The 54,968-nt window shown below is 49.0% G+C and carries 43 protein-coding genes, 1 tRNA gene and 1 other RNA gene; 26 read left to right on the forward strand and 19 right to left on the reverse strand.

Annotated features, from left to right (window positions below; genetic code table 11):
• The first annotated feature begins 256 nt into the window (after positions 1-256).
• Complete coding sequence (locus CX664_RS08310; RefSeq protein WP_101746288.1) at positions 257-3,106, forward strand: FAD-dependent monooxygenase family protein; 2,850 nt, start codon at positions 257-259, stop codon at positions 3,104-3,106.
• Positions 3,107-3,320: 214 nt separating this feature from the next.
• Here the strand turns inward: CX664_RS08310 and CX664_RS08315 are convergent, their stop codons facing one another.
• The 4 genes from CX664_RS08315 to CX664_RS08330 form a co-directional block, all read right to left on the reverse strand.
• Positions 3,321-4,418 carry a serpin family protein gene (locus CX664_RS08315; protein ID WP_101746289.1) on the reverse strand — a complete coding sequence of 366 codons (1,098 nt, stop codon included), beginning with the start codon at positions 4,416-4,418 and terminating at the stop codon, positions 3,321-3,323.
• Positions 4,419-4,475: 57 nt separating this feature from the next.
• On the reverse strand, positions 4,476-5,762 hold the full coding sequence (yjeH, locus tag CX664_RS08320; protein ID WP_101746290.1) for an L-methionine/branched-chain amino acid transporter: 1,287 nt from the start codon (positions 5,760-5,762) through the stop codon (positions 4,476-4,478).
• Positions 5,763-5,899: 137 nt separating this feature from the next.
• Positions 5,900-6,433: a hypothetical protein gene (locus tag CX664_RS08325; RefSeq protein ID WP_101746291.1), complete on the reverse strand. Its 534-nt coding sequence runs from the start codon at positions 6,431-6,433 to the stop codon at positions 5,900-5,902.
• Between the two features lie 30 nt (positions 6,434-6,463).
• Complete coding sequence (locus tag CX664_RS08330; RefSeq protein ID WP_145999893.1) at positions 6,464-9,079, reverse strand: protein kinase family protein; 2,616 nt, start codon at positions 9,077-9,079, stop codon at positions 6,464-6,466.
• A 506-nt stretch (positions 9,080-9,585) separates the two neighbouring features.
• Here CX664_RS08330 and fabV point away from each other — a divergent pair.
• Positions 9,586-10,788: an enoyl-ACP reductase FabV gene (gene fabV, locus CX664_RS08335; protein ID WP_101746293.1), complete on the forward strand. Its 1,203-nt coding sequence runs from the start codon at positions 9,586-9,588 to the stop codon at positions 10,786-10,788.
• Positions 10,789-10,931: 143 nt separating this feature from the next.
• Here the strand turns inward: fabV and speG are convergent, their stop codons facing one another.
• Entirely contained in the window at positions 10,932-11,480 is a 549-nt protein-coding gene (gene speG / locus CX664_RS08340; protein ID WP_101746294.1) for a spermidine N1-acetyltransferase, read from the reverse strand.
• 327 nt (positions 11,481-11,807) lie between these two features.
• On the opposite strand from speG, the gene CX664_RS08345 reads away from it, so the two are divergent.
• From CX664_RS08345 to CX664_RS08370, 6 genes are all read left to right on the forward strand, one after another.
• Positions 11,808-13,019: a thiolase family protein gene (locus CX664_RS08345; RefSeq protein ID WP_241693327.1), complete on the forward strand. Its 1,212-nt coding sequence runs from the start codon at positions 11,808-11,810 to the stop codon at positions 13,017-13,019.
• Between the two features lie 119 nt (positions 13,020-13,138).
• The gene (locus tag CX664_RS08350; protein ID WP_101746332.1) at positions 13,139-14,308 is read left to right on the forward strand and encodes an acyl-CoA dehydrogenase family protein; all 1,170 of its coding nucleotides are present in this window, start codon (positions 13,139-13,141) and stop codon (positions 14,306-14,308) included.
• A gap of 2 nt (positions 14,309-14,310) precedes the next feature.
• Positions 14,311-15,087 (forward strand): enoyl-CoA hydratase, encoded by a 777-nt coding sequence (locus CX664_RS08355; RefSeq protein ID WP_101746295.1) that lies wholly within the window; start codon positions 14,311-14,313, stop codon positions 15,085-15,087.
• Between the two features lie 29 nt (positions 15,088-15,116).
• Entirely contained in the window at positions 15,117-16,007 is an 891-nt protein-coding gene (mmsB, locus tag CX664_RS08360; RefSeq protein ID WP_101746296.1) for a 3-hydroxyisobutyrate dehydrogenase, read from the forward strand.
• A 258-nt stretch (positions 16,008-16,265) separates the two neighbouring features.
• Positions 16,266-17,516 (forward strand): NupC/NupG family nucleoside CNT transporter, encoded by a 1,251-nt coding sequence (locus CX664_RS08365; RefSeq protein ID WP_101746297.1) that lies wholly within the window; start codon positions 16,266-16,268, stop codon positions 17,514-17,516.
• A 177-nt stretch (positions 17,517-17,693) separates the two neighbouring features.
• On the forward strand, positions 17,694-18,023 hold the full coding sequence (locus CX664_RS08370) for a helix-turn-helix domain-containing protein (RefSeq protein WP_101746298.1): 330 nt from the start codon (positions 17,694-17,696) through the stop codon (positions 18,021-18,023).
• Positions 18,024-18,102: 79 nt separating this feature from the next.
• Here CX664_RS08370 and CX664_RS08375 read toward each other — a convergent pair whose 3' ends face one another.
• The gene (locus CX664_RS08375; protein WP_101746299.1) at positions 18,103-18,375 is read right to left on the reverse strand and encodes an HU family DNA-binding protein; all 273 of its coding nucleotides are present in this window, start codon (positions 18,373-18,375) and stop codon (positions 18,103-18,105) included.
• A gap of 421 nt (positions 18,376-18,796) precedes the next feature.
• A complete protein-coding gene (locus CX664_RS08380; protein ID WP_180966430.1) occupies positions 18,797-19,657 on the reverse strand; it encodes a universal stress protein in 861 nt (286 codons plus the stop codon).
• A 337-nt stretch (positions 19,658-19,994) separates the two neighbouring features.
• Between CX664_RS08380 and CX664_RS08385 the strand changes: the two genes are divergently transcribed.
• Complete coding sequence (locus CX664_RS08385) at positions 19,995-20,672, forward strand: MiaE family protein (RefSeq protein ID WP_101746301.1); 678 nt, start codon at positions 19,995-19,997, stop codon at positions 20,670-20,672.
• A 141-nt stretch (positions 20,673-20,813) separates the two neighbouring features.
• Positions 20,814-22,826: an ankyrin repeat domain-containing protein gene (locus CX664_RS08390; RefSeq protein WP_145999894.1), complete on the forward strand. Its 2,013-nt coding sequence runs from the start codon at positions 20,814-20,816 to the stop codon at positions 22,824-22,826.
• 36 nt (positions 22,827-22,862) lie between these two features.
• Here the strand turns inward: CX664_RS08390 and CX664_RS08395 are convergent, their stop codons facing one another.
• The 3 genes from CX664_RS08395 to CX664_RS08405 all read right to left on the reverse strand — a co-directional run bounded on the left by CX664_RS08395 (position 22,863) and on the right by CX664_RS08405 (position 24,697).
• Entirely contained in the window at positions 22,863-23,321 is a 459-nt protein-coding gene (locus CX664_RS08395; RefSeq protein ID WP_101746303.1) for a hypothetical protein, read from the reverse strand.
• A gap of 135 nt (positions 23,322-23,456) precedes the next feature.
• Positions 23,457-24,188, reverse strand: coding sequence for a UDP-2,3-diacylglucosamine diphosphatase (locus CX664_RS08400; RefSeq protein ID WP_101746304.1), 732 nt, complete (start codon positions 24,186-24,188; stop codon positions 23,457-23,459).
• Complete coding sequence (locus tag CX664_RS08405; RefSeq protein ID WP_101746333.1) at positions 24,188-24,697, reverse strand: peptidylprolyl isomerase; 510 nt, start codon at positions 24,695-24,697, stop codon at positions 24,188-24,190. The genes CX664_RS08400 and CX664_RS08405 overlap by 1 nt, the downstream gene beginning before the upstream one ends.
• Before the next feature lie 324 nt (positions 24,698-25,021).
• Between CX664_RS08405 and CX664_RS08410 the strand changes: the two genes are divergently transcribed.
• Positions 25,022-26,692, forward strand: coding sequence for a glutamine--tRNA ligase/YqeY domain fusion protein (locus CX664_RS08410; protein WP_101746305.1), 1,671 nt, complete (start codon positions 25,022-25,024; stop codon positions 26,690-26,692).
• A 21-nt stretch (positions 26,693-26,713) separates the two neighbouring features.
• Complete coding sequence (gene cysS, locus CX664_RS08415; RefSeq protein ID WP_219622151.1) at positions 26,714-28,093, forward strand: cysteine--tRNA ligase; 1,380 nt, start codon at positions 26,714-26,716, stop codon at positions 28,091-28,093.
• A gap of 32 nt (positions 28,094-28,125) precedes the next feature.
• Here the strand turns inward: cysS and CX664_RS08420 are convergent, their stop codons facing one another.
• The 3 genes from CX664_RS08420 to CX664_RS08430 form a co-directional block, all read right to left on the reverse strand.
• On the reverse strand, positions 28,126-29,610 hold the full coding sequence (locus tag CX664_RS08420) for a hypothetical protein (RefSeq protein ID WP_145999895.1): 1,485 nt from the start codon (positions 29,608-29,610) through the stop codon (positions 28,126-28,128).
• Between the two features lie 72 nt (positions 29,611-29,682).
• A complete protein-coding gene (locus tag CX664_RS08425; protein WP_145999896.1) occupies positions 29,683-30,489 on the reverse strand; it encodes a hypothetical protein in 807 nt (268 codons plus the stop codon).
• Between the two features lie 665 nt (positions 30,490-31,154).
• A complete protein-coding gene (locus CX664_RS08430; protein ID WP_101746309.1) occupies positions 31,155-31,883 on the reverse strand; it encodes an NUDIX hydrolase in 729 nt (242 codons plus the stop codon).
• Between the two features lie 94 nt (positions 31,884-31,977).
• Here CX664_RS08430 and CX664_RS08435 point away from each other — a divergent pair, with 94 nt between their 5' ends.
• Both CX664_RS08435 and pncB read left to right on the forward strand, forming a co-directional pair.
• Entirely contained in the window at positions 31,978-32,652 is a 675-nt protein-coding gene (locus tag CX664_RS08435) for an isochorismatase family protein (protein ID WP_101746310.1), read from the forward strand.
• 11 nt (positions 32,653-32,663) lie between these two features.
• A complete protein-coding gene (pncB, locus tag CX664_RS08440; protein WP_101746311.1) occupies positions 32,664-33,854 on the forward strand; it encodes a nicotinate phosphoribosyltransferase in 1,191 nt (396 codons plus the stop codon).
• Between the two features lie 13 nt (positions 33,855-33,867).
• Here pncB and CX664_RS08445 read toward each other — a convergent pair whose 3' ends face one another.
• On the reverse strand, positions 33,868-35,181 hold the full coding sequence (locus CX664_RS08445; protein ID WP_101746312.1) for an RNA ligase family protein: 1,314 nt from the start codon (positions 35,179-35,181) through the stop codon (positions 33,868-33,870).
• A gap of 206 nt (positions 35,182-35,387) precedes the next feature.
• Between CX664_RS08445 and CX664_RS08450 the strand changes: the two genes are divergently transcribed.
• The 6 genes from CX664_RS08450 (at position 35,388) to recR (ending at position 40,584) form a co-directional block, all read left to right on the forward strand.
• A complete protein-coding gene (locus CX664_RS08450; RefSeq protein ID WP_145999897.1) occupies positions 35,388-35,957 on the forward strand; it encodes a hypothetical protein in 570 nt (189 codons plus the stop codon).
• Positions 35,958-36,367: 410 nt separating this feature from the next.
• Positions 36,368-36,925: a TMEM165/GDT1 family protein gene (locus tag CX664_RS08460; protein ID WP_101746315.1), complete on the forward strand. Its 558-nt coding sequence runs from the start codon at positions 36,368-36,370 to the stop codon at positions 36,923-36,925.
• Positions 36,926-37,076: 151 nt separating this feature from the next.
• An RNA gene (ffs, locus tag CX664_RS08465) (signal recognition particle sRNA small type) lies at positions 37,077-37,173 on the forward strand.
• A 151-nt stretch (positions 37,174-37,324) separates the two neighbouring features.
• On the forward strand, positions 37,325-39,505 hold the full coding sequence (dnaX, locus tag CX664_RS08470) for a DNA polymerase III subunit gamma/tau (protein WP_101746316.1): 2,181 nt from the start codon (positions 37,325-37,327) through the stop codon (positions 39,503-39,505).
• Between the two features lie 68 nt (positions 39,506-39,573).
• Positions 39,574-39,900 (forward strand): YbaB/EbfC family nucleoid-associated protein, encoded by a 327-nt coding sequence (locus tag CX664_RS08475; RefSeq protein WP_101746317.1) that lies wholly within the window; start codon positions 39,574-39,576, stop codon positions 39,898-39,900.
• A gap of 84 nt (positions 39,901-39,984) precedes the next feature.
• Complete coding sequence (recR, locus tag CX664_RS08480; RefSeq protein ID WP_101746318.1) at positions 39,985-40,584, forward strand: recombination mediator RecR; 600 nt, start codon at positions 39,985-39,987, stop codon at positions 40,582-40,584.
• Between the two features lie 520 nt (positions 40,585-41,104).
• Here the strand turns inward: recR and CX664_RS08490 are convergent.
• Positions 41,105-41,181 (reverse strand) — tRNA-Pro (locus CX664_RS08490).
• Between the two features lie 381 nt (positions 41,182-41,562).
• Here CX664_RS08490 and lon point away from each other — a divergent pair.
• From lon to CX664_RS08530, 6 genes are all read left to right on the forward strand, one after another.
• Entirely contained in the window at positions 41,563-43,986 is a 2,424-nt protein-coding gene (gene lon / locus CX664_RS08500; RefSeq protein WP_101746320.1) for an endopeptidase La, read from the forward strand.
• Positions 43,987-44,906: 920 nt separating this feature from the next.
• Positions 44,907-45,179: a nucleoid-associated protein HU-beta gene (hupB, locus tag CX664_RS08510; protein ID WP_101746322.1), complete on the forward strand. Its 273-nt coding sequence runs from the start codon at positions 44,907-44,909 to the stop codon at positions 45,177-45,179.
• Between the two features lie 219 nt (positions 45,180-45,398).
• Positions 45,399-47,300, forward strand: a complete 1,902-nt coding sequence (locus CX664_RS08515) for a SurA N-terminal domain-containing protein (RefSeq protein WP_101746323.1) — start codon at positions 45,399-45,401, stop codon at positions 47,298-47,300.
• Positions 47,301-47,620: 320 nt separating this feature from the next.
• Positions 47,621-48,751 (forward strand): S-(hydroxymethyl)glutathione dehydrogenase/class III alcohol dehydrogenase, encoded by a 1,131-nt coding sequence (locus CX664_RS08520; protein ID WP_101746324.1) that lies wholly within the window; start codon positions 47,621-47,623, stop codon positions 48,749-48,751.
• A gap of 77 nt (positions 48,752-48,828) precedes the next feature.
• Positions 48,829-49,668: an S-formylglutathione hydrolase gene (fghA, locus tag CX664_RS08525; protein WP_101746325.1), complete on the forward strand. Its 840-nt coding sequence runs from the start codon at positions 48,829-48,831 to the stop codon at positions 49,666-49,668.
• 330 nt (positions 49,669-49,998) lie between these two features.
• On the forward strand, positions 49,999-51,222 hold the full coding sequence (locus CX664_RS08530) for a hypothetical protein (protein ID WP_101746326.1): 1,224 nt from the start codon (positions 49,999-50,001) through the stop codon (positions 51,220-51,222).
• Here CX664_RS08530 and CX664_RS25600 read toward each other — a convergent pair.
• The 4 genes from CX664_RS25600 to CX664_RS08550 form a co-directional block, all read right to left on the reverse strand.
• Complete coding sequence (locus CX664_RS25600) at positions 51,215-52,246, reverse strand: hypothetical protein (RefSeq protein WP_145999898.1); 1,032 nt, start codon at positions 52,244-52,246, stop codon at positions 51,215-51,217. The genes CX664_RS08530 and CX664_RS25600 overlap by 8 nt on opposite strands.
• Before the next feature lie 59 nt (positions 52,247-52,305).
• A complete protein-coding gene (locus CX664_RS08540) occupies positions 52,306-53,007 on the reverse strand; it encodes a hypothetical protein (protein ID WP_101746328.1) in 702 nt (233 codons plus the stop codon).
• A 64-nt stretch (positions 53,008-53,071) separates the two neighbouring features.
• Positions 53,072-53,806, reverse strand: a complete 735-nt coding sequence (locus tag CX664_RS08545; RefSeq protein ID WP_145999899.1) for a hypothetical protein — start codon at positions 53,804-53,806, stop codon at positions 53,072-53,074.
• 304 nt (positions 53,807-54,110) lie between these two features.
• A complete protein-coding gene (locus CX664_RS08550) occupies positions 54,111-54,671 on the reverse strand; it encodes a hypothetical protein (protein WP_101746330.1) in 561 nt (186 codons plus the stop codon).
• Between the last annotated feature and the right edge of the window lie 297 nt (positions 54,672-54,968).

Consider the following 54,968-nt stretch of genomic DNA (forward strand, 5'->3'; position numbering starts at 1 on the left):
GCAACCGCAGTAGGACAGTCTTAAGTCCGACAGGCTCCTTGGGTAAATCGAGATTAAAATGATGATAAGTAGTTGGTTAACGACTTATCAGGTCTCTTTTTTTTTATCACCTTTTAAATGCTCCCATCTTTTGTCAGGAACAAGGCGTTACCGTAACTGACTAATCGGTTAGTGATTTATACCAAAGTAAATTGTTAACTGCCAAGGATTCAAACAGGACCTGTCCGACAGTCTTTAACCTACAAGGAGAAATGGAATGGATACCGGCAGCCCCTCAGGGTTACTAAATAATGAACCCTATGCTTATATCAAAAACACGCTGGCAGAGCTTGAAGCAATTCATCAGAATCATCAACTGGCAGAACTGAACATTTCCCTTGAATTGAAACACGCTGGCGATGCTCATCAGGGTGCAGTATGGCATCGAAAAGTTAAGGTGGTTCAATCCAATACCTCTTTGCTTCAACGTTTTTTAAGACTTTTCACGACAGAGGGTCGTAAGCAGCGAAGACAACATCATGAAGCGGCTGCTTTATTCCGTGGTCAGTTATGGGAGTTACTCCAAACTGAAAAAGCGCCTGACAGTCTAAAAAAACAGGTCATACAGGCCGTGGAAAATGGCGTTCTGCCTTTTCTTAAAGAATCAGAGTGTAAAACGATCATCAGTAGTAAGGATACAATTCTAATTAACCCGAAAGAACGTAAAATTATCCGTGAAGCCGCTGGATTTCTGAAAAAAGAACTTTCCGGATTGCTGTCTCGCCTACCCCGGGTGACTTTGGAAGATAGCAGAGAAGTGCTGAAAGCCTATTATCAACTCATTATTCTGTCACCGGAATTGTTACCGGATGAGCATAAAGCTCACGAAGCTATCAGCAAGCTGGGAAAGCATTTTCGTAATACCCGGCAATCGGTTGGTTTTACTGACCTGAAAGATACCATCGCCCTGTCCGTTTTACATGACATTCGAGAGAAGCTGTCGCTTGAAGAGTATCAACAATTAACGAAACGAATCGGTAATGTATTTACCTATCCATACTCCCCGCGTCAGCGGCCTTTGCGGGATGCACTCAACCTGATTTTTAATAATGGCCTGGGCAGTTCATCTGTGCAGGGCCATCCCCGGGAGTTGGTTTCTGCCAAGGATCTGGCCTTGCTTAAAGATAGCTATCAGGGGCTATTTTTTCGTTACTCGCGAATACACCGGCTAGAGGAAAATCTGTTGGCCGACGGCTGTGCTGTAGCGGCCAGAATAAGTCGATTACCCAGTGAATTGAGAACGCTTGATCTGGACCGGGTTACACAAGACTTTCAGCAGTATGAGTCCTTAAGGCGCACTTTGTCCGCAGAAAATCAGGATCAAGACCAGGAATTTAAAGAACTCGAAGCCCGTTGCAAAACACATCGGGCCCTGATAGCAGAAGGTCGGGCGGCATTGTTGCATGTTCAGCTGAATCAAGGGCGGCGCTGGGAGTTAAATCTGTTATTAGAAGGTATAGGAAAGGCCAATATCTATGGTACTGATTCTGAACACAATCAGCAGATGTTCAAAAAGCTGCTGGATTTGGCTCAGTTAAGAGGACCACAAGTGGATTTAGCCCAGCTGGACTGGATCATAGCGCAGAACAAGAAAGCAAACAGACATCCGAATGTTGCCATTGAAGGCGCTGGGCCAACAGGACTGATGTTGGCTTTCACCCAGTTTCAGGAGGGGGCCAATGTCTCAGTGTTTGAGAAACGGAGCACTGCATATAACCGGTTGCAAGTGGTTCGACTGGACCCTAAATGGATGGATATGCTGAAGTTTTATCTTGGAGAACATTACTACGACCTGTTCGGTGAGAATGGGCAGGCTGGAAAGGGTATGGTTCGTGCGGATGGTTTGGGAGAAAAGGCAGGTGAAATTGTCACTCACCGGTTGGAAGAGGCTCTGAATCATAGACTGGCTGACCTGATGGCACGCAATTACGATCATACTTCCCAGCGTGATAACCCGCAGAAAAACCGATTGGAGCGGTTAGCTGCCTATGAAATGACCAGGGTAGAGGCCGGTGAACAAGGCTATACAGTACAGGCTAAATATCACCCCGGGAATGATCCCTCTCCCTTTGCCAACGGCAAGAAAAAGCCGCCTGCCGGTTATCAGAAACCTGAAGCAACGTTAACCCGTCCTGTGGATTTAGTGATTTGCGCCGGGGGTAAACATAGTCAGCTGCGTAATAAATATATGCGGGACAGGGCTGTAACGTCTGCCCGAAGCTATGGTGTCTGTTCCTGGGAAGGGCCAAAGGACCAGTCCCTGCAAAATGATCGGCTGGATACCTTTCCGGATTTTCGCGGGATGGTGGTACTTGATCAACAGTTTCAGCAGTTTTTCCAGGAGCAGATGATATCTCAGGTGGAAAGGATTGAGGGGCTGAGTTCAGATGAGCGAAGATTGCTTGGCCAGCAAACCCATGAGCAGTCCAGCGGTGTTCGCAGCTTGCAGTCATCCATCCATGGAAGAGTGATGCAGACCCGGTGTTTTGACAATAAAAACCTGGTCTATATCGGGATGGAGCTGCCTGAAGCATTTACTCAATTCTGCCAGAAGGTTAAGAAAAAGTTAGCGGCATTACCGGTGCCAGATCTGGATCAAAATGGTAATAAACGATCAGCAGCCGACCAGAAAGCTTGGCGTAATCAGCGCGTAGCCAGGGTACAGAAAGCGCTTTCCAAGGCTTGGTTTCAAACAGTGGCACACAGCTATGGTATTGACCAGTCGCTGGGTGTTACTCAGGAAATGATTGATGACTCATCGGTGGCGGTATTCTATTTACAGCAACGTCGGGTTTGGCGAAATGTGATAAAGAAAAAATCAGGCTCCCGTCAAGTGATGATCACTGCTGCTGGTGATGCTGCTGCCACTCCCCACTTTATGACCGCGAGCGGCCTGACTGGAGCCAGGGAGAATGTGCTGCATCTGCAAAACTACACAAGGGATGTGTGGAACGGACCAAGAATATATCAGGAATATGGGCTGGAACAAAGGCAGGACAGGCTTGAGCATGCACAACTGGATACGGCGGACTTTGTGATCCAGCAAGGACTGAATTTCCTGATTTAATCGGGATTAACTCGGAGGCTGACCATCTCACTCTTAGGGTAGACATTAAGCGTCTACTCCCCTCTTCGGAAAGTTAAAGATGGAACCACGAAGAACACGAAGAGCACAAAGAAGAGATTTTCTTTTCCTTCGTGCTCTTTGTGTCCTTCGTGGTTCCATTCAAAAGCCATTGAAAATGGAGGGGTAAGCTTAATGTCCACCCTAAGATCACTCACTATCCCCATGGTTCTTTAATATAGGCGGCACCCAATAACCTTCGTTGATCCCCCTGATCCTTAATCATGGCAAAATAAAAGGGGCGATTGATGTACAGCAGATTAGGTATTCCACCGCCAAGAATTTGGAATGAAGCCGCAACATGGGCACCTGCCTCATTGATGCTAAGGTTTGTCCTGTGTTTTCCTGAACCGAGCAACTCAGGGTAATCTGTCTCATAGACATAATCGAATTGATATTTGGGTAAATACAGTGAGACGTTCCCTTGATCAATTTCATCGTCAAATAATGAGTTCAAGCCTTCTGTCAGGATATGGCTGACTTCGTCACTGTGTTCTTGTTGCGCCGCTTTGGGAGGCATTATAAAAACAGCTTTCAACCCGGATTCCTTAACGGGCAAGGCAGTAAACTCAAAGTCTGAAATATTTTTATAAGTAACTAAGGTTGTCCCCCTGCCGCTTGTCATCCAGACGATCTCCGGCTGCTTCTGACCGTTCCAGGTCATGTCTGTTTGATATCTCTGGGGTATTGCCATGAAAGGTTGTTTCCACGATACATTTTGAAATAACCAGCTTACTAACAAGAAAGCTGTTTTTGGGTCTTTCAGCGTGCCAGGGTTGAGCAGGTTGGTAATCACTCCGTTAGTATCTCTGGCAATCTGTTCATTGAGCCTTTGAGTGGCGTTATCGTACCCTTGTTGTCTCAGTTCAAGACTGCTGGTACAGGGGACGCCCAACTGCTTCAGCGTCCTGTCAATGGTTGTGGTTTTAGAGAACAAATGGATTTTCTCCGGTGAACTGTGATCTGCCGGGTTGTCAGGTTTATCACTTATGTCATCGGGTTGTAGTTGTCGCAGTAACTCGTTGGCTACCTTTTCTGTTTCAGAAACCAGAAACGGTGAAGCCGCAATATTTCGATCACGAATATTTTTTTTCGCTATCTCCATAAAACGTTTAACATCCGACCCCAGATCGCTCATCTCTTCAAGAGAGTGAAAAACCCTGGAGTACGACGAGTCCGTTAATGATTGTGCGCTTGCGGATGCAGCGGTGGGTGAGTATTGTGCTGAGGGTGAAAAAGCAGGAGGAAAATTCATTTCATGGACTCCTGAGCCAAAAATAAGTTCTCATTATCGTCCTCAGAGCCTAGCTGCTTATTTGCATTTATCCACACTGTAGTGATGATCGATAATACCAGTATCCATACAAGCCGACTTTTGCTTTTGCCTTTGCCACCATAGCAATGGTGAGGCAATCGCCAGCATGCCAGCGGCATACGCCATTTTCCACCCGAGGCCCCAGGCAAGCATAAAGCAGAACAGGCAGCCAAGCAGGTTCATCCAGTGGTATTTAGCAGGCAGCAGCCGGAAAGCTGCCAGCATGGAGGCCAGGTAAATAATAACGAAAACCCCATTGACCCAGGAAACCAGATCTTCCAGATCCTGATCGGTACAGTGAGTAAAGATCAGAATCGCCGCAATGATGAGTAGTACGGTTGCCAGGGCGCGTTCGGAAACACCGTAACGATTCTGTTTACTGAACCAGGCGGGCAATACTCCTTCCTGGCTGAAACTCAGTGTCAGACGAATCAGACTGGCGATGTAAACATTGACGGTGGCAATACCACCTGCCAACCCGAGAGTCCCGATGATTGGTGAACCCAGCCCGCCCAACAGCTGATCAAAAACACCCGCCATGGCCAGGGGAGCCGTCACCGGTATGGACAGAATCAACCATGTGCAGGCCAGATAAATACAGCCAACGATGGTAATGCCGATCATGATGGCCGGTTTCAGGTCTTTTTCGGGGTTTCGAAAGTCACCTGCCAGATGGGACATGGCTTCCATGCCCAGAAAACTCCAGAAAGCAAGCCCGGCGGCTTTAAGAATCATGCTGCTGCTAACGACAGTTTTCTCCGGGGAGGCTGGTACATCAACTAAACCCCGGGCCACCATCATCAGAATCAGTACCACCATGATAGAAAAAGTCAGTATCAGCTGAAGGGTGGCAGAAATATGTATGCCGCGAAAATTCAGACCATAAAGCAAGACCAGGCACGCTAATTGAACAGCAATGGTTATTGAGCCCGGCACCATAAACAGAGCATCAATAAACTGGTAGGTCATAATGATGGCTGCGGGTGCGCCCAGGGGGACAGCGCAAAGAAAAATGATACCGATGGTTCTTCCGGCGACAGAGCCAAAGGCCTTTTCCACAAAATAGGCCGGTCCGGCTGCATGGGGGAACCGGCTGGCCAGACTGGCAAACACCAATGCCACTGGAATAATGGTCAGGGTAAGCAGGGCCCAGGCCCACAGGGCTCCGTAGCCTGCCAGTTCAATGGTTAACTGGGGAAGAATAAATACGCTGGTGCCCAGCAGGGTAGTGGTGAGCAGCCCTGCTCCCTGCCAGCAGCCAATTCCGGAAGTTGGTAACTGCACTGTGATGACTACCTCTGGGATATCACTTGTTATTTGTTTCTATGGCAACGGATTAAGGCATTTACTATAGGCCAGATTGACTTGGGATTCCGTCGAATTATCGGATACCCGGGGGAAATAATACAGTTGGTTTTCAACTATAGAATGGCCAGGGCATGTTCAATAGCGCTGTCCACATCATGCTGCCAGTTTAACTGTCCATTCTGGTATCTGCCTATTCGGCCATAGAGAATATCGGAGTCAACAACCACCAGTTGATCCTCGCATGAATCCAGGGCTGGATGGCAGCTGAGTTCTGTGGTCCGCTGCATTAAGTGCGTGAACTGTCCTGGTTGAAATGCAGATGATGACAGTACAGGCAGAGAACGTTGTATAAACAGGGCGCACCGGTCTGTTACCAGGTAGTAATGCACAGCCCTGGAGTTAAATCCATGGCCACTTAAACCATACATAACATAATCAGACGGCCATTGGTTCAGCAACGGCTCAAGATGGGCTTCAAGGTAATACAGGGGGATTTCCGTCAGACAGGAACCAAAGGCGTAGTCTGAGAGTGGCATTAAGTGCTCAGAGAGTGCTTTGGGCACCGGAGGGAAAGGAACACCAAGTGCTGCCAAATTCACGGCAATATCAGCAAGTGAGAAGGTAACCATTGGGTTTTGTGCATTCATAGATGATCCCCGTCGTTCATGGCGGCTACCTTAATATATGGTCGTGTAAAAATAGCTTCGGCTGGTGGCATACCTTTGATTCACTTCATCATTACTCAGCAGTTTATTTCTCCATAAATAGCTGCTGACAATATTGTTTTCCCGATCAGACAGTGGTTCATTTGACTGATGTTTACTGAGAAGAGGCTGGATACGACTCTCTTCTTCCTTAAGGGCCTTCCGCTCTTTGTTGACAATGTCATGCATTGGCAGGGTAAGAAACCCGATAGCGGATTCGTTTGTCGTAGGGTCACGCCACGATTCCCAATCATCGACTATCCGCCCTGCACAGAATAATGCCTGACTGTGTTCCTGAATCAGGAATATTCGCTGCCTCAGAGCGTTTTTAACATTCAGATCGAAGCAGGCTGGCAGTGATTCACACAACAATTCTACATCAAGCTTCTGTAAACGATCATAAGACTTGCGGGTCATCAGCCGGGGATAACCGACGCGGCATCCTTTACGGTATTCAGGGTTTATACTGTCAGCGGATGGCGCAATGATGTCTCTGAACGGGTAAAGACAGGTATCGTTATCAATGCCGATGACCCGGCCAGTTTCGTAGTCTATGAAGTAATTTCCATCATGTCGGTCTGGTTGGGCACAAATGGCATCCAACAGCTCAAGGTCAGCCAGGCCACTGAATATTTTGCTCCTGATTTCCCAGTTGCCTTCCTTATCCAGCAGTTCCTGATGGCCCAGCTTTTTCTCTTGTCCGGGAACAGCACTGACACTTACGCTGGTCTTGGCTGATGTTCCTGAAGCCAGTTCCATCTCCAGTCCAATCTGGTGGTTATGTTCGCAAAATGACATATCGGGCATTACGTTCATGCCCAGCAGGCGGGCAATCTCGCCGGTGGCCAGATTTCTGGCCGTAAGATTTGGATGATACCTATCGTGGTACAACTGTGGAGAGATGATTTTTCTCCAGCCTGAGATGTCAACGGCCAGTTCAGGTTTGAACACCCGCTTTACTGTGTCATTTCCGGTTTTATAGGATAACAGGTACACCGTATTCTCCTTCCCACTACCCAGCTCCCGGGGAGGATTGTCAGGATCCAGAAGTCGGTCAGTCCATCGGCCGGGAAGGGTGAGTTCATCGTTCAGATCATAGCCAACCCGCTTGAACTCCATTGCCGCCTGCCAGCTGATTTTCCCGGCAATAGATGATAATGCCGGTGAGTCTAATACCTGAAACAGCAGTAGTTGATCATTTCTGAGATCGGTGATTTTATGCCTTAAAATAATGAGGTTTAACTTGTCCAGACGATGATGGCGCTGAACGATTATTTTGCTTATTTCATTCTGGATTGCTTTATTACGGGTTAGAATCTGCTTCGCTTGCTGTTCTGCCGCTGTCTGTCCAGTGGGTATTTCCCGGGTTAACTGCTGCTCATAGCGACTGATCATGTGGTGAGCTGGAAGCTCTCCGGCACCTGTATTCATCTTTTCAGATAATGGTCTGGATACTTGCTTATGGTCAGACAAACAGCGCAGTTGTTGCAGGGTAGCAGCGGGTTGATTGAAGCGTTCCGTGACCCGTTCTTGAATAGCCTGTTTCCTCAAGGCCAGCTGCTTTGGTGTTAACTGACCGGGGTTGACTGACTGGTTATAGGCTGACAGTTGCTCACGGGCGTGGATGATCTCCCGCCTGAGGCAATCAGGTTTTACCAGTTCCAGTTCGCCACGCTTGTGCAGGTTCCTGATGTGGCTATGAAGCAGGGCAAGATCTTTGGGAACCCCTCTGGCTATATCAGCCTCCGCCTGGTGCCACTCTTTTTTTACCAGGGCCTCCAGGCGGTTCGCATAATACTTGCTCTGTGGTTCGTCTCTGCGTTCCACAATAATGGTTACACCCTGACCAAATGGGTTGGCCAATACTCTGGTATCCAGACCGGGAAATAACTCTGCCGAACCAATCCCGGGGTCCAGGGTCGATGGATATTCAAGAACTGCAGCAGGTCTTTTTCCCTGATAGACACTGAGCACCTGCTGCTCTGGGGATTGTAGTTCGGACCGATCAAGCCATTGGTAATGGCAGTGTTTCGAAACCGGGTGTCTTGTCTGCTCGGCAATGATTGTTTTATAAGCCCGACTGGGTTTCACCACCGCTACGATTGGCAGCAGGGGATCAAGCCCGGGCGTTTGCCCCTTAACCCGGGGACAAGCCTTACCTTTTTGAATTAATACGACATCAACCCATTGTTGATCCTCTTTGCTCAGGAATTGATCGAGCCAGGCAGTATCATGCAATGTATCGGGATCGACCTCTATCCATGGTGGCAGGGGCTTGAGGCAGGCACCCTTAAAGGCATTACTGAGTATTAATGTGACAACGGTTTGATCTATGTGCTTGCTTACTGCTGTATCGGGTGGGTCAGAGAAACCTGCAGAGGTTAACTGTTCCGGCCTTGTCGCTGGTTTGGTCAGACAGTTATCAGTGACCACTTGACCGATAGTGCGTTGTTCAAGGCTGGTAAAGCGGGCAACAGGTTCAGAGACCATAGAGCTGAGTGTTTGCGGCGCAACCGGAGGTGCCTTGGCAAAGTCTTTTTTAACCTCGACCGGGGGCTGATTCTCTGAAGGGTAACCTGGAGGTATCACAGGAGTCTCCATGACCTATGACTGACAATCCACCTATCGGCTGTTAAGAAGAGAAGTTCATAAAGGCAGTAAAAGGTACTTTAGTATTATTTCCAGACGCCACACAGGACGTTATTCCTTTTTACTAAAAGTCCTGTTGTATCGGCGTTATCAATAACCGCTCACCTCGCCTGCTCTTTACAAATCCTAACAAACCGATCCATAACTCTACCGACTTATACGCGCCATCTCTTTCCCGGGCTGTGGCTTTTGGATAAGCTACCGGGTTATTCATACAGACGGGGTCATGACTAGGAGGCTGTCCGAGAATAGCGCCCGTAGCGAGGATGGCAGAAAATTGAGGATAAAAATTCCGTTTTGTGAGGTGAATAGCGGGGCTATTTGCCGAACAATACGGAATTTTTAGACCAATTTGCTGTCACCGCAGTAGGGTAGTCTATTCTCGGACAGCCTCCTAGTACTAAGCCCCTGGTTTTCGAAGCGGATTTCACTTGTTGGGGACAACGATGATCATTAAACCAAGGATTCGTGGATTTATCTGCACAACCACTCACCCGGTAGGTTGTGAAGCCAATGTGAAGGAGCAGATTGCTTACACCCGGTCACTGGGTCCCGTAGCCAATGGCCCCAAAAAAGTGCTGGTGATCGGTGCTTCCAGTGGTTATGGACTGGCTTCCCGGATCACCGCAGCTTTTGGTTCCGGTGCGGCCACCATTGGTGTGTTCTTTGAAAAGCCGGCCACTGAAAGCAAGCCTGGAACAGCGGGCTGGCACAATTCTGCGGCCTTCGATCAGCTGGCCCACGAAGCTGGCCTCTATGCTAAAAGCCTGAATGGCGATGCCTTCAGCCACGCAGCAAAAGAAAAGACCATTGAGTTGATCAGGCAGGATCTTGGCCAGGTGGATATGGTTGTTTATTCGCTGGCATCACCCGTGCGAAAACTGCCGGATACTGGCGAGGTGATTCGCTCGGTACTGAAGCCGATGGGTGAGCCATATCGCGCTACCGCAGTGGATACCAACAAAGATGCACTGTTTGAAGCGACGGTGGAACCGGCCACTGACGCGGAGGTGGCAGCAACGGTCACGGTCATGGGAGGGCAGGACTGGGCACTGTGGATGAACGCGCTGTCTGCCGCGGGCGTTCTGGCAGAAGGCTGCAAGACAGTGGCCTACAGCTATATTGGTACGGAACTGACCTGGCCGATCTATTGGGATGGAGCCCTGGGTGAAGCCAAGAAAGACCTGGACCGTACAGCCCATGCCATCGATGATTCGATGAAATCAATCCATGGTTCAGCCAATATCGCGGTACTGAAGAGTGTGGTTACTCAGGCCAGTTCGGCGATTCCTGTTATGCCTCTTTATATCTCCATGGTTTTCAAGAAAATGCGGGAAGAGGGCGTACACGAAGGGTGTATCGAACAAATCAACCGTATGTTCCGTGAGCGTCTTTACCGTGGTGATGGTGCGGCTCCGGCAGTGGATGACAGCAACCGTCTTCGCCTTGATGACCTGGAGCTCAGGGAAGATATTCAGAAGCATTGCCAGGAGATCTGGCCTCAGCTTACCAATGACAATCTGGCTGAGCTGACCGATTACACCCTCTATAAAGAGGAGTTTCTGAAGTTGTTTGGTTTCGGTGTTGAGGGTGTGGATTATGATGCTGATGTGAATCCCCAGGTGCCTTTTGAGGTAATTGATATCTGACAGGTCGATCAGAAAGGCAGGGATGCCGCTGCTTGAGAATACGGGATATCAAAGTTATATGGGGATGTCCGTCAAGGGGGCCACTGCTTCAGACTACGCCGGAAAGCTCCGGCGTGTGCGTTGTTAAAAACCAGCCGCATCTATCAAAGGGTCAGGGGTCGTGTTTTGTCCAGATAGTCCCTCTGCAGAATGTACATTCTTAATACGTCACAGTATTGGCCATTGGTGAAATATTCCTGAATCATTCGACCTTCTTCAATAAAGCCGGTTTGTTGATAAAGGTGAATGGCTTTCTCATTGTCAACGGCCACTACCAGATACACTTTGTTCAGGTTGAGTATGGTAAAGGCGTAGTCCAGGGCCGATTTGATCAAGACACGGGCATGACCTTTCCCCTGATGCCCTGGCGCAATAATGATCTGGAATTCTGCCTTGCGATGCACATAGTCCATTTCGATCAGCTCTACCAGGCCGATGGATTCTGCTTCGTTATTTTCAGTGGCCGTAAGCTCAGCAACAAAACGGCGTTCGGTATTGTCATGGATATGCTTGCCATAAAGGTCTTCCAGTTCATCGAAAGACTCATAGGGCTCTTCAAACCAGTAGGACATAATGCTGCGGTTATTATTAAGAGAGTGCACAAACCGCAGGTCTTTCTTTTCCAGTGCTCTCAGTCGGATACTGCTTTTCATCCGGTGATTCCGTCAGTCAGAGATCGACTCTGTATATCAATAAGACTTCTACAGTCTGCCCCCTGTATTAGAGTGCAGAAGTTTCGATATTCTACGTGAGAGTAGGGGTAAATGACTATCTTATTTTTTTAATGAGTTGTGCGTTTGAGCAGTTATTTCATGCCATCTGTTTGCTGGCTGGAGTCATCATCGTCTCTGACTATCAATAGCGGGTAAAGGATTGCCTGTTTCAGTTTTGCCCTGATGTCGTTTTCTGCTATCAATAAAGCTATGATGCAAAGAGACAGTAAAAACAGTGACTACTGTCCTGCAAATCAGAAAGAATAAATGACAGAAAAAGCGAGTTTCACTATGTCTTCTGCACCTAACCCGTTACAGGAAAACATTGTTATTGTTTCCGCTGCCCGTACCCCAATGGGTGGATTTCAGGGTAACCTGTCGTCTATGACAGCGGTTGACCTGGGTACTATTGCGATCCAGTCAGCACTGGAGCGGGCAGGTGTCGCTCCAGAGGATGTATCAGAAGTACTGATGGGCTGTGTATTGCCAGCGGGTACCGGCCAGGGGCCTGCCCGTCAGTCGGCGCTGCATGCCGGTATTCCCGACCATGTCCCAGCCACGACAGTGAACAAAATCTGCGGTTCCGGTATGAAAACGGTGATGCTGGGAGCAACCCAGCTGAAAACCGGTGAAGCCGATCTGCTGGTGGCCGGTGGTATGGAAAGTATGACCAATGCCCCTTACCTGCTGGATAAAGCCAGGGGAGGGATGCGACTGGGTCACGGCCAGGTCAAGGATCATATGTTCACCGATGGTCTGGAGGATGCTTACCAGGGCGTGGCCATGGGGGTCTTTGCCCAGGCAACCGCTGATCGCTTTGGCCTGGGCCGCGAGGCTATGGACGACTATGCCCTTGCATCTCTGGAGCGGGCCAGCAAGGCGATCAGTTCTGGAGCGTTTGCTGAAGAAATTGTGCCGGTTGAAACCCGTAAAGGGCTGGTTGATATTGATGAGCAGCCGGGCAAAGCCAGGCCGGAGAAAATCCGTCAGTTACGTCCGGCCTTTAGCAAAGACGGCACGGTGACAGCGGCAAACTCCAGCTCTATTTCCGATGGTGCAGCGGCGCTCGTGTTAATGCGTGAAAGTGATGCAACAGCACAGGGCTTACAACCTCTGGCAAGAATTACTGGCTACCAAAGCCATGCTCAGAAGCCTGAAGAATTTACCATTGCTCCGGTAGACTGCATCCGTAAGCTACTGGAAAAAATTAACTGGCAGGCCAGCGAGGTAGACCTGTTTGAAGTGAATGAGGCGTTTGCCGTAGTGGCCATGATGGCCATCCGTGAACTGCGCCTGGATCATGATAAGGTCAATATTCATGGTGGTGCCTGTGCACTTGGTCATCCCCTGGGTGCCAGCGGTGCCCGCATTCTGGTAACGCTGTTGCATGCCCTGAAAAAGACCGGCGGCACCAAAGGTATTGCTTCACTCTGCATTGGTGGAGGAGAAGCTACCGCCATCGCGGTTGAGATGTTATAAAAAAAACTTACCGATACTTTTCGTGTGCACCAACCTGGCGAGCATGCACTAACCACTAATAAAAATGCCGCATGCCCCAGGCCTCACAAATAACAAAAAACAAGAGGCGGCATTTTTATATGGATTATCACCTTTCTGAACAGCAGGTCGCTTTTCGTGATCTGGCCCGACAATTTGCCGATGCCGAATTGGCCCCCCATGCAGCGCAGTGGGATCTTGATTGTCATTTCCCGGTTGATGTGATCAGGGCAGCGGGAGATCTCGGGTTCTGTGCCCTGTATACCCATGAGTCCATGGGAGGGCTGGGCCTGTCCAGGCTGGATTCCCATCTTGTTTTTGAACAGCTGGCCATGGGATGTACGGCTACCACCGCCTATATCACCATTCATAATATGGTTACCTGGATGATCAGTGAGTTTGCTACGGATCGGGTAAAGTCAGATTGGGGGGAAGGGCTGGTCAGTGGCAGCAAGTTGTCGTCCTATTGCCTTACCGAGCCCGGAGCGGGCAGTGATGCCGCATCGTTGATAACCAGCGCCGGGCGGGATGGCGATGAGTATGTGCTCAATGGCTCGAAAATGTTTATTTCCGGGGCTGGCAGTACCGATCTGCTGCTGGTGATGGCAAGAACCGGCGAAGATGGTCCGAAAGGCATTTCGGCCTTTGCCGTTCCCGCCAATCTGGCAGGTATCCAGTACGGCAAGAAGGAGGAAAAGATGGGCTGGAATGCCCAGCCAACCCGACTGATTTCATTTGACAATGTTCGTATACCCGCAGACCACCTGCTGGGAGCGGAAGGCCAGGGTTTCTCTTTTGCGATGAAGGGCCTGGATGGTGGTCGGATCAATATCGCCACTTGTTCCGTAGGTACAGCGCAGCAGGCACTGAACACGGCACGAGCCTATATGAAAGAGCGTAAGCAGTTTGGTCGCGAACTGGCCGGTTTCCAGGCCTTGCAGTTCAAACTGGCGGATATGAATACCGAGCTGGTGGCTGCCCGGCAGATGGTTCGACTGGCGGCCTTCAAGCTGGACCATCAGGATCCGGAAGCAACGGCATACTGTGCCATGGCTAAACGTTTTGCTACGGATATCGGGTTTCGGGTCTGTAACGAAGCCCTGCAGATTCATGGCGGTTATGGTTATATCAGGGAGTACCCCCTGGAGCGACATGTGCGGGATACCCGGGTCCACCAGATTCTGGAGGGAACCAATGAAATTATGCGTTTGATTGTCGCCCGTCGTTTACTTTCCGAGCGCATTTCTCATACCGGTATGGAGTTACAGTGATTATGTCTGAAAAGTTACGTCTCACCTGTGAAGAACGTACCGCCATTCTCACCCTGGACAATCCACCGGCAAATACCTGGACGCCAGAAAGTCTGAATGAGCTGGAGCAGATTATTCACCAGTTGAACCGCAAGTCTGATGTGATTGCCCTGGTGATCACGTCGGCTTCGGAGAAATTCTTCAGTGCAGGCGCTGATTTAAAGCGCTTTGATAACCTGACCCCGGAGGAAGCTCGTCCATTTGCTGAAAGCTTTGGTAGGGCTTTTGAAGCCCTCAGTAACTTTTCGGGGCTCAGCATTGCGGCCATCAACGGTTATGCCATGGGTGGTGGGCTGGAAGTGGCACTGGCCTGTGACCTGCGCATCGCTGAACGGGGTGCCATTATGGCCCTGCCAGAAGCGTCGGTGGGGTTATTACCCTGTGCCGGCGGAACTCAGAACCTTACCCTGCTGGTGGGCGAAGCCTGGGCCAAGCGCATGATTCTCTGCGGCGAGAAAGTGACCGCAGAAAAAGCATTGGCCATTGGACTGGTAGAGGAAATGGTGGACAGTGGTGAGAGTCTTAAACGGGCGAAATTGCTTGCGGCCAATGCCGGAAACCAGAGTCCGGATGCCTTGAGGGCCTGTAAAAAGCTGATCCAGATGGGACGTTCCGGATTTTCCAGAGATGCCTTGCCAGAGGAAAGAGAGCAGTTCCTGGCGTTGTTCAATGGCAGGAATCAGCAGGAAGGCGTCAGTGCGTTTCTTGAGAAGCGCAAACCTGAGTGGCATTACGACTGATTCGGCTATTTTGAAGAAGGATGATATTAATGACAAAAATTGCGTTTATCGGCCTTGGCAATATGGGTGGTCCCATGGCTCAGAACCTGGTGCAAGCCGGGCATGATGTCTGTGGTTATGATCTGGTTCCAGAGGCACTCGAGCAATTGGAACAAGCCGGAGGCTCAAAGGCCGAATCCGTGACTGAGGCTGCACAGGGTGCCAGTGTGGTGATCAGTATGTTACCGGCTGGCAAACAGGTCGAATCACTTTACCTGGGAGATGATGGACTCTTCAAAACGATGGGGAGGCGTTGTCTGGTGATTGATTGCAGCACTATAGAAGCTGAAGTTGCCAGAAAAGTCGGGCAGCAGGCAAAAGAGCAGGGTATCGACTTTGTTGATGCACCGGTGTCCGGTGGTACCGCCGGTGCTGCAGCTGGAACACTGACGTTTATGGTGGGAGGCAGTGCCGAGACCGTAGAGCAGGCCAGACCCTATCTTGAGGTAATGGGGCAGACTGTTTTTCACGCTGGCGATACGGGTGCGGGGCAGCTGGCCAAGATCTGCAACAATATGCTGCTGGCTATTGTTATGACAGGCACATCGGAAGCTCTTAAACTGGGTATCGATAATGGCCTTGATCCGGCAGTACTTTCAGAAATCATGAAGAACAGTTCAGGTGGGAACTGGGTACTGGACAAGTACAACCCGGTGCCGGGCGTCATGCCCCAGACTCCAGCCAGTAATGGTTATCAGGGCGGTTTTATGGTGGCACTGATGGCCAAGGATCTTGGTTTGGCTCTGAATACGGCTGCCAGCAGCCATACCGCAACGCCCATGGCATCACTGGCTGACAATCTGTATAAAATGCATGCAATTCGCTCCGGCAGTCACCAGGACTTTTCAAGCATTATTCAGCTGTATGAGTCAGCAGATTAGATGGTTATTGGCTGCTATTTCTTTGCATGCATGATCAATTTTATTATTCAATAGATAGATGCCGATTATCGTTCAGTTTATTTTTCTTCTGTTGATATGACTCAATGTTTTGCTCAGAATCTGTTCTAATTTTGAACAGTTGTGTCAGATAATGGTTCTGTTTTTGTAAATCAGGTTATACAATCTTTCCGATTTATCTGAAGTTCTGGCCGGGTAACCCGGTCGGCAGTGATCATCCATCTGAGGTAACCTGTTCCCATGCAAATACTTATGAGTCTGGTGGGTATTGCCAGCCTTCTGGCACTTGCTTTTTTACTGTCCGATAACCGAAAAGCGATCAACCTGCGAACGGTGGGTGGTGCCTTTGCTATTCAGGCCGGGCTGGGAGCGTTGGTTCTTTATGTTCCGCTGGGCCAGGAAATTCTTGGTGGTGTCTCCAACGCGGTAAGTAATGTTATCAGTTACGCCAATCAGGGTATTGGTTTCCTGTTTGGTGACCTGGGTAACTTCAAGGTCGGCTTTATTTTTGCCATCAATGTACTGCCGATTATCATTTTCTTCTCCTCTCTGGTTGCGGTTCTTTACTATCTGGGTGTTATGCAGAAGGTGGTTACCTTCCTGGGCGGTGCGTTACAGAAAGTATTGGGTACCAGTCGTACAGAGTCTCTGTCGGCAACGGCAAACATCTTCGTTGGCCAAACGGAAGCTCCTCTCGTGGTAAGACCCTATATTGGTCGTATGACTAATTCTGAGCTGTTTGCCATCATGGTAGGAGGTCTGGCTTCTGTTGCAGGCTCTGTTCTGGCCGGCTATGCAGGTATGGGGGTCGAGCTTAAGTACCTGATCGCAGCAAGCTTCATGGCGGCACCTGGTGGTCTGCTGATGGCCAAGATGATCAAGCCGGAAACCGATACTCCGGATAATTCTGAGCTGGTTGATGACGAGGATGACAATGAAAAGCCTGCCAACGTAATAGACGCAGCCGCTTCTGGTGCCTCTTCCGGTATGAAGCTGGCCGCTAACGTTGGTGCCATGCTGCTCGCTTTCATTGCCCTGATCGCCATGGTTAACGGTATCATGGGCTGGATTGGTGGCTTCTTTGACTACCCTGACCTGAGCCTTGAAATCATTCTGGGCTACCTGTTCAGTCCGCTGGCCTTCCTGATTGGTGTGCCAATGCATGAAATCGTGACAGCGGGCAGTTTCATTGGCCAGAAGCTGGTGGTGAACGAATTCGTTGCCTACATGGATTTTGTTAATTACCTGAACCCTGAAGCGGCTGCGGCGGCTGGTGTTGAAGTGCTGTCACAGCGTACGCAGATCATCATCACCTTTGCTCTGTGTGGTTTTGCCAACCTGTCTTCTATTGCCATTCTCCTGGGTGGTCTGGGCGTTATGGCACCACACCGTCGTCAGGATATTGCCCGCATGGGTATCAAGGCAGTGGCTGCTGGTACTCTGTCTAATCTTATGAGTGCAACCATCGCTGGTCTGATGCTGTCTCTGTAATGTTTTTTGGGCCACGGTCTGACCGTGGCCTGCTTTCCTTCCTGTATTTTCCCTTCATCAGCTGAATCTAACGCTTTTCAGGAAATGGCCGAATGACATAGTGAAATAATTATGTCGGGGTATCTGTGTGTATTGCTGGCATGGATATCTTTCTGAACCTGTCGTGAGTGTGCAAGGATGAACCTGACAACAAGGATTTTATGCTCCCGTAAAGACAAGAAATTTTCGCAGCAGGCCCTGGCGGATTTGATTGGTGTATCCAGAAGTGCACTGGCCCAGTGGGAAACCAGTATGAGCAGTCCCAGTCTCGAGAATCTGCGAAAAATGGCTGAAATTCTTGAGGTGTCTTTCGAGTGGCTGGCCACCGGGCGTGGAAACCAGTACCTGGTCAGCTCTGATGAGGTCATCAGTGACTCGGAAGTGGATGGGGAGATTATCGGTCAATTACATCGAATGAACCTGATGAAGAAAAGAGCCATTCTTAATGTGATGAGAGCAATGGCATAAAGTAACAAAATACGCTCAGACAAAAGCGCCTTACCGGCGCTTTTTCGCTTTTTGCGGAACAGTTTCAGAATGCAGTGATCTATTTGATCATTTCCCGGAACTTATTGCCCGGCTTGAACTGAGGAAGTTTGCAGGCGGGGATATGAATTTCTTCACCGGTTTGTGGATTGCGCCCCTTCCTGGCCGCCCGATCTGCTACCGAAAATGTGCCAAAACCAATAAGTTGAACGATATCGCCGCTTGCCAGTGTCTCCTGTGTGTTGCTGATAAAGGCATTGACAACAAGCTCGGCCTTGCTTCGGGACAGGTTAGCTTGTTCAGCGACTTGCTCAACCAGTTCTTTCTTGTTCATATCCAGTCTCAGGGAATTACCAGTTATGTGGAAAGAAAATACCAGAAGATGGGTGATCCGCCTCTGGCTTCGCTTGGCTCAGGGAAAAACCTGGGCAGGTGGTGAAACACAATCAGCCTGACGTGTATCTCTTGCTGGAAAAACAGATGATGGGAGAAAACCAGGAGCCTGTCGGACTTAAGCGTCCGTAGCGAGGATTGCGAGAAATTGAGGATAAAAATTTCTGCTTCTGAGGAGAATAGCGGGGCTATTTGACGAAGAAGCAGGAATTTTTAGACCAATTTATCGCAACCGCAGTAGGACAGTCTTAAGTCCGGCAGGCTCTAGAACAATATAGAAGTTTTTAGGCGCTTTATCCGGTTTCGTGACTGAATTATTTTGAGGTGGCTGCCAGGTGGGTACTGGCAGCTATTGTGTCGGCTTATTTCCCCAGTTCGCGCTCCAGTGGGATCATGTGATGTTTTGGCTGCAGTACCAGAATATCGGTTTTGACCTCGGAGATCAGCTGTTCGGCGGTATTGCCAATAGCCAGGGCGCTGATACCGGTTCTTGCGTGAGTGCCAAGAATCAGCAGTTTGGCATCAATGTCTTGCAGCAGCGCGGGGATCATGGTCTCGGTTGGACCGGGTTCAATATGGAAATAGTCTTCATTGAGATTGAACTCCCGGGCATATTCCTGACAATGCTTTTCGTAGTAGTCCTTGTCAGTCCGTCCATCACCGTGATCCTGAATCGCCAGCATCGTTGTCGGGTAAGCGGTAGCCAGATGCAGCTCTGATGAGAACTCACTGGCGATGTCCGTCGCGTATTGCAGGATCGCCTGGTTAAGAATGCTGTGATAATGGTCTCTCGGGTCGGCGTTAATGGCCGCGAGGATTTTGCCTTTAGTCCAGTCACTATTATCCTGCACCAGCAGTACAGGAACCCGGCAGCGGCGGAGGAGGCTCCAGTCTTCAGGCGTAGAAAAGGCTTTCTTGAGGGCGGTGATTAACTTGGCATCTTTGACTACCAGGTGGCAGCGTTCCATCTGACGCACATGGATAATGGTTTCAATAACAGAGCCATTCCATGTTTCATGCAGATAAACCTCCTGACCCTCAGCCATCAGTGGCTCAGCCAGTGCTTCCAGGCGAACCATTGATTCACCATCGGCCCTGGGGTTTGGCGCAAGAATATGCAGGGCAGCACCGGTTACCCGGCAGATCTGGCTGGCCCGTTCAAGGGCAAGCTGCTGTTCCTTTCTGGTATCAACAACGACCAGAACCTTGGTAATTCCACGCATGGTTTTTCCTCTCTTGCTGATTATTCTGTTTGTTATAGTTCCATCATGCATGAGCTTAACTGATGTTTTTATGATCTGGGTCAATAAAGTGTTGTGCAGTTAGGAGTATGCGGGTCTTATCTCCAAAAAAATGCATTAACAAAATGTCACAGGTGCTCAAAGGAGGATTAAAAAGTTGATGTGGGCGGTGCTGATGCATCTGACTTTTGTCGCCTCAGCGTTCTTTATGGGTCTGCTCGATCTTCTGCTTCATAAGAAAAAGAAAGATATGGATGCCTCTCTTTAACGCTCTTGTGCCGCTCGTGTTACCATGCTGGCTCAGCCAGGTGAGCCAGTTATGACCGATATTTCGCCCATTCTTGAATTCTTACCCTGTCCGAGCCCTGAGGCGTGGATTGAGGAAGCGCGCAAACCAGAGAATCTTGCGGTGATTCTGGTTGATCATGCCAATAATGAACTGAAGGCCGCTCAATCAGCGATGGCGATAATGAGCCGTTATCGCACCGGGACGTTCGGCCGGGGTAACGGCCGCTGTGAACAGCAGAAAGGTGGGCTGCAACTCAGAATAGAAGATCAGCTAAGCCTGCTGAACAAAATGTCCAGACTGGCCCGTGAAGAGTTGCGGCACTACGAGCAGGTTCTGGCCATTATGACTCGCAGGGATATTCCCTATGTTTACCTGGAAGCCGGTCGCTATGCGGGGCAGTTAAGTGCTGCCATCAGAACGTTTGAACCATTCAGACTGGTCGATACCCTGGTGATGGGAGCGTTTATTGAAGCCCGTTCCTGTGAGCGTTTTGCGGCACTCTCGCCATGGCTGGACGATGAATTGAAGAAGTTTTATCGGTCATTATTGAAGTCTGAAAGTCGACATTTTCAGGACTATCTGGCACTGGCAGAGGCCATTAATGGTGGGTCAGTGGTTGACCGGGTGGCAATATTCGCCGGGATTGAACAGGATGCCATTGAGTCTCCGGACAAACTATTCCGTTTTCACAGTGGTGTGCCTGTCTGAGAATATTGGTGCCATCCTCGCTACGGGCGCTATTCTCGGACAGGCTCCTGGCTGTCTTTGCTTTTAAATAAACGTCCGGGGGATAAAAAAAGGGAAATAAATGTCCAACTGGGTTATCGAAAACTGAATTGGAATGACAACATGTATAATGCAGTTTCCAGTCCTGATAGCCGGAGCACATTCACCGGTACGACGCTCTCTGGCCCTGATGCCAGGGATAAGTCGTCAGCCTCTGTTTTTCCTGCCTTGCCAAAAGCTCCTGCCCACAACCACCCTGTCACTTCCCTGACGAAAAGAGCCATTGCACCATCATGGAATCGTAACCCACGCGCCTTGCCGGAAAACTGGCAAAGGCAATGTGTCTCTGGAATCCTGAATGGAAAAATTCTCGCCATTTCAGGATTGCTGCAACGGGGTGCCGATGTTAATGGCGACCTCTCCGAGCAGATTGCAACATTGGATCAACAACCTGTCAACATTCACGGGACGTCCTCTTATGTTATAGCCCGTCTGGGCAGGACTATTAAGATGGGTGCTCAGTGCACCCCACTCTGGCTGGCAGTAGGGGCTGGCAAGCTTGAAGTGGTAAAACTTCTGCTGTCTAAGGGGGCATTCCCTGACGCAAAGGGCTCTCTCTATGGACCTCTTGTGATGGCCGCCGTGTCAGGGCATCTGGAGATAGTCAAGGTTCTGCTGGAATATAATGCAGACATACAGGCTGGTAGTACCACAGGTTTTATTTCTCCACTGTACTGGGCCATTCATGCTGGCCATCAGGATGTGGTGGAGTGTCTGAAAAAGAACGGTGCCCGGTTGCAAGTCGGTTGCCCGGGCATGGATGCTCTGATTTATCAATCAGCCAGAATGGGATCGACCAATTTAATCGAGTATCTGCTCAATCTCGGCGAGCACATTGATAACCACAGTACCGGTCAGCGTACCCCGGTTTATGTCGCGGCAATCAATGGCCATTTCGAGCAGGTCAAGTTACTGCTCGAGCGAGGTGCAAACAATAGCCATGGCGAAACCGGCAGTAAAACCTTGATCTGGGCTGCCTGTCGCAGCGGCAACCTGCCAATGGTCAAATATCTGCTTGATCAGGGGGCGGATATCAACGCCGGATGCGGTAATACATACTCCCAGACAAACCCGCATCCCCTTGAGGCAGCGGCCCATTCTGGTAATGTGCAACTGTTGAGGTTCCTGCTGGAGCGCCTGAATCTGAATCTTGACACTCCCCACCTCAGCGCCACTCTGTTCCGGCAAGCTGCTGAGGGTGGCAAAGTGGTGATGATGAGTTACATTGCCAACAGGGCAGCCATCAACGTTAATGGGGCGGGTTACGATTCCCCGATCTCTGCTGCGGCCCGCAGTGGCTCAATCGCAGCTGTAATGTGGCTACTTGACAGGGGGGCAGACATTGAAGCCAACTGCTCAGGCCAGCAAACTCCGTTGTGTCAGGCCTGCGCCAAGGGGTACTTTGAACTGGTCAAACTCCTGCTGGAAAAAGGCGCAGATATTAATGCCAACGTCAGGCTCGATACGCCTATTGTTGAGGCTGCATCGAAGGGGCACCTTGAGCTGGTCAAGTATCTGGTTCATAAATCCGCAGCAATTGATGCGGATTCTTTGCTTTTTGTCGTCGCCCTGGGAGGTCGCTGCCACGTACTGGAATACCTGTTTGAAGAGCACACAATACTGCAGCTGATCAAACCGTCACACGTTTCATCGGCGCTCATTCATGCGTCAAGTCAAGGCCACCTGAACGCGGTAAAGTACCTGCTCGGCGCATTCGAGACCCATTTCAGTACTGCGCCCGGGCCTGACATCTCTGAACTGCTCTGGAAGGCGTGCCAAGGTGGGCATATTGATGTGGTGAAGTATCTTGTTGAACTGGGGGCTGACGTTAATGTGGAAAGCCGGAACTTTGGCAGCGCGATCTGGACTGCATCAGATTATGGTCATCTGGATACCGTTATGTACCTGCATCAACAGGGTGCCGACATTCGCTACTCAAACCCTGCTAACAATACAGATGTACTTTCCATTGCTGAGAAAATGGGGCATCTGGATGTTGTTCAATATCTGCAGCAATTTAAGGTGACCAGCAGTTTTAGTCGGAAACCTTGGGGTGTCATCGATAAGTCAAAATAAGTGACATCCGATGTCACAGTGGTACCTGATTTTTCGTCAGACTATACCTGAGCGTTTATTTGCGATGATAAGTCCTGCAGCGGATTGACTCTGTGCAGGCTGGTTTTCAGTGTTAGAGGGGGTCGGTGGGGCTGACGTTTGAGTGGGAAAAATTTTGTTCATAAACACGTGGGCAGCCAATGTGATGGTTCCTGAAATCACTGCCTGGGCAAAGAAAGACAGATTTTGATGTTCGCCACGTAGTTGCTGATAATTGATCCATTGACGGGTATCGTTAGCAAAGTAGTGTTGGTCTAAAAAATCTGCGGCAGGTTGGTTGAAGTATGATTGAACACTATCGGTCGCCAAGGCAGTCAAGCAACCAAAACTATACGCCAAAGTACTATACGCAACGAACTTAACTGCCTTGGCAGCCGTTGATTCTAAGGACCAGGGCTCTTGGGAATTACCTGGCTGTCTTGTCGCAGGAGTATTGGTGATGTGACTGGAAAACATGATCAAATCCTCTTAATTTATGTAAGATTATTTCTTCTGACAATATCAGAGGGGCATTTGTTCAATTTTTGAAAAAAATTATTGTTTTCATGCCGATTCCAGGGCATCGGGCGCAGTAACATTTTTACTCGCAGATCATGGATGTATTATCGGGAAAGCATCCAGCGTTATGCCATTGCTGTCCAGCTCAATCTCCCAGCCCTTATTCGTCCAGTCACCCAATACATAGCGTTTGCCGGTCCCATGTTTTAAGGCGACTTCATGGATGTCCGGGCGGTGCGTATGGCCGTGGATCAAGGTATCTACTTCGAACCTTTCCATCGCCTCAACAACTTCGGATCGCGTAACATCCATAATGTCCAGCGCTTTTCCGATTTTGGCCGCTTTGCTTTTTTGCCGGATTTTGCGGCCCAGATTCTTGCGGTAAGACAAAGGAGTCATACGCAGTAAAGCCATCACCAGGGGATTACGGATAATTTTTCGGTAGCGCTGGTACTGCTTGTCTTCAGTGCAGAGTGAGTCACCGTGCATCAGCAGAATTTTCTGGTTATTAATCGTGATCAGTGTCGGGTCTTTCAGCCACTGTGCGCCGGTGGCCTGCAGGAAGGTTTTCCCGATGGCGAAATCCCGGTTGCCGGGCATCAGGTACAGGGCCCTGCCGCTGTTGGTATACTGTCTGAGTCGCTGGGCAATATCGTGTTGAAAGTCATCCATGGCATCATCCCCGACCCAGTATTCAAAGAAGTCACCCAGAATATAGAGGGCATCAGCCTGCGGGGCGCGATCGGCCAGATAATGGCAGAACGCCCGGGCAACCGCCGGGCATTCTGGTGTCAGGTGAAGGTCTGAAATAAACAGCGCCTTCATCAGGCGGTTTCCACGTTCTCAAGCACTTCTGCGGACTCAATCACCACGTCTTCTACCGGAACATCCTGGTGGCCAGCACGGAAAGTGGTTTCAACACCTTTGATCTTGTTGACGATATCCATGCCTTCAGTCACTTTGCCGAAGACACAGTAACCCCAGCCATCACTGGTTTTGCCGCTGTGGTTAAGGAAGTGGTTGTCTTTGACATTAATAAAGAACTGGGCAGATGCCGAGTGCGGGTCCATGGTTCTGGCCATGGCAATCGTCCCGGTTTCATTCTTCAGGCCGTTATCGGCCTCATTGTCGATGGGCATCCTGGTTGATTTTTGCACCATGCCAGGTTCAAAGCCGCCGCCCTGGATCATAAAACCATCGATAACACGGTGGAAAATGGTGCCATTAAAATGGCCGCTATTCGTATACTCAATGAAATTGGCAACGGTTTTTGGTGCTTTTTCAGCATCCAGGTCCAGTTTGATATCACCGAAATTGGTGTGTAATACGACCATCATGTGGGTCACCACTGTTGTTAAATAACGTCTGTTACAAACGTCCACAGACTCTGGGAGCGTCAGGAAAACCAGGGATTCTAGGTGTTTCTCGTACCCGTGTAAAACCTATTCGTTAAACCACGGGCTGAATACTGATAGTCAATACGATCTATTATTGTCTGTTAAGGCTATCTGTCGGTAAAAAGTGACGCTATACCTGGTAAATTCTCCTGGCAGGATAATGAGTTATTTTCCAGCATTGGCAGATATGGTAGTCTCAGCCGATTATGGCGCAGGTGTCTAAACCCACGCCAGTAACCTCTCATAGATGCATCAGTGACAATGACTGCTACCGAAAAAGCCAGAAACTTTCTGGAACAGATTATTGAAAAAGACTTGGCAGAAGGCCGGGTCAGCCGTATTCATACCCGCTTTCCTCCAGAGCCGAATGGTTTTCTTCATGTTGGCCACGCTACTTCTATATGTCTGAACTTTGGTCTGGCAGAAAAGTACCAGGGTGAGTGCAACCTCCGTTTTGACGATACCAACCCGGAGAAAGAAGAACAGGTCTATGTGGACGCCATTCAGGAAGATATCCGCTGGCTGGGCTTCCAGTGGTCCGGTGAGGTTCGTTATGCCTCCAGCTATTTTGACCAGTTTTATGATTGGGCTCTGCACCTTATTCGTGAAGGCAAGGCCTACGTGGATCATCAGGACGCTGAAGCCATGCGCGTTAACCGGGGTGATTTCAATAAGCCCGGTGTGGAGAGCCCGGCCAGAAACAAGTCTGTCGAAGAAAACCTGGCTGAATTTGCCAAAATGCGGGCTGGTGACTACGAAGAAGGCAAGGCGTCCCTGCGGGCCAAAATCGATATGCAGAGCCCCAATATGAACATGCGGGACCCGGTTCTCTATCGGATTCGCAAGGTGCCTCACCATCAGACCGGCGACAAGTGGTGCATTTACCCCAGCTATGACTTTGCCCATGGCCAGGAAGATGCCATTGAGCATATTACCCACTCTATCTGCACCCTGGAGTTCCAGGATCACCGTCCTCTCTATGAATGGTTCCTGGATAACCTGCCGGTTCCGGCCAGACCCCGACAATATGAGTTTGCCCGTACCAACCTGAATTACACGGTGACTTCCAAGCGCAAGTTGAAGAAGCTGGTGGATGAAGGTGTGGTGAATGGTTGGGATGATCCCCGAATGCCAACCATCTCCGGTATGCGTCGTCGTGGTTATACCCCGACTTCCATCCGCCGCTTTTCCGAGATGGTGGGTGTAAGCCGATCCGATGGCACCGCTGATGTGTCCATGCTGGAACATGCCATTCGTGATGACCTGAACACCAATGCTGCCCGAGCCATGGCGGTACTCTCGCCTTTGAAGCTGGTGATTCAGAACCTGCCGGAAGGCGAGGTGCAGGAGATGGCGGCGGCGGCACATCCAAATCGTCCGGAGCTGGGGCAGAGAACCCTGCCGTTTACCCGGGAAATCTATATCGATCAGGAAGACTTCACCGAAGATACCACCTTATCCCGCAAAAAGTTCAAGCGCCTGGTAATTGGTGATTATGTTCGTCTCAGAAGTGCCTATGTCATTAAGGCAGAAGCAGTGATCCGTGATGAGAGTGGCAATATTGTTGAAGTTCATGCCTCTTATGTGCCGGGTACGGTAGGGGAAGATCCACCGGAAGGTATTCGTCCTCGTGGCGTTATTCACTGGGTTTCGGCGACTCACGGCCAACAGGCTGAATTGAGAATTTATGATCGTCTGTTCAGCCATCCGGCACCGGATCGTGGTGAAGAGGACTTTCTGAGTCATGTGAATCCGGACTCCCTGAAGGTGACTCAGGCATGGGTTGAGCCATCGCTGGTCAATGCGGCACCGGAACAGTCCTTCCAGTTTGAGCGTGAAGGTTACTTTGTCGCAGACCGCCGTGACCACTGCGCCGAACACCCGGTGTTTAACCTGACCATTGGTTTGAAAGATACTTGGGCCAATAAGTGAAGAAAGGATACCGATAAAGTGCTGCAGATTTATAACAGCCTGACCCGCAAGAAAGAGCCGTTTACCCCACTGGATGGCAATCACGTGCGCATGTACGTCTGTGGTATGACGGTCTACGACTACTGTCATATTGGTCACGCTCGTACGGTAACGGCGTTTGATGTGGTGGCTCGTTATCTCCGTGCCCGTGGTTATGATCTGACCTATGTTCGCAATATTACGGATGTGGATGACAAGATTATTCGCCGGGCGGCCGAAAATGGTGAGGATTTTATGGCCCTGACCGATCGTATGATCGCTGCCATGCAGGAAGACTTCCAGCGATTGGGTAACCTGCCACCAGACCAGGAGCCCAGGGCCACCGAATTTGTACCGGGCATGGTGGAAATGATCGAGCAGCTGATCGGTAAGGGGTTTGCCTACGCACCAGGTAACGGGGATGTCTATTACCGCGTTCATAAGTTTGCGGATTACGGCAAGCTGTCCGGCAAGGTGCTTGAAGAGCTTGAAGCGGGTGCCCGAATTGAGGTGCAAGAGCAAAAAGAAGATCCACTGGATTTTGTTTTGTGGAAAGCTGCCAAGCCCGGTGAGCCCAGCTGGTCATCGCCCTGGGGTGAGGGGCGTCCGGGCTGGCATATTGAGTGCTCTGTTATGGGTAAATGCTGCCTGGGCGATACCTTCGATATTCATGGTGGCGGTTCAGATCTGAAGTTCCCTCATCATGAGAATGAGATTGCCCAGAGCGAAGCGTGTAACGACGCCAGGTTTGTGAATACCTGGATGCACTCTGGCGCAATCCGCATCGATAATGTGAAGATGTCCAAGAGCCTTGGTAACTTCTTTACCATTCGGGAAGTGCTGGATAAGTACGATGAAGAAGTGGTTCGCTACTTTATGATCTCCAGCCACTACCGCAGCCCGATCAACTATTCCGAAGATAGCCTGAAAGAGGCGTGCGTGCGTCTTGAGCGTCTGTACACCGCGTTACAAGGGCTTGACCTGGAAGGGGTGTCCGCAGCAGAAAATAATGAGTTCGAGCAGCGGTTCTTCAAGGTTATGGACGATGACTTCAATACCGCAGAAGGGCTTGCCGTATTGTTTGAGCTGGTGCGTCACCTTAATACCGTGCGCAGTCAGGACGAATCTGCCGCCCTGCCACTGGCTGCCCTGCTGGTTAAGCTTGGTGGGGTTCTGGGTATTCTGCAGCGGGATCCGGAAGTGTTTCTGAAATCCGGTGCGGATGTGGATGAAGCGATGATTGAAAGCATGATTGAGCAACGCAACAATGCCAAAAGGCATCGTGATTTTGCTGAAGCAGATCGTATCCGTGATGAGCTTGCTGCCCGGGGAGTAATTCTTCAGGACAGCAGAGAAGGTACAACATGGCGGATTGAGCGTTAAGGTCAATTTATACGGCTGGCGGCTTATTGCTGTCAGTCCTCTTTCGGAAGGAGAGAAACTTCGCTGGAGCGCAGCTTTATTTTACTTATCGTAAAGTCTCTCATAAAGGCTTCTGCCCCTAAGCCAAAAACATAGCTTTTTAATTTTTCATCATCGATTGGTTTTATTTTTGCCTGCAATTTTCGGTATTTATTCGATAATTCTGCTATCGGGACACTTTTGAATTCTTGATCAGGCAGTCTGAAAAGGAAGCGGGTATTGATGCCACTTGCTTCATCATAATGGCGGGCAATACCTCCCTGGTGCTTGTTAAAAAATATTAGGATATCTGCAGTAATCGGCTGTCCGAGAAGTGATTGAATATGATTCAGCACCTGTTGGGATTCAGGTGTAATTCTTCTATTGGCTTCATCAATCAAGGCGGTAGCTTTCAAATAGATGGGGATTTCTTTTGCATGCTTTACCTTCTGAAGCCGTGGGTCATAAAAAGCCCCTTCAGAATATTTTTTGACATACGCTGCCACTTCGCTCTGATTAAATGCCAGATTCCCTTCTACCTTCATTGCCTTGATTTGTTGGCTGGGCAGTCTTTGAAACGCCTCAGGGAACCAAATGCGGAATTTAATGTGCAGTGGGTAGATGTGAGCTCTGCCAAGACCAGCGGATTTATAGTCTGTAACATGAATAACATCGCCATATACACGTTGGTTTCGATAAAGGTTTAAACATTGTATTACATCAAAGCACTGCTGGCTGTTGGCAGGCATCCAGTGCACGGGTGGCTGATTGAAAGCGGTCGGAGTAGGCAGCAAGGGTGTCTTATAATTTTGGTTTTGCTGTAACAATGAATGAAAAGCTCTTGCCAGCAAGGCGTTAGAGGGGGGTATCCCAAAAGTAGTTTCATAATTGAGGGTGGCTGCCCATAATTCGGCCATGAGCACTTGTAAATGGGTATCATTTTGCAGGCTGGAATGAGGATTGACTGAGCTGCCAGCAAATGCTCCGGGTAACATTCCAGTGTCGTCTGATGTCGATGTTTCAGCACTTTCAGCTGATTGATTAATCCCGCTGGCGGATGATGTTTGAGAAAAACTATCAGTGCATCTTTTTCCATCGTCGGGACTGTGCTCAGATTTTCTGGGGTGGGGCCGATTCGGATTGCCTGTTGCTGAAGATTTGGGAGTATGTTCTGAAGTATGGGGTGTTGGGACATATACGGGTGCCGACTTTTTCCTTTGTCGCATGCGCGGTTGCACATCGGCAATTCTGGTGCTGCCAGGACCGGTGAAACCCGGGTTTAAATAAGAGGCGAACATCTGCCTCTGTTGACCTGGAAAGTATGGGAGTTGAAGTCGCTGTGCCAGATGAGCTGTGTGACTTATATTCCGTCCCTGCCAATGGGGCATTCCTGTAAAGGAGGGCTGTCGATAAGGAGAAGTCAGTTGAGCTGGTACTGGCACACCGTATCTGGAGTATCCTTGTGCAGTGGCGTTTGTTGTGTATGGATTGTTGTTCATTGTGAGTCACTTTGCCTGGTTAATTTGTTAAATAGCTGGATTAAGAAGCGTGATGTCTTATTGTCTCCCGGACTAATCATCTGATACAAAACTGACAGTGTGAGAAAATAACTGTATGCTCCCCCTTCTGCGAATGCCTCGTCTAATAAAGCTGCCTACACCCAAAGATTCAATATAATCTGATAACTCACTGTCATTCATGGAATGCTGTATGGTAGCTTCCAGTTCGCAAAACAGCCCCCTGAGCGAGGATACTGACAGTGACGTATACACTGTAGGTGTGTTAAACATAAAATAGGCAAGATAGCCTGTTGTCGGATCTCTATGGCAAGCTATTCCGCCAATTTGTTTGGAGTCAAAGAATACTATTCTGGCATTGACTCTTTTCTCATTCAGGGATTTCAGGTGATCGAGAATTTTCGGTATTTCCTGCTCTGCCTCCAATGGGGCAATGCTATCCTGAGAGATTGCCAGCTGAGTAGATGAAGATGATTTCATTTCATCACATTTCAGGAAAATAGGGATTCTGCTGATGGGCTCTCTTTGCTGGTCTTTAGTATAAAAGCAGCCGGCGGGTTGTCTGGATAAGTATTGGGTCAGAGCCTGCCATGATGAGAAACATAGCTTTCCCTGTATTGATGACGAGATCATATCGTGGGCCATTAGATCTAATGGAAAGCGCAGGCCAACCTTCAGATTAAAACTCCCCAACTGTATATTGCCGGTACCAGCTCTTTGATGGTAGGCAACGTCGTCAATGGTTGAAGTGAAGTATCTTCCCCGGTTCAGGGTAATGAGTTCCATGACTTCCGGGGCTTCAGATGCTTTTGCTGGTGCTATTCCTGCTGATCCTGCCGGAAACCGGGGCAAAAATTGCATTGCAGTGTCAGAGCAAGCCGGTTGGGGGATGTAGCAGGGTGTCAGGCTGGCCTGGAATGGACTAAAAGGGGGAGGAGGAGCGCAAAAGGTTGGTCGACAAAAGTAAAGCGCTTGCTCTTGCGCGGGGATGAAAGCAGGAATTCTTCGACGTGTTGACACAACAGCAATGGGGTAGGTGTCACTCTGTGCAGATACCGTTGGTAGTGGTGGTGCTGCAACTGGTAGCGGTACCGGGTAAAAAACCGTTTGAGGAGGTGGGTTGAGCGCCTGTGAATAATGAATTTTTTGTTCCGTTGGCTGGTCTGGCAGGGAAACTTCTCTCTGCCGCCATATTGCTACTGGTTTTACCAGTAATGGGTTATTTGCTGTTGGTTGTATGATGATATTGTTGGTATCTGTAACAGATAGAAGCGAATTAACATGCATCTTTGAAAATTGCTCTCTTGGAGTAAGTGGACTATTAAAATTACTTGTTAATGGATAGCGCATTCACTGGGGAAGGCTTTATCTGAGTAAATTAATAGAAAGATAATTCAATATTTCATTATTATTCCTGCCACTTGTCTTTTAATGCTCTTTTGTAACTGTTGATCAATTTTGCTGATCAATTTGCAGGGGTTTATGTGACAATCCGGATGTAATATGAATTCTCACCAGAAGATTTTTCAAACTTTAGTTGTTAAATAGAGCCTGTCAAATAACCAGTTTTCAGACTGTCGGTTGGTCTGGTAAAGCGTAGCGGGCCGGTTGCTTCCATAGCGCTTTTTGCCGGTATCCTCAAGCAGATTGTAATTCAGGAATCGGTTGCGGATCGAGCGCATGGGTGGGGCTTTGCCAAGAATAACCGAAAAGACATTTTGAATATCGGATAACGTGAACTCTGTTGGCAGCAGATAAACAGGCAGCGCACTGTACTGTATTTTATTTTTCAGTCTGTCCAGCGCTTCCATAACCAGTTGGTTATGATCATAGGCCAATGTGGTTACCGGTTGATCATTCACGACATCAACCCATGCCGCCTGGGCCTGTAATGACTGTTCATTACCCGGACGAAGGAGTGCGTAGTAAACGACGGTTAATGACCAGCCCCTGGAGTCTCTCTGGTTATCGCCAATGGTGACGACCTGCTCGAAATAGGTGGCAGGTTCTGACGTCAGTCGGCTCAGTTGTCGTTTTGCCGTATCTTCAAGGCAGTGATCAAATTCAGGCTCTATTCTGCCTGCCGGGAGCTGGGGGCGCTTATTTTCCGGTAACTGATGAACAAGTACCTGGAGGCTGTTGTTGGCGCTGAGCTGAAACACGACCAGATCGACAGAGATAAGTGCCGTGTTCAGGCTCTTGATTGGCTGAAGACTTTTAATCGGCTGAAGGCTCTTGGTTGGCTTGGGGCCCATGGACAAATCCTGATGGCAGATACTCTGGTTGACAGGTTAGGGAACATGATTCACTATGTTAGTGAACTAGATTCCTTTTGTCACGGTGAAAATAATGTATGCCATTGGGTCGAGGGAGACCATTGCTGCTTTTGATGTGGATGCCCAGAACTGTTTCACCCCGTTGTGTCCAGATGAGCTACCGGTTCCGGATGGTCATAATATCGCTGCTGAGTTGAATCGCCAGGCCCGGCTGGCTGGTGTTCGTGTGGGTTCCAAGGATGCGCATCCGGCCAATGCAGTATGGGTGGCTGGGGCAGAGTATCCGCAGTTGACGCCGGTAACCGGCCATAAAAATGTTGATCTGCGCTGGAATCGACATGCTGTCCCCGGCACACAGGGGTTTGAGCTGGTGAGTGGGCTTCCCGACGTGACGGATTATGATTATTTTGTCTGGAAGGGGGTCGAGATGGATATTCATCCCTATGGTGCCTGTTTTCATGATCTGGTAGAACGGTTGAGTACAGGAGTTATCGAATTTTTAACCAATAAAGGCATTACCACCGTATTGGTTGGTGGTCTGGCGCTTGATTTCTGTGTAAAAACCACGGCATTGCAACTGCAGCGGGCTGGCTTTCAGGTGTATGTCAATCTTGCCGCCACCCGTGGCCTGGCTGAATCATCAGTGGCTGATGCTATTGCCGAACTGAATGCCGGCGGAGTTATTTTGGTAGAGAGTGCCAGCGATCTGATCATTGCTGATGCGGTCAGTGATGCCGACGCTCTTTGAAGGAAAGAAGTATGGATAGCCCGATTATTCCAACCCTCCTCGACACCGACCTGTATAAATACACCATGCAGCAGTCCATGGTGCATCGCTATCCGGATGCCTGGGCTCGCATGGAGTTTCATTGCCGGAGTGACCAGCCGTTAGCCCTGTCAAAAAAGCAACTGAAAAGGCAGTGTGAATTTCTTGGAGAGCTGCGCCTGGGTTCGGAAGAACTTGAGTGGCTGTCTACTCTGCCATTTATTGCGGATGATTTTATCGAGTATCTTGAGGGTTTCCGGCTTGACCCACATGCGGTTGCCATTGAACAGACCAGTGGTCAACTGTCGTTGGTGATTGAGGGGCTATGGAGTGAAATTACCCACTTTGAAATTTTCCTGCTGGCAATCGTCAGTGAGCTTCATGGTCATAGCTTTTATGGTCAGGGAACTCAGGATGATGTGATTACTCAAGGCCAGCGTCGTCTTGATGAGAAGCTGAACCAGCTTCCGGGCGATAGTGGTATTACCCTGGTCGATTTTGGTACGCGTCGGCGGTTTTCAAGGGACTGGCATTACCACGTCGTGGCAAGCCTGAAGCACCGCTTACCAGATAACTTTGTGGGCACCAGCAACCTGAATCTGGCAAGAACCCTTGGCTTGAAACCGGTAGGCACCATGGCCCATGAGTGGCTGCAGTCCCATCAGGTTCTCGGTCAGAGTCTGCGGACCAGTCAGAAAGATGCGTTAAGGGTATGGCTGGATGAGTATCAAGGTCAGCTTGGCATAGCGCTTACGGATACCATCAGCATGGCAGCGTTTCTGAAGGACTTTGATGTTGAGCTGGCCAGGGCCTACCAGGGGATGCGCCATGATTCCGGTGACCCTTTCGTCTGGGGGGAATTGGCCCTTGATCATTATCGCCGACTGGGCATTGACCCGCGCAGCAAAAGCCTGGTGTTCAGTGATAAGCTGAACTTTGATAAAGCGTTGGCTATTTACCAATGGTTCGCTGGTAAAATTAATGTCAGCTTTGGGATTGGTACCTATCTCACCAACGATATGGGCTTTAATGCGCCCAATATTGTTCTGAAATTAACCGAGTTGAATGGGGCTCCCGTCGCCAAACTCTCAGACAGCCCGGGTAAAACACTGTGCCGTGATAAGGACTATATTGAGCGATTAAAGAAAACGTTTGGCTATCAGTCAGATTACGGATACTCATGACCAATCATGCCGGTCATGGGGATTTGACTGGAAAAAGCTGGGGGTTGGCCTGTTTTATCAGTTCAACCAGCCTTTTGTTAACGTATCCTTTCATTTTTCCCCACGCCAGGATCTCCTCACTCCCCGGGTGCGTGTTGACCAACTCATCCCTTGCCATATCGAAAACTGTTGATATTTTCTGGCTCAACTCCTTTCGATTATTCAGCATGCCCTGTTCTTTAATCAGGTCCCTCTGCTCAATAATGTCAAGTAACTGGTTAGCCAGTTTCTTTCTCACCTGATCTTCAACTTTTCCGCCAGCAGACGATGCCCCGGCTTCCCCGACAACCCAGTCTGCCAGGAGTTTATAACAAAAGCGTCGTCTGGTATCTGTCCCCTCAACAAAGCAGGGTAGCGGCTCATTGTTTCTCTTTTTTTCCTGAATGGCGTTGCTGGCTTCCGTATCCCTGAAAGTGGGCACATACAATAATTCATGCTCCGGCTGAATCACTACCCCTTCAATATCCGTAGTCAGTTCTGAAGGCATGATCCCGATGTTCTTCACTTTACTGGCAAGCATCGCAGCCGATGTTCCGGGAACATGATTAACCTTGAAATTACAGAGTTCCTTGAATGTTCCTTCTGCCAGCACATTGACCTTTTGCATATTTGGAGGACGAATTTCCTTATCCCATAACTGACTGAACTGATCGAAAGGGAGTTGTTCTCCCTCTATATCCAGGGCAAATGCAATCAAGTGATGACTCAAGCCGTAATTCTGTCTGTTTTGAATATTAAAGCCCACCATTTCACAGCGGAGGAAGACAGTATCGATATTATTTTTATTCATCCAGCGATTAACAGCAAAAATATCTTCAGTGTATTTTTTCTCGATAAGCCCTGCCAAAGGATCACTTTTGTTATGTACCTTGGTCAGTCTTTTGTACAAACAAACGTTGCCATTCCTGTCGACTTTAATGGTGGTGTTAATGCCATCGTGCTTTTCTGTTGCAACACATTTAAGTGCATCCACATCCACTTCATTGATTGATCGCAATTCAGACATGAACCGGTTGTGTTTTTCCTGATCCGTTCTGGAGCCGATTATTGAGTTAAAGTACCTGAAACCGAGCTGGTTTCCTTCGGCCTCATAATTTACCGTTATTCCATAATCATCAAGGCATTTTTTCTCAGGTGTTGTCGTATATACTCCTTCATTGAACTTTACCCGGGTTTCTGGCTTGACTGCTTGTGTTTTGCTGCCATCAAACTCTGTTGAACATTCGTTCGATAATTGGTTTGTCAGTGTAGTTGCTGTTGGTGGTGAAATTGTTGATGGGGTAAACATTATTCAATACCTGTCAAATAATGGCTGTCAGGAAAAAACAAGTGTTTCAGGGAATCATAGGCCTTTCAATCGATACGTGTTGAACTTTTTTTTGGAAAGAAAGTCTAAAATGTTGATTTGGCATTTGTTCTTTAGAAAGTCGTTTTCCTATGAGCTGACCCGGCAACAATAACTTATTTCCCATACTGGTCAACAGGAATTGAATAATGCAGTCTACATCATGCCCAAGTGCGCCGTCCTGCCATCTGAAAGACTACTTTTTGAACGAAGAGGTATTAATAACCTCATGTTCTTGCGGTCACATTGGCTCACTTTTATGTTATGCGGTATCGACTCTCCCTAATGCTGTTCCTATTGGTTTTGTTTCATTTTGCGTAGCCTCAGCCATTGGTCTGGCCATGGAGAAACGCAATATTGTCCGGCACGACTATGAAACCAAACTGTTGCTGATAAGCAACAAAGAGTTAAAAAAAGAGTTAAAGGAAAAGCTTGAACGATTATCCGAGAGGCAATGTGCTACCTTTCTTGGATGTAAAAAAAATCGGGATGAAATTGCTTATCTTAAAAAATTGATTAAAGGAAATGACGAAGTGCTGTATAAAAAGCTTGAGCGAATATCCAGGAAGCAAACCGAAAATAATCATACATGCACAATGAATAGCGAGAAAATGGAGGGCCTCCATGAACTGATAAACAACATGTCAACGGTAATAACTGAACAGCCCGGGGTATTAAATCAACTACCCACAGACTGTCATCGGCAAAAAAACACGTAGTTGCCCTTAATATCTACTCTTAGGGTAGACATTAAGCGTCTACTCCCCTCTTCGGAAAGTTAAAGATGGAACCACGAAGAACACGAAGAGCACAAAGAAGAGATTTTCTTTTCCTTCGTGCTCTTTGTGTCCTTCGTGGTTCCATTCAAAAGCTATTGAAAATGGAGGGGTAAGCTTAATGTCCACCCTAAGAATATCTACTTGCTCCCATAGTGGCATAGAGTCTGACGGCTATCTCCTGATTTGTAAGAAATGTAAAACGCAGGTTTTGTTCCATATCAGCACCGGCTTTCAATGTTTTCTGTGTTCTCCGGTCTGTTGTGTTCAACACTGTGGTTCAGTAGAGTCTGGCCAATACTGGTTCCGATCCGGTTCAAAAGCCAATCATTCATCGCCTGCCCGGACGTGTTATGGAAACCCTTTCCCTTTCCGCACTGGTTGTTTTTCTCGCTGAAATCGGTGACAAGACCCAGCTGCTGTCGCTGATGCTGGCGTTGCGGTTTCGCGCTCCCTGGCTGATCTCTCTGGCTATTTTGCTGGCGACTCTGTTGAACCATGCCGTTGCCGTCTGGTTTGGCAGCTGGGTGGTCGCCTGGATTTCCCCCGATATTCTTCAATATCTTATTGCCGCTTCTTTTTTTGCTGTTGCTGTATGGACCCTGATCCCGGATAAGCTGGATGACAATGATGGGCCAACGACGGGTTATGGTGTTTTTCTAACGACACTGGTTCTGTTTTTTGTGGCCGAAATGGGTGATAAGACCCAGGTCGCGACTGTGCTTCTGGCGGCTGAATATTCTGCCACGATCATGGTGATTGCCGGCACTACGCTGGGCATGATGCTGGCCAATATACCCGTGGTCTTCTTTGGTGAGAATTTGGCAGAGAGGCTGCCACTGCAATGGATTCGCAGTGGGGCTGCGTTGTTGTTTGCGGTGCTGGGAGTGTTGGCGCTGGTGAATCAATGATAATATTTTTCCGGGCTCACCTGCCGGAAAAAACCGGGCCTGATTGTGAATAAAATGATGGCCAGATGTGCGCTGGCAGTTGACGTCAGGTCGGGTTTTATGCAGAATGCGCTGCATCGGGACGCGATGCCCCGGTCTTTATGGTGGACCTTGCCGGTCCCCCCGCAATAATCAGCTACGAACCCCGCCAGGCCCGGAAGGGAGCAACGGTAGTAGTGACGTTATGTGCCGGGGTGTGGCTGGCAGGGTTCGCCTCCATTATTCCGGGTTCTCCGGATTTTCCTCACTCCCAAACTCGCTTTCAAATACTTCTCTAACGCTTCTTGATCGTGCAATTTCAAGGCTTCTTGGTTAGCATAGATACTCTTTAATTCCCATATCAGGTATTGACGCTACTCAATGAGCTATCAGGTTCTTGCACGCAAATGGCGACCCCGTTCTTTCAAAGAGCTGGTAGGGCAGTCCCATGTTCTTCAGGCGCTGGTTAATGCCCTGGATCAGGATCGTCTCCACCATGCCTACCTGTTTACCGGTACCCGGGGTGTGGGTAAGACCACCATTGCCCGTATTTTTGCCAGGTGTCTGAATTGTGAGCAGGGTGTCAGCTCGACCCCCTGTGGCCAGTGTTCAGCCTGTAAAGAGATTGATGATGGCCGCTTTGTGGACCTGATTGAAGTGGATGCGGCCTCCAGAACCAAGGTGGAAGATACCCGGGAACTGTTGGATAACGTCCAGTATGCGCCAACCCGTGGCCGTTATAAGGTGTACCTGATTGATGAGGTGCACATGCTCTCGCCGCACAGTTTTAATGCGTTGCTGAAAACGCTGGAAGAGCCACCTCCCCATGTGAAATTCCTGCTGGCAACCACCGATCCTCAAAAGTTGCCGGTGACTATTTTATCCCGCTGTCTTCAGTTCAGCCTGAAGAATATGACGCCAGAGCGAATTGTCGGTCATCTGGAGAATATCCTCGGACAGGAACAGATCCCCTGCGAAGTGGCGGCCCTGTGGCAGCTGGCCCGTGCTGCGGATGGCAGTATGCGTGATGCCCTCAGTTTGACGGATCAGGCCATTGCTTTTGGCAATGGGCGGGTCAGTGAGGCTGAGGTGGGGGCGATGCTGGGTACCATTGACCAGGGGCAGGTGATGAAGATGGTGGTGGCGCTGTCGACCGCCAATGCGGCTCATATTCTGGGTTCGGTGTCATCCCTGGCAGAACATTCGCCGGATTATCTGGCGGTACTGGATGATATGCTGTCCCTGCTGCATCGGGTGGCCATTGCCCAGGCTGTGCCCGATGCCGTTGATAACAGTCAGGGTGATCGTGAGCAGGTTATAGCGCTGGCATCATCAATGACGGCTGAGGATGTGCAGCTTTATTACCAGATTGGTCTGGTGGGCAAGAAAGATCTGCCCCTGGCGCCGGATCCCCGTGGTGGTTTTGAAATGGCCTTGTTGCGTATGCTGGCGTTCCGACCCGATGGTGCGCCAGCGGCTGGCAGGCCGCTTGATATTTCTGCTGCAAAACAGGATGTGATGGCGGTTGCAGCGCCGCCGACAAACAGTATCGCCTCTTCATCTGCGCAAAGCTTTTCATCAGCTGAAGGCTCTTCACCGGCTGAAGGCTCTTCACCGGCTGAGGGCTCTTCATCGGCTGAGGGCTCTTCATCGGCTGAAGGCTCTTTATCTCACAACAGCACTTCTGATGAAGAAGGTGCTTCTGATCCGGAGCCTGAGCCTGCTACCCAACAAGTTGATGCGCCTGCTGTTATTCATGAAACTGCTCAGGAAACAGTTGAGCACGAAAACCCTTCGGTCCAGAGCGGTGGTCACAGGGATACCTTTGAGCCTCCTGTTATTGCTGATGAGCCACCTGAGACACCAACAGAGGAAATAACCTCCCGGGCAGTGGTCAGTGAAGATACACCGCCAATCCCCGAGGTCGTTCCACTGTCAGCTTATGACCAGGCAGCCTTTGAGTCGCCTGTTTATGATGAACGTCACAGTGCTCTGGATGATATGCAGGCACACTGGTCGTCCGGAGTCGATTCTCAGGAAATCCCTACAGTAGCGGATGCCTCTGCTCACCAGTCTCTGAGTCTGCCATCGGTTGTTGCCCCTGAAGCCCCGGTCAGGGCAGTGGTGGAATTACCGGCAAAAGAAGACCGGGTGTCATTTACGCTGATGGATGCTGTGAGCTGGATTCAGGTTTTTCGTGGCCTTCCCCTGGGAGGGGTGACAGGCACCATTGGCTCCCATTGTGAGTTTGTTGACAGTGAACAGGGTGCCGTCCGGTTGCGACTTGATGAACAGCGCAGCACGCTCTACAACGACACCCATCGTCAGCGTGTGGAAAAGGCGCTGTGTGATTATTTTGAACAGTCCGTTAAACTGTCAATTGACACTGGTCGTATTGTTAATGAAACTCCTGCTGCCTGGCGCGAACGGAAAATTGCCGAGCGTCTCCAGGCAGCGAAAGAGAGTATTTATTCCGATGCCAGGGTAAAGGGGTTGATTGAGACCTTTTCGGCCATGGTTCTGGATGACTCGATTCAACCAGTTGGTAATATTATCAAGTAAAAAGCCCGGGCGTGATGATCGGTGAATTCCGGTGGTCCTTGTTTGGTGTTTTTTGTGCAGAGGTCAATATGTTTAAAGGTGGTATGGGCAATCTGATGAAGCAGGCCCAGAAAATGCAGGAAGATATGGAAAAACTCCAGGAGGAGTTGGCCAATGCAGTAGTCACTGGTGAAGCCGGTGCCGGGCTGGTTAAGGTCATCATGACCGGTCGTTATGATGTTCGTAAGGTAGAGATCGATCCAAGCCTGTTTGCGGAAGACAAGGAGATGTTGGAAGATCTGGTGGCTGCTGCTATCAATGATGCGGTTCGTAAAGTAGAAGAGAACAACAAGGAAAAAATGGGTGAGCTGACCTCAGGGCTGGGTCTTCCAGCCGGTATAAAACTGCCATTCTAAACTCCTTACGCCCGACACCCTTGCTATGTTGCTTAGAGCTAATGGGTGTCGGGTAGCGATATCATTGTTAATCAGGTTTTGTTTATGTTCAGCCCCATGATCAGGGAATTGATGGAGTCATTGCGCTGTCTGCCAGGCGTGGGGCCGCGTTCGGCCCAGAGAATGGCGTTGCACCTGCTGGAAAGGGATCGTGACGGGGCTGTGCGCTTGTCGGCTGCTCTCAGACAGGCTGCCGAAGGGGTGGGGCGATGCGGGCATTGCCGTACCCTGACAGAAGAACCTGTCTGTCAGATTTGTGCCAACCCCGGCAGGGATGAAAAACTGTTGTGTATTGTCGAGAATCCTTCGGATGTTATGGCCTTTGAGCAGGCCGGTGGCTTTTCAGGACGTTACTTTGTGTTAATGGGGCATTTGTCGCCAATTGATGGTATCGGGCCAGAAGATATTGGCATTGAACACCTGTTGAAAACGGTGGCTGATAATCAGGTAGAAGAGGTTATCCTGGCAACCAACCCGACAGTGGAGGGTGAGGCCACGGCGCACTACATTGCTGAGGAGTTGAAAACCCTCGGGGTGACGGCCACTCGCATTGCCCATGGTGTTCCCCTGGGTGGTGAGCTTGAGTTTGTGGACGGTGGCACCCTGGCCCATGCCCTGGCAGGCCGCAAGAAGGTTGAAATCTGACTCAGGCTAAAAAGCCCCGTCTTCCTGTGCATGCAATTGCTACCGGGCAGTTTCCAATGATTCGTTTTATTGGCTTGGGGGATATGACCTGTGATGAAGAGTACCTTAGGAATTGTCCCGGAATAACTTCCGCATTTCCGACGTGATCCTGTCAAGAAAAAAACTTGCCACAGAGACAAGGAGACACGGAGAAAAGAAAAAAATCTTTTCCTCTGTGACTCCGTGCCTCCGTGGCAAAAAGAGGAAGTTATTTTTAGACTGTTCCTTATACCCTGGCAGCACAAGTTGAGGGAATGGATATCAGCAGGAAAACAACCCTACTTTTTTATGCATAGCCCAAGTAATCGCGAGGTTCCTCTTCAGGCCAAAAACTTTCATGACAGTTTTCAGGACTTGCCCGGATGGCAACCGCTGAAGATTGATGCTGAAACCGATCAGCTGGATATCTTATAAAGATGAGGGATTTGAAGGCTTGGTTAAAACAGGGAGTGGGTAAATCTGAGAGATAGGTAAAATAAATTGGTCGGAGCGAGAGGATTTGAACCTCCGACCCCCACAACCCCATTGTGGTGCGCTACCAGGCTGCGCTACGCTCCGACTCTCCTGAAGAGTCGATGCGACGTCTCTTCCGAATGACTGTTATGTTACCTGAACGAAGTTCTTTTGCAAGTTCTTGATGTTACAAGATTCTTTATCCCGGACTTGAGTGCCGATGAAGCGTCCCTTAGCCGTTTTCAGGAGACGAAAAGACGTGGCTATTGTAATTTAGCCGGAAAAGCCCCATCTTAGAGACCATGGCCGGTTTCACAGATGCCTGAGACGGTGTTTCAGGTACTTCCGCTGTGGGCTGACCATTGATCAAACACGTAATAGATCGTGTCCTGAATGCCTGCCGGGTTTTCACTTTCCAGTTTTCAGCCAGCCAACAGGCTGGTGGATGGCAGGCTTTATTGAGATTGAACATATAGGGGCTGAGCTATGGATAATAAAGATACCCTGCAACCATCAGAGCACTATGAATTGCCGTTGTTGCCCCTCCGTGATGTGGTGGTCTACCCGCATATGGTGATCCCGCTGTTTGTCGGCCGGGAAAAATCCATCCAGGCGCTGGACCTGGCAATGTCTGGTGACAAGAGAATTCTGCTGGTAGCCCAGAAAAGTGCCCAGACCGATGAGCCTCAGGTGGAAGACCTGTTTTCTGTGGGCACCGTTGCCAGCATTCTGCAATTGCTGAAGTTACCAGACGGAACGGTCAAGGTTCTGGTGGAAGGTGAGACCCGGGTAACGATTGACTCGGTCTATGAAGACGATGGGCTGGTTAAGGCGAAAGTTCATGAGCAGCTGTCAGAGCAGATCAGCGACCGGGAAGGTGAGCTGCTGGTTCGTTCTGTGATGTCTCAGTTTGAGCAGTATGTGCAATTGAGCAAGAAAGTACCGAATGAGGTGCTTAGCTCATTATCCGGTATCAAAGACCCGGCCAAGCTGGTGGATACCATCAGCGCACACATGCCCATGAAGATCGAAGACAAGCAGAAGATGCTTGAGATTATCGACCTGGGCGACCGGTTGGAGTATCTGATTGGTATTATGCAGGGTGAGATGGATTTTCTGCAGGTGGAAAAGAAAATCCGTGGTCGCGTCAAGAAACAGATGGAACGCAGCCAGCGTGAGTATTACCTGAATGAGCAGATGAAAGCCATTCAGAAAGAGTTGGGGGATATGGACGATGCACCCAACGAGCTGGAAGAGCTGAAAGCGAAAATTGATCAGGCGGGGATGACCCTGGAGGCCAGGGAAAAGACCCTGGCGGAACTGGCCAAACTGAAAATGATGTCGCCGATGTCCGCAGAGGCAACGGTGGTCAGGGGCTATATTGACTGGATGCTCAGTGTTCCCTGGAAAAAGCGCAGCAAAGTCCGCCATGATATGAAGCGTGCCCAGGATATTCTTGAGGCTGATCACTACGGGCTGGAAGAGGTCAAGGAACGTATCCTTGAATATCTTGCCGTGCAGAAGCGGGTTCGTAAACTGAAGGGGCCTGTGCTGTGTCTGGTGGGACCTCCCGGGGTTGGTAAAACGTCACTGGGTGAGTCACTGGCCAGGGCGACGAATCGCAAGTTTGTCCGTATGGCGCTGGGTGGCGTTCGTGATGAGGCGGAGATCCGTGGTCACCGCAGGACTTACATTGGCTCCATGCCGGGTAAACTGATCCAGAAGATGGCCAAGGTTGAAGTGAAAAACCCGCTTATCCTGCTGGATGAGATCGACAAAATGGGTTCTGATATGCGTGGTGATCCGGCTTCAGCTTTGCTGGAGGTGCTGGACCCTGAACAGAACAACTCATTTAATGACCATTATCTGGAAGTGGATTACGATCTTTCCGATGTTATGTTTGTCTGTACCTCCAACTCCATGGATATTCCCGGGCCGTTGCTGGACCGTATGGAGGTGATCCGCATTCCGGGTTACACCGAGGATGAAAAGCTCAATATTGCCAAGCGTTATCTGGTACCCAAGCAAATCAAGCGCAGCGGTCTCCGTAAGGGCGAGCTGTCCTTTGCTGATGATGCAGTGCTGGATATCATCCGCTACTACACCAAAGAAGCCGGTGTTCGTGGACTTGAGCGGGAAATTGCCAAGGTCTGTCGCCGGGCGGTAAAACAGGAAGCGCTGTCTGAAAAGGACCGCAAGAGTGCGGTGACCACGGAAGTGCTTGAAGACTTCCTGGGGGTTCGCAAGTTCACCTATGGACGGGCTGAAGATCAGGATCAGATTGGTCAGGTAACCGGCCTGGCCTGGACATCGGTTGGCGGCGAGTTGCTGACCATTGAGTCGGTAGCGGTTCCCGGCAAAGGGCAGATTATCAAAACCGGCTCGCTGGGCGATGTGATGCAGGAGTCAATCCAGGCGGCATTAACGGTGGTTCGCTCCCGGGCAGCCGCCATGGGTATTGAGCCTGATTTTCATCAGAAGAACGATCTGCACATTCACGTTCCTGAAGGCGCGACGCCAAAAGATGGCCCAAGTGCGGGTATCGGTATGTGTACCGCTCTTGTGTCCATTCTGACCGGGATTCCGGTTCGGGCAGATGTTGCCATGACCGGTGAGATCACGCTTCGGGGTCAAGTCCTTGCCATCGGCGGTCTGAAAGAGAAACTTCTGGCAGCTCATCGTGGTGGTATCAAGAAGGTGCTGATTCCTGAAGAGAACCGTCGCGACCTGAAAGAGATCCCTGACAATATCAAGGATGACCTGGAAATTATTCCGGTTCAGTGGATTGATGAAGTTCTGGAAGTAGCGCTGTCGTATATGCCCGAAGCCCTGCCAGAAAAAGCCCTGGAAGTTGCCGATTCCGAGCGGAAAACTGAGCAGAAAAGTGATGAACGTGTCAATACCCACTGACCGTTGAATGTGAAGACCGCCCTGTATTGGGCGGTCGTTCAGTAATGACGGGGCTTTCCGGTGGATTCTTCAGTTGACATAACGGCCGGACGATTGGTATAAATTGCCGCTACTTCGGATCAGGAGTTAGCCCGGATATTTCATAAACTGCCCCGATTCTCGCGCACGACCACATGGATGTGGGAGATAGGGCGACGCAGGATGCCAAAGCCGAGGACTTTGTCGCTCTAAGGGATTTTGTGAGGGAGCGCCGTACCGGGGAGTACGGTCGACTGAACAAAACTCCCTTAGAGCGGCAAAGGACAAGTGAGAGCGGGAGCATGTTTATGAAATATCCGGGCCAGGTCGAAGCCATAGAGTCAGGTTGTCAGCTCAACTGTTAGACAACTTTATGCTAATGCGGATAAAAGTAGACTTCTTTTACCGGAATGACCGAACAGGTACAGGCTGTTACCGGTGATTTGCTTTCCTATGACCCTCCAGACAAGAAACGCAGGAATGACTCTGCTTCCCCGATTTGATGAGCCTTCGGGTTACTGTCTTGTTCAGTAGCTCCGGGGGAAGCGGGTTTCCCGCCAGACTTCTTGAATCCAGTCAGACAATTTGCTTGACGGCAGATTATCAGACTTCATACTGCCCCGGTGTTATCGTTCGCTGACAATGTTCGATGGTTGCCATTGGAAAAATGAATTCTGGTGATTATTTTCAGTGGTTTTAGATCAAATTGGCTGGTTGGCAGGCTATTAATGACGAAGGTGCATGTATGGTGCTTGTTTTTCACAGGAAAATGCAGCAGCATATCGGTCGCACCTGATAGGGTAGATGACAGAAGTCCGGTAAATTACTCAGTTGCCAGCACGCTTTCTGTGTCTATCCTCTGTTAATGATTGAAAACGCATCCTACTTAGAAGGGGAATAGAGTGAACAAGTCCGAGCTTATTGATGCTATCGCTGCATCTGCAGACATTTCTAAGGCTGCCGCTGGTCGAGCCCTGGACGCCGTGATTAACTCTGTCACTGGTGCACTGAAAAATGGTGAGCAGGTTGTTCTGGTAGGTTTTGGCACATTTTCTGTGAAAGAGCGTGCCGCTCGTACCGGCCGTAACCCACAGACTGGTGAGCCGATTGAAATCGCCGCTGCCAGAATTCCAAGCTTCAAGGCTGGTAAGGCTCTTAAGGATGCTGTGAACTGATCTGGTACGGTTCACTGTTATAGTGCTTTAATCGGTTCTATTTCATCAGGTGGGCAAGGCAGGGTTCCACATGAATTATTCCAGGGGAGTTGTCTGCCGGTTCACCAGAAAGCGCATCCGATGATGCGCTTTTTTTTTAAACCCGGTCTTCATCAGGCTGGGTGAGAAGAACAAGGGAAATGCTCTGCTGTCTCAGCGGCCCTGGTACCTGAGGTTATTATGCTGCAATCGATGAGGGACAAAGCGAAGAGTTGGGTGACATTTGTTGTCGTCGGCATCATCGCTTTTATGATGGCCATTACTGGTCTGGAAACGCTTGCGCCCAATCCAAACAACCCGGAAGTGGCGTCAGTCAATGGTAAGGATATAACCCGGGCAGAGTTGGCTCAGGCTGTTGACCAGCAGCGGCGGGTTTTGGTTCAGCAAATGGGCGGTCAGTTTGATCCTGCCATGCTGGACGATCAGTTACTGCAAAGCTCGGTTCTTGAAGCCCTGATTGATCGTCAGTTGCTACTGCAAAACGCTGAAGATCAGAAAATGGATATTGGCAAAGCCCAGATTGATAAGCTGATCGTATCCATGCCGCAGTTTCAGCAAAACGGCCGCTTTGATGCCGATCGTTTTCAGATGATGGTTCGCAGTTATGGTATGACACCATTGCAGTTCCGCGATGCCATCCGTGAAGAAACACTCTTGCAGCAATTACGCGCCGGGGTTGCCAATACCGAATTTGTGACTGCAGAAGAACTCAAACGACTGCAGAGTCTTGAAGGTCAGACCCGGGACCTCGCCTGGGTTATGCTGTCGGCGGAACCGGTTCGTCAGGCCATTACGCCTTCCGAAGAAGAGATCAGCACTTACTATCAGGCTAACTCGAATCAGTTCATGACGCCTGAGCAGGTTGTCGTAAACTACGTGGTTCTGAACAAGGCGGATATTGCCAGGGGTATCGACGTCTCTGCTGAAGATATTGAAGCTGAATACCAGTACCGTGTCGAACAGTTGCAGCAACAGTCTGGCAATAATGCCCATGTCTCAGTTATCTTGATTCAGACCGGTGAAGATCGCACCCTTGATGAAGCGAAAGCACGGGCCAGTGAAGTGGTTGCCAAACTGCAAGCCGGAACCGGGTTTGCCGAGTTAGCCAGATCCTATTCTGATGATCCGATGACCGCTGAGAACGGCGGTGATCTGGGGGCTGTTGAGCCGGGCTTCTTTGGCGATGCTTTTGACAATACCGTTGCGGGTTTGAACGTTGGTCAGGTTTCTGAGCCTATTGAAACGGATTTCGGTATACAGATCCTGAAAGTGACTTCCCGTGATGAAGCGGATGTGCCATCGCTGAATGAGATGCGCGCAGACATTGAGGTGGCACTCAAGCAGAATGAAGTTGACTCTCTGTTTATTGAACAAACCAGACAGCTCGCGGATATCAGCTTTGAGGCTTCTGACCTGGCTCAGCCAGCAGAGCAGCTGGGCCTGACCGTAATGACCAGTGAGCCCTTTGGTCGAAAGGGTGCTGAATCGGGTATTGCTGCTGATCCCCGCGTGTCGGCAGCGGCTTTCAGTGAAGATGTATTGGATCTCGGTGCCAATAGTGAGCTGATTGAGATTACCCCGGAACAGGCTGTTGTGGTCCGGGTTAAGGAGCACCAAAAACCTGAGCTTATACCCCTTGCTGATGTGCAGGAAACCATCGTTAATGCCCTGAAGAACAGCCGCGCCCGGGAACAGCTGGCCAGCCGTGCAGAACAGATGGTAACGACCTTGCAGTCCGGAACAGCGCTGAACGCGCTGGCTGATGAACAGAAGCTGGAAGTGGTTGAGAGTCCTGCAACCAGCAGGAATATGCCCGGTGTGCCTGCACAGCTCCTGCAGGAAGCCTTTAAAATGCCTCACCCCGGAAACAGTGTCTCCTATCGTTCAGTCACTCTGGCAAATGGTGATTATGCGGTGGTTGGCCTGAGCGCCATCTACCCCGGTGAAGCAGTGGCAAATCCTGAGCAGCTCAAAGGACTGGGTCAGTTTATTGCTGCAGGCAATGGACGTGTAATGTTTGATGAGTACCTTGCCAGTCTGAAGGAGAGAGGTAAGGTAAAAATCCTGCTTGATAATCAATAATGAATTGAGTTTGGATGCAACGTCCTGGAGGCCACCGAAAGGTGGCCTTTGTCGTTAAGAAGAGGTAGAAAAATTGTCCTGATGGTTTTCCTGTTATCAGGTAGAGAGCAGCTATAGACTCTGCACCATCTTCCAGCAGGCAAGTCAACAAGCACTCGATTATCAAGTCAGGCACGGCGAGCATAACGACATGCTCACCCTGGTCCGCCGTAGCCGTGATCCTGATCTCCCCTTGCAGCGTTTCCTGCCATTGTTAAACTGTTGGTTTCAGCTACGGTTTTCGGTAGTGGTCTAACAATAAACGATACTGGGGAATAGTAATGTCCGATCAATTTATTAAATCAAAAGCGGCCATTGCCTGGGGGGCAGGCCAGCCGTTGTCGATCGAAGAAGTCGATGTGATGTTACCAAAGGCTGGCGAGGTGCTGGTTCGCATCGTTGCTACAGGTGTTTGCCATACCGATGCCTTTACCTTGTCCGGTGATGACCCGGAGGGGGTATTTCCTGCCATTCTTGGTCATGAGGGTGGCGGGATTGTCGAACAGGTAGGAGAGGGCGTGACCAGCGTTGCTGTTGGTGATCATGTCATTCCACTCTACACACCGGAGTGTGGTGAGTGCAAATTTTGCCGTTCAGGTAAAACCAACCTCTGCCAGAAAATACGTGAAACCCAGGGAAGGGGGCTGATGCCCGACGGTACGACCCGATTTTATAAAGATGGTCAGCCCATTTATCACTACATGGGGTGTTCGACATTTTCCGAGTATACCGTGTTACCCGAGATTTCACTGGCAAAAGTCAGCCCTGATGCACCGCTTGAAGAAGTCTGTCTGCTGGGTTGCGGAGTCACTACCGGTATGGGGGCCGTATTAAAGACCGCAAAGGTACAGCCCGGGGACACCGTTGCCGTCTTTGGTCTTGGCGGTATTGGTCTATCGGCCATCATTGGTGCCAGAATGGCCGGTGCTGGCAGGATTATCGGGGTTGATATTAATGAGAAAAAATTTGAACTGGCCAGAAAGCTAGGGGCTACTGACTGTGTCAATTCAACATTGGTTGATAAACCGATTCAGGATGTGATCGTCGAGATGACCGATGGTGGTGTTGACTTTTCCTTTGAGTGTATCGGGAATGTTAACGTCATGCGTTCTGCACTTGAGTGCTGTCACAAAGGCTGGGGGGAGTCGGTTATCATCGGCGTTGCCGGTGCTGGCCAGGAAATAGCCACGCGCCCATTCCAGCTGGTGACCGGGCGTGTATGGCGTGGATCCGCATTTGGAGGGGTGAAAGGCCGTTCTGAGCTGCCGGGCATAGTAGAGCAATATTTGGCGGGTGAATTCAGGCTCGACGATTTTATCACCCATACCATGGCATTGGAGGAGATCAACAGGGCGTTTGATCTGATGCATCAGGGGGAGAGTATTCGCTCTGTGGTCCATTACCGGCAATAACTGCACCATCGGTTATTTTTTTTCACCGAGGCTTTACGGTTTTTTCAGTAAAGCCTGTCCCGTATTGAGCAAGGTCTATGTCTTTGGAGAATATCAGCAGTAATAAGCTGTTTGGTGGCTGGCATAAACAGTACACCCACGACTCACAAACCCTTAACTGCAACATGCGTTTTGCCATCTACCTGCCTCCTGAGAGCGAGAGCCAAACGGTTCCCGTTCTGTACTGGTTGTCCGGGCTGACCTGTACCGATGAGAATTTTATGCAGAAGTCGGGAGCCCAGCGGGTAGCTTCAGAGTTGGGCATTGCGATTGTTGCACCGGATACCAGTCCCAGGGGGGATGATGTTCCGGATGATCCTGATGCTGCCTACGACTTCGGGCTTGGTGCCGGGTTTTATGTGAATGCTACCCGGCAGCCGTGGCGTCAGTATTATCAAATGTATGATTATGTGGTTTCTGAGCTGCCAGAACTTATTGAACAACACTTTCCTGTAAATGATAAACGGAGTATTGCCGGCCATTCCATGGGCGGTCATGGTGCGCTGGTGATTGCTCTGCACAACCCTGATCGTTACTCATCGGTGTCTGCTTTCAGTCCGATCTGCAATCCGGTCAATGCGCCATGGGGACAAAAAGCATTTATGGGCTATCTTGGTAATGATCGCGAGCAATGGAAACACTATGATGCCTGCGAGCTGTTGAAAAGATCACCTGTAGCGGTTCCAACACTGGTGGATCAGGGCAGCAGGGATACTTTTTTGCACGAACAGTTGCACCTGGATGCATTAAAAAAAGCAGTTGCAGACACAGGGTATCCAATGACCATAAGGATGCAGGAGGGATATGATCATTCCTATCATTTTATTGCCACGTTTATTGAGGATCACTTAAGATTTCACTCACAGAAGTTTTTATAGCTGACTGAAAAAGGTATTTACCGGTTTTTGGCAAATACCTTATCCGGGCTTCTGGTAAAAATATAACTGATTGGTTGGTTTTTTATGTGAAAGCAGCTTTAAGTAGTTAACCAAATGAAATTAAGTAGCTGGCCATATGGAATCATATATTTCTGGCTACTTGGGCAGGTGCTATGCGAGGCACAACGGAGGGAGCATAGCCGTAGCTATGTGACCGGAGTTGTAACGAAGCAGAGTGCCTGAACAAGGAGTCAGAAATATATGATTTCATATGGTTAGCTACTTATGTATCAATTATTACTCAAAAATTAATATGACAGGGTGGCAATAATGCTTGGTAATATAGCTTATCGAGAATGTATTCAGGGAATATTGTATAAAGAGTTAAGCAAGGATTCTGATGATGTAACTCCGGAATTATCTAAATATCTTATTGATGAATTAGAAAAAATACATGTTAAATCGCTTGAGGAATATTCAATCAGTTATGTTAATAAAAGGCTCGATACTATGATTAACTGTCAATATGTTCCTGTTCCTCTAATAGATGACCTGGAATTGCCGGGTGTATTAAAAGTGGTTCTTAATAATTCAGGGTTGTATGGTGTTGATATTCAACGCAAGATAAATGGCGGCTTGAATCGAGAGTTTGCTAAAGATAATCCAAATCCATTTCATGCGAAAGTATGGCTGGATATTGGGGCGAAAATAGATACTAAAGTCACAAATAAACTGAATTCAGGCCTGGAAAGAATGATAAAGAGTAATGAGCCCGTTTTTGCCGGAGGCTGGTTGTCTCTGGGGGCGATGATACCCGACTTTCAACAGAAAATTGATAAAGGTTTACAAGAAGCTACTACAGTGGTTAAAGCGAAAGAATGGTGCGATCTGGGAGCTTCGGTAGATAGTAACGTTCAACTGAAATTAAATGAATGGTTAAAACAATCCCTGAAGCAGGAGTGTGCATCTGACGTAAAAGATTGTGTGGCAATGGGGGCAACCATAGAAAATCTTCAGCAACAACTTGACAAGTTTCTGGCCAAAAACCTTCTTGAAGATAGACCTGATTCAAGAGATGTTATCAATTTAAAAGAAGCAGGAGCAGATATTAAACCAGAATTTCAAACAATTCTTGATTTAAATCTGGAAAGGGTTGCCGAAGAAAATAGTATTATGCAATTTAAACTTTGGCTGGAAATGGGTGCCAAAAAAAATGATAAAACCAATCAATTTATAAATCTTGCCGCCCGGAGTTATGCGGAAGGTAATAATCCCCATGGTGTAAAAGAATGGGTGAGTTGCGGTGCAAACAACCCTTACAGTCAGGCTGATCTTAATACAATGCTCCTGACAAGAATCCGTAATAATCGACCTGATTCTGCTGGATGTCTCCTCGAACTGGGTGCGGAGGTTTATTTTGATATACAAGCTGAGCTGAACGCTGGATTACTCAGGGCAATAAATGAGGATGGCAGACCTTTTTTAATAAGAGAGTGGTTGGATATGGGGGCAAGATTGAGTCGCAGGCAGTTTGTAGTTGACGCACCTAATTGAGTAGAAAAGCAGATATACCTATTGCATTTTGACTGACAGACAGAGGTGGAGACGTCATTGATAATTCTGCCAACTTTTCATTAGCTACTAACTCTGCCATTTTCCTTGCCAATGCTTCGCTCATGCCTTGTTTTATAGCCGAGTGATAGGCTCTATACTTTGCACACTTTATAGCGTTCTTCATCCTGTATCTATCGGATGCGGCGTACCTGGCTCTGGTTTCTCTTCCTTTTGCCGATTTTTCGTATTTGGCTCTGGCTCTGGCATTGGCCGCCTGGCCTTTATCGGATTTTTTGTACTTGGCACTGGCCTTGGCCATGCATATCTTTCCTTTATCAGTTGCAAGGTATCTGGCCCTGCTTGCTTTGCCCTTAACGGATGCGGTATATCTGGCCTGGCATGCCCTGCCTTTAGCGGATGCGGCGTATCTGGCCTGGCTTGCTTGAAAAGATAATTTTGTTCTTCTTGGTTTATTAATTCCGTAAGCGTAAGTGTCTTCAGGTGTAGGGCGTATCGGTTCACCGGATCCGGAAGATAGAGTTGCGTTGTACTGCATCGTTTCAGTGAGAACTTGCTGGTCAGTGCTTTTATCTAACGCCCCGACTATAGCAGCGGGATGCAATGACGGTTGAGGAAAAGTAACTGATGAATAGGCCGGAGGTAATTGTTGGAAGCCTGTTGTGGTTGAATTCGTGGAGAAAAAATGATTATCTGAAAATTGACAAGGGGGGTAAGTATCAAGATTATCTTGTGAATAAAACCCGGAAAGTCTTAATGTATTTCCAGTCAATGGTAAAATAGAAATTGAAAAATCGTCCAGCGCTCTTGCAGAACAGGGAATGCCCTGGTTGGTGAATTGCGGATTTAACTCTCCAGATTGATAAGGGGACGGTGTTTGCAAAAAATGCCCATGCCAGTTCAAGTGTGAATCTGGAGCAGCAGTTGTTGGTAAGTAATTTACCGGCAACTCCTGAAAATAGGAAAGTCCAGAAATATTATTTGGGTCTGTGTTAAATATGTTCATTGAATTATTGAATGAGCGAATTATAGGTTAAGACCACTTCATCCTGTTAAAGTTCCTTTTTAAGGAACACCCTTCGGTGAGTTTTTCAGTGCTCTGCGTAAACGGGATTTTTTACGAACCAGCCTTCTGTGCACCCTTTGGCGCTCAGCGAAATCAGGATCATTCTGAATACGCTGTCTTTTGTGTTCTCTTTCCAGCTCTGCGTAAATTGAATGTTTACGAAGCTCCCTTTTACGGTCCCTTTGCTGAGCCCTTTTGCGATCCCTTTGGCGCTGCCTTTGTTGTTCGTTCAGGCTCTGTTTTTTTCGCTCTCTTCTGTGCTGCCTATGGTGCCTGGCGTACGTGTGATCTTTGTAAAACGCCCTCTGTCGTTCAACTATTGAAGAGTTACCTTCAGCAATGTCTTCTGCCCTTGATACCCGGTTCAGGTTTGGCCGGTTAACTTCACCAACTGGTTGTACGTCTTTTGGCTCAGAGCTTATGGCAAGATCTGTTAACTGGTCTCCCTGATTCGATTGGTCCGCAGGTTCAATTTTATAATCATGCAGTAGATTAAGAGGCTTAACGTTAATTCTCTGAATGTTTGAAGAGCTATGGTAAACAGCAAGAGGTGTGTCCATAGCCTGAACAGGCATACCTTGATAGGCAGGCTCTTGTTCGTGTTTACAAAATTGATCTTCTTGATTAAATAAATCCCATGAACCAAAATAAAGATCGTAAAAGTCAAGGTTAAATGTAGGCGAGTTGTTGTAGTTGTCCATTGAGTTATTGAATTACTGAGTCAGGTTCTCGGACTACTCCCTCTTATAAAAGTTCCTCTCTTCATCAAGAGTTCTTTTGAAGTTTGCTTTCAAGCGCCTCTTGCCGCTTCCTCAGGTGCATCAGGATGCTCACCCTGTTGCGACGATCACTTGCCAACTCTATGCGGCGCTTCCTTTGGCGCTCTACATTGGCGGGGTCTTTTCGATACTCCCTTGCCCGCTTCCTTTTGCGCTCTGCATAAGCGGGATCTTTCCGACGCTCCTTTGCCTGCTCCCTTTGGCGCTCTAGAAAAGCAGGATCTTTGCGACGCTCTCTTACCCACTCCCTTTGGCGCTTTCTGAGCTGCTGCATGTAAGCGGGGTCTTTGCGGTGCTCCTTTTGGCAAGACCTTCTGCACACACTTTGGCAGTCAACTATTGAAGCGTTAGCATCAGTCACTGCTTCTGCAGGGGTATTCTGGTTATCACTTGTCGCATGGTGCAGGTTTAGGGGGTTAACTTCAGAATCTGCTGGTAACTCTTGTGGGTTAGAGAGTATGGCTGGAAGATCAGTTAACTGATAACCCGGATTTGAATGGTGCGCTGGCATGGGTTTCTCAATCTCAGGCTCGGTCCCTGTTAAGAAAGGTTGAATGGCGTTGGTGTGTGGTATTGATGATGGTTCATTGTTAACGTTTTTATTACCAGAATTCCAGGGTCTACATTCACCGGAAGTGTATTCTGTCACCTCAAGCATATCTTTTAATAATGAGTCTGATGAAACATCTGGTGTTAGTATTTCAATATCATATACATTCAATGAATTAAAACCGGGAGCCTCATTCTGGTCTATATCTGACTGATTATTGTAAACAGAATAAGAGGGTAGTACTTGAACAGATATACCTTGATGCGTAAATTGTTTTTCATGCCTACTGTCTTGACTCGGCGGTTCAACTAAAATGTCATGATAAAGCTCTTCAAAAGCAGTATCAAAAGAAGACAGGTTGTTATGGAGATTCATCAATTTATTGAAGTGTGTAATTGTTGAATTACAGATTAAGACTTTCTAATTTTAGAAAAGTTCATTAATGCCCATAATTTAAAGCCCTGCCTTTTGTCCATCAGTGACGGCCAGGATTGCGGGTAGGGGGTCTACGCTTTGTCGGGCGAACTTTAATTTTGTCATGCGCAGCCTGGTTATTAAGCCTTTCCACCTCGTCGGGTATAAGTTTGTCGTCTGCGGATTCAGACTGTTTCGTTATTTTCTCTGGTTCCGTAACAGACGCTTCCTGATGGCCTTCTTTTGTACCGGCAGAATCATATTCAGCCTCGAACTCGCTGTCACTGCCCTGCGATTCCCCGGTTAATACTCTTTTTGCCAATACCGATTTTAATTCAGCCTGCATATCTGAGGGGGCTGCGGTGCGCTCTTTGATGTTTGTCTTTACCAGCGCTTCTGGCTCCTGAGCTGTGGGAGCCTGAGAAATAGTGGCTGTATTCGATTCTTGCCAGTTTTGTACTTCCCGACGGTTGAAGAAGCAATTCGCAGCACTGGCCAGAGCCTTCATTTTTTTCATAGGGCCTTTGTGCAACTGCAAAGTTTCCGCGTAGACTCCTCTGGCGGCTTGGGTTCTTTCTGTTATTTTCATTATCTCGTTCCATGAGGTTTGATAATCTTTCATCGTACTATCGAATAAGAATCTTTAGTAGTTCTCTGGTATAAAGACGAAAATTTCAGGCCTGCTTTTGTTGTTGGATGGGCTCTAAGTAGTTGGCCAAATGGAATCGTATATTTCTGGCTAAGTGGGCAGTTACTATGCAAGGCACAACGTAGGGAGCATAGCCGTAGCTATGTGACCGTAGTTGTAACGCCGCAGAGTGACTGCCCACTTAGTCAGAAAATACGATTCCATTTGGTTAACTACTTATACGCTCAATATCATCCTGCTCAGCTTGCTGACTTCTGTTGAAAAAAAAAA

Source organism: Endozoicomonas acroporae, from assembly GCF_002864045.1.
Lineage (GTDB): Bacteria > Pseudomonadota > Gammaproteobacteria > Pseudomonadales > Endozoicomonadaceae > Endozoicomonas > Endozoicomonas acroporae.

What these genes read in the sequence shown, in the direction of transcription:
- CX664_RS08435 (WP_101746310.1), top strand. Translation starts at nt 31,978, where the DNA reads ATGTATGCCATTGGGTCGAGGGAGACCATTGCTGCTTTTGATGTGGAT.
- recR (WP_101746318.1), top strand. Translation starts at nt 39,985, where the DNA reads ATGTTCAGCCCCATGATCAGGGAATTGATGGAGTCATTGCGCTGTCTG.
- CX664_RS08475 (WP_101746317.1), top strand. Translation starts at nt 39,574, where the DNA reads ATGTTTAAAGGTGGTATGGGCAATCTGATGAAGCAGGCCCAGAAAATG.
- pncB (WP_101746311.1), top strand. Translation starts at nt 32,664, where the DNA reads ATGGATAGCCCGATTATTCCAACCCTCCTCGACACCGACCTGTATAAA.
- CX664_RS08355 (WP_101746295.1), top strand. Translation starts at nt 14,311, where the DNA reads ATGTCTGAAAAGTTACGTCTCACCTGTGAAGAACGTACCGCCATTCTC.
- CX664_RS08380 (WP_180966430.1), bottom strand. Translation starts at nt 19,657, where the DNA reads ATGCGTGGAATTACCAAGGTTCTGGTCGTTGTTGATACCAGAAAGGAA.
- CX664_RS08410 (WP_101746305.1), top strand. Translation starts at nt 25,022, where the DNA reads ATGACTGCTACCGAAAAAGCCAGAAACTTTCTGGAACAGATTATTGAA.
- CX664_RS08430 (WP_101746309.1), bottom strand. Translation starts at nt 31,883, where the DNA reads ATGGGCCCCAAGCCAACCAAGAGCCTTCAGCCGATTAAAAGTCTTCAG.
- speG (WP_101746294.1), bottom strand. Translation starts at nt 11,480, where the DNA reads ATGAAAAGCAGTATCCGACTGAGAGCACTGGAAAAGAAAGACCTGCGG.
- CX664_RS08550 (WP_101746330.1), bottom strand. Translation starts at nt 54,671, where the DNA reads ATGAAAGATTATCAAACCTCATGGAACGAGATAATGAAAATAACAGAA.
- CX664_RS08515 (WP_101746323.1), top strand. Translation starts at nt 45,399, where the DNA reads ATGCTGCAATCGATGAGGGACAAAGCGAAGAGTTGGGTGACATTTGTT.
- CX664_RS08425 (WP_145999896.1), bottom strand. Translation starts at nt 30,489, where the DNA reads ATGCAATTTTTGCCCCGGTTTCCGGCAGGATCAGCAGGAATAGCACCA.
- CX664_RS08530 (WP_101746326.1), top strand. Translation starts at nt 49,999, where the DNA reads ATGCTTGGTAATATAGCTTATCGAGAATGTATTCAGGGAATATTGTAT.
- CX664_RS08400 (WP_101746304.1), bottom strand. Translation starts at nt 24,188, where the DNA reads ATGAAGGCGCTGTTTATTTCAGACCTTCACCTGACACCAGAATGCCCG.
- CX664_RS08375 (WP_101746299.1), bottom strand. Translation starts at nt 18,375, where the DNA reads ATGAACAAGAAAGAACTGGTTGAGCAAGTCGCTGAACAAGCTAACCTG.
- CX664_RS08450 (WP_145999897.1), top strand. Translation starts at nt 35,388, where the DNA reads ATGCAGTCTACATCATGCCCAAGTGCGCCGTCCTGCCATCTGAAAGAC.
- fghA (WP_101746325.1), top strand. Translation starts at nt 48,829, where the DNA reads ATGTCTTTGGAGAATATCAGCAGTAATAAGCTGTTTGGTGGCTGGCAT.
- CX664_RS25600 (WP_145999898.1), bottom strand. Translation starts at nt 52,246, where the DNA reads ATGAACATATTTAACACAGACCCAAATAATATTTCTGGACTTTCCTAT.
- lon (WP_101746320.1), top strand. Translation starts at nt 41,563, where the DNA reads ATGGATAATAAAGATACCCTGCAACCATCAGAGCACTATGAATTGCCG.
- CX664_RS08420 (WP_145999895.1), bottom strand. Translation starts at nt 29,610, where the DNA reads ATGAACAACAATCCATACACAACAAACGCCACTGCACAAGGATACTCC.
- CX664_RS08315 (WP_101746289.1), bottom strand. Translation starts at nt 4,418, where the DNA reads ATGAATTTTCCTCCTGCTTTTTCACCCTCAGCACAATACTCACCCACC.
- CX664_RS08445 (WP_101746312.1), bottom strand. Translation starts at nt 35,181, where the DNA reads ATGTTTACCCCATCAACAATTTCACCACCAACAGCAACTACACTGACA.
- CX664_RS08395 (WP_101746303.1), bottom strand. Translation starts at nt 23,321, where the DNA reads ATGTTTTCCAGTCACATCACCAATACTCCTGCGACAAGACAGCCAGGT.
- CX664_RS08350 (WP_101746332.1), top strand. Translation starts at nt 13,139, where the DNA reads ATGGATTATCACCTTTCTGAACAGCAGGTCGCTTTTCGTGATCTGGCC.
- CX664_RS08325 (WP_101746291.1), bottom strand. Translation starts at nt 6,433, where the DNA reads ATGAATGCACAAAACCCAATGGTTACCTTCTCACTTGCTGATATTGCC.
- dnaX (WP_101746316.1), top strand. Translation starts at nt 37,325, where the DNA reads ATGAGCTATCAGGTTCTTGCACGCAAATGGCGACCCCGTTCTTTCAAA.
- fabV (WP_101746293.1), top strand. Translation starts at nt 9,586, where the DNA reads ATGATCATTAAACCAAGGATTCGTGGATTTATCTGCACAACCACTCAC.
- CX664_RS08405 (WP_101746333.1), bottom strand. Translation starts at nt 24,697, where the DNA reads ATGGTCGTATTACACACCAATTTCGGTGATATCAAACTGGACCTGGAT.
- CX664_RS08345 (WP_241693327.1), top strand. Translation starts at nt 11,808, where the DNA reads ATGACAGAAAAAGCGAGTTTCACTATGTCTTCTGCACCTAACCCGTTA.
- CX664_RS08385 (WP_101746301.1), top strand. Translation starts at nt 19,995, where the DNA reads ATGACCGATATTTCGCCCATTCTTGAATTCTTACCCTGTCCGAGCCCT.
- CX664_RS08460 (WP_101746315.1), top strand. Translation starts at nt 36,368, where the DNA reads ATGGAAACCCTTTCCCTTTCCGCACTGGTTGTTTTTCTCGCTGAAATC.
- CX664_RS08540 (WP_101746328.1), bottom strand. Translation starts at nt 53,007, where the DNA reads ATGGACAACTACAACAACTCGCCTACATTTAACCTTGACTTTTACGAT.
- CX664_RS08390 (WP_145999894.1), top strand. Translation starts at nt 20,814, where the DNA reads ATGTATAATGCAGTTTCCAGTCCTGATAGCCGGAGCACATTCACCGGT.
- CX664_RS08520 (WP_101746324.1), top strand. Translation starts at nt 47,621, where the DNA reads ATGTCCGATCAATTTATTAAATCAAAAGCGGCCATTGCCTGGGGGGCA.
- CX664_RS08370 (WP_101746298.1), top strand. Translation starts at nt 17,694, where the DNA reads ATGAACCTGACAACAAGGATTTTATGCTCCCGTAAAGACAAGAAATTT.
- mmsB (WP_101746296.1), top strand. Translation starts at nt 15,117, where the DNA reads ATGACAAAAATTGCGTTTATCGGCCTTGGCAATATGGGTGGTCCCATG.
- CX664_RS08365 (WP_101746297.1), top strand. Translation starts at nt 16,266, where the DNA reads ATGCAAATACTTATGAGTCTGGTGGGTATTGCCAGCCTTCTGGCACTT.
- CX664_RS08310 (WP_101746288.1), top strand. Translation starts at nt 257, where the DNA reads ATGGATACCGGCAGCCCCTCAGGGTTACTAAATAATGAACCCTATGCT.